The following is a 56024-nucleotide window of genomic DNA, read 5'->3' as shown; positions in this document are numbered from 1 at the left end:
CGGTGGGTGAGGTGCGCACCACAACCGCACCAAGCTTTCGGCGGCCTCCTCGTTGGGGTGCGCGGGGTCGTCCTTGTGGTGCTTCCCACGCTCGGCGCGGACCAGGTCGTCGAGGCCAGCGGCCGCCTCGCGCTGCCGCTCTTCGTCGGAGTGCTGATAGATCAGCGCGGCTTTCTCGGAGGACTGGCCGGCGCGGACCATCGTGTCCGTGAGGGTGGCGCCTGAGCGGGTCGAGAGGGTGTGTCCGGAGTGACGAAGGCCGTAGAAGCGGAAGCCGTCGCGGGAAGGCCGACGGTGGCTCGGGCACACCGCCACTTCCGGCCGAAGGGTGTGCGGCGGAAGGGAGCTCCCTTCTCCCTGACGAAGACCAGACCATCGGGCCCCTTCTCGGCGAACCAGGCGAGGTGTTGCTTCACCTCCTTGTAGGGGAAGGCCGGGAGGACGACGGCGCGGACACCCGCATCGGACTTGGTCTCGCCGGGAACACGCTGCCGTTGGTCCACTCAGGCTCGACAACGCGGACGCGGATCACGAGGCTGTCGAGGTCGATGCCTCGGCGACGGAGGCCGGCCAGCTCCTCGGCGCGCATCGGGCCGTACGCGCCCAGGTAGACCATGAGACGCCAGCGAATGCCGATCGCTTCTGCGAGAGCGTCGACCTGGGCAACGGTGGCGATACGACGTTCGGCAGCTGATTCATTGCCCGCGCCCTTGTCTGCCAGAACAGGCAGGGGTGAGCATCACGACGGCCAGGCATCGGCCATCACGAAAGACACGACCGTACCGCCGAAGGGGCTCGGGCCGGAGTGCCATGAGTCGGCGATGGAGTCGACCAGGAGGAGACCGCGCCCGTGCGCGTCGTTGGCGTCGGGCCGGCGCACGCGCACGTTCGCCGGGAATCCGGGGTTGTGCACCTCGACACGGAGCGAGTCCCCTTCGCGGAACCACTCCACCCGCACGACCCATGGATCATCCGACCGTCCGTAGACAATGGCGTTGGTGACCAACTCGGAGATCATCAGCGCGCAGTCGTCGACCGAGCAGACCGGGTTGTACGGGGCGATGAACTTCTGGAACCAGCGCCGGGCCCGGGGTACGGACTCCGGGATGGGATGCAAGACCATCGCTCCGAGTCGTGGTGCGTCCGGGCCCGGGTGCCGGTCGATTGTGTAGGCCATCCGTGCTCACTTCCTGCCGGTGCCGTCGCAGTCGAGGCACCGTCGCTTCGATGTGGCACGGGCACGGTCGTTGACGGTGGAGAGCGTCAGCGCCGTACGCGAGCTGACGCGTTTCCAACCGCGCCCCCGGCAACCCCGGCAAGCTAAGCGCGCGTCCTGTTCCGGCCGCTGACCCGTCACGCGTGCCCCCTTCCAGTAAGTGGCCTTAGCCACTTACTGGATAGTGGCATTAGCCACTCGCGGCGTGCAAGCGGTTCAACGGAACTCACGAACCGTCAGGAGAGCGGGTAGCCCTGCTCGAACGCCCAGCGATGGGGCGGATAGGTGGCTTCGGCGAACTCCAACGGCCTGTCCTGGAGGTCGAAGACGACGTGATGGACGATCAACACCGCTGATCCAGAAGCCAGTTTCAGGTCTGCCGCTTCCTCGTCCGTGGCAGCCCGAGCACACATGCGGTCTTCGGCGTAGCTGCCCTGGCGTCCAGTCATGTTCTCGACGTACATCAGGGTGCCTTCCTGGATCCGCTCGGGACCCAGGAGCTTGGGCGCCTTCTGGCCGACGTCCGGAGCGAACCATGACGTGGACAGCGTGATGGGCCCGTCCTGGTTGTTGGTGATGCGCCGGCGGTGCACGGCTCGCCGGTCCTTGACCAGGCTCAACGCCTCGACGACGTAGTCCGGCGCCTCCAGCCAGCCCGCAGACGTGATGACCGCGTACTCACCCGAGGTGTAGATCTTCCCCGTCTGCCGCGCGCGCCCGTACAACTCACGTGCGCGCCGGTTGACTTCGAGGCTCCGCACGTACGTGCCCGACCCCTGCCGCTTCTCGACCAGGCCCTGATGGCTCAGCGCCTCCAGCGAACGAGCCGCCGTCGGCCTCGACACCTTCCAGTCCGCAGCGAGTTGCCGTTCCGAGGGAACCTCGTCGCCCGGCCGCAGATCCCCCCGCAGGATCTGATCACGGATGAAGTGCGCGATCTGGAGATACTTCGGCTGAGTCTCCTCAATCTGAGGCATGCTCCCTCCCTGGTCCAAGTGGCTATGGCCTCTAGCCACTATAGGGTGAGTCGCAAATGTTCGACCCCGTACCCTGTCCGCATGACGCGGTTGATCGTCGCAGCAGGAGGAGGGGGCGACGCAGTCGCCGCCGCAATGCTTGACGCCACCCTGTACGGCGATGAGGACCAGGCGGTGATCCTCACCTACGCGTGGGATCGTCTCCTGATCGACCCGGTTCCGGGGCCCCGAGGAGCGCACGACTTCACCGGCCTCGAACAGATCACTCCGGCCGTCTGGGCAGTGCCGGCCGAAGCCCGCCCGATCGCTCCGGCTGGATCCACCCTCCCGCGACTCGCGGCAGAGCTCCCGCACACGTTCGCGCTGATCGACCCGCACTACGGAGCTGAGGGCATCACTCGCCAACTGGAAGAGCTGATCAGCCACTTGGAGCCGACATCGGTCGACCTCCTGGACGTCGGCGGCGACATCCTGGCCCGAGGCGATGAGCCGACGCTCAAGAGCCCGCTTGCCGACGCCCTCACACTGGCCGCGTGCTGCCAAGTGAACGCACGCATCCGCCTGTTGGTCGCAGGCCCCGGCCTGGACGGCGAACTACCACCCGATGACCTGCGCGGCATGCTCGGGCCTCTCGTCCACACCTTCACGGCGAAGGATTCAGAGCGGATCAGCTCGGTCCTGGAGTGGCACCCATCCGAGGCGACGGGGATGCTCGCGGCGACGGCACGAGGAGTGCGAGGTACCTGCGAAGTACGGGACGCAGGCCTCCCCGTGCCCCTCACGGACGAAGGTCCCACGGTCCACGAGGCCGACATGGACGAGGCGTTGAGCCGTAACCAGTTGGCCCGCGCGATCACGGTGACGGTCAACCTGGACGACGTGGAGGCGCACAGCCGTGAAATCTGCGGCTACTCGGAGATCGACTACGAGCGCAACAAGGCCGCATGGCTCAGCGAGCAGCGGCCTGTGAAGCTGGCCCCGGAGGCGGTCTTGGCCCAGCTGGATCAGTTCGAGGCCGAAGCCCAAAGCCGCGGAGTCACCCACACGACGTTCCGACACATCACCGAGGCCCTGAACCTCAACGGCGGCCAGCGCCACGACCTACGCGAGCTGCTGATCAACAGCCGCACGGAGCAGTACGACGCCCCTCTGTGGCGCATCACGACCTCACCTGAGTAACAACCTTCTTCACGGGTTCAAGTGCCCGCGCGAAGCGCGGGCTGGCCCCTTGGGGCGGCAGCGAACTACGGCCCATGAGTAGATCACCGCGTAGCGTGGCAACGCTCAAAGAGAGCCTCCGGCGGGGGCGCTCAGGCTCCGAGATGGACGGGGCGCCGTTCGCGAGTGCCGGCCGAGTAGTGGCGTGCGCGGGGAGCTCCCATCCCGTCTGCCATCGACCCAGGCGAAGCCGAGCAGACGCGGCCCATGGCGTCCAGGTCGTTCGTACAGTGGCGCGCTCCACCTGGACGCCATGAACCACGCCCGCTCCACGGTGTGTGGGTCGACGGCAGACGGGATGGGAGCTGGGGTGAGTGGTGGGTGTGCGTAGGTAGCTCAGGTGCAGCTATCTTGCCTGCCTGAGCTGGTCGACCAGACGAGTTAGCTCGTCCTCAGACAGCTGGAACCGCTCAGGATCCCAAGCGACCTTGTAGTGAGGTGAACCGCTCCGGGTCTGATGGAGGCTCGATTCCCTGAGAGGATCGAGTCATGGCACGTCCGTCCCCCTACCCGCCTGAGCTTCGTGAGCGCGCGGTGCGCATGGTCGCGGAGATCCGCCCCAACTACCCAACCGAGTGGGCCGCTATGAAGGCCGTCGCGGCCAAGCTGGGCATCGGGGCTGCGGAGACGGTGCGGACCTGGGTCCGCAAGGCCGAAGTCGATGACGGCCAGCGGCCCGGCGTCACGTCCGGGGAGGCCGCGGAGATCAAGCGGCTGCGGGCCGAGAACGCCGAGCTGCGGCGGGCCAACGAGATCCTGAAGGCGGCGTCGGCTTTCTTCGCGGCCGAGCTCGACCGGCCGTCGAAACGCTCGTAGCGTTCATCGACGCACACCGCCAGGTGTTCGGAGTCGAGCCGATCTGCCGGGTCCTGACCAGCCATGGCCTGAAGATCGCAACGAGCACCTACTACGCCGCCAAGAACCGGACCCCCAGCCCACGGTCGGTTCGCGATGCGGAGCTGAAGACGCAGATCAGCCGCGTTCACGCGGACAACTTCGGCGTCTACGGGGTGCGGAAGGTCTGGCGGCAGCTGCACCGCGAAGGCATACCGGCAGCCCGCTGCACGGTGGCCCGGCTGATGCGCGACCTTGGCCTCCAGGGCGCCCGACGTGGGAAGAAGATCCGCACCACCATCCGCGACGACGGCAACGAGCGGGCCTCTGACCTGCTCAGGCGCGACTTCACCGCGTCCCGTCCGAACCAGCGGTGGGTGGCCGACTTCACCTACGTGGCCACCTGGTCCGGGATCGTCTACGTCGCATTCGTCGTGGACGTGTTCTCCCGGGCAATCGTCGGCTGGTCCGCGGCCACCAGCAAACGGGCCAAGCTCGTACTCGATGCCCTGGATATGGCGTTGTGGCGTCGGGACCGTGCCGGAACTCCCGCTGGGCCAGGGCTGGTTCATCACTCGGATGCGGGCAGCCAGTACACGTCTTTCGCGTTCACCGCTCACCTTCTCGAGGCCGGCATCGATGCCTCGATCGGCACGGTCGGCGACGCCCTGGACAACGCCCTCATGGAGTCCCAGATCGGCCTCTATAAGACGGAGTTGATCAAGCCTCGCAAGCCCTGGCACGGCCTTGCCGATGTCGAACTCGTCACCGCGGAATGGGTCGACTGGTTCAACAACCAGCGTCTCCACACGGCGATCGGAGATATCCCGCCCCACGAGCACGAGACCAGCTACTACGCTCAACACCAGCCCCAACCGGCGGCTGGAGTCAACGCATAGAGCCTCCACCGATCCCGGAGCGGTTCAAGGTTCCAGCCCGGCGATCGCCTGACGCATCCCGTAGGTCGCCTCGAAGAACCGTTCCATACGTCGGGTCAGAAGCTGATCTATGAATTCCTGCGCATAAGTGCTGTCGCCGATCTGACTGCGAGCAACGTTCGTTGGGGCTGTGTAGGCGTACAAGACAGCCTTGACTGAAGCAATGGCTCGATCGAACGCTTGATGCCGTTCGTGTCGCCGATCGAACCGGGCCTTGGCCCAAGGCGCCAGCAAACCGCCGCTCATCCCGCCGATGAGAGCGGCCACCAACGTCGCAACCAGCTCGCCATCTCAACTCCACCGCTCGGTCCATCCAAGATTTCGGCGAGAGTATCGGGAGCCACTGACACTGTCGGCTGAGAGTGTGCCCCATCCGTGCCCGATCGAGCGGGGAACCGCGGGGACCAAGGGTCGCTCCCAGGCAGACATCAGAGTGACGACCCCTGACCGATTCACCAGGTCAGGGGCCATCCATCTGCGGTGGGTGTGGGATTTGAACCCACGGTGACATCGCTGCCACAACGGTTTTCAAGACCGGTCGGTTTTGAGAGGCGCCTCGCTGTCCGACCTGCTGTTCTGTTCCCAGCCAACAGCGTGAAGCCGCGACGCTGGCCGCAGGTTGGCCAAACGGCGAGCGCCCAGCCGTGCCGGTACCGCCCGGCGACGGGACCCAGGACGGAGCATCGGCCTGCGTGAAGCCGCTACGGGCGCGCGCAGGTATGTGCCCCGGTGGAGCATGGGATTGGCCAGATGAAGAACTACAAGCTCCTCCGCGACTGCCGACAGCGCGGCGACGGCCTCCACCAAGCCGCCCACATGCACAACCTCGCCCTCGCATCAAGATTGTGGAACCGGGAAACGCCGAGCATGGCCTGGTGAACACCATTACTCTTCTAGCCTGATGACGCGGATGGCTTGGCGGCGTTGCCGCATGCCTCATGAAGGGCTACTGCGGTGAAGCTATTTATGGACGAGTCGGGAAACGGAAACCCTTCCCAGCCATTGATCGTAGGTGCGGTTGAACTGGGTGAGGACGCAGAAGACATCGAGGAAAGAATTAAAGATCTACACAAACGCCTGGTCGCGAGGCGCAGCTTGACCGGATTTGGCAGCTTCGAAAATTTCCGCAAAGACGGTTTTCACAGCTCGAACGATCCGACAGAGATCTCCGTTCCATTTCGAGAGCTCATGCGGAACACCTTTTTCAGAGCGTATATGGTGGTCACCGATCGAACGAGTTTCCCCTCTAATACGGAATCCGAGCTAATCGAGTTCATGTACGTAAAGCTGTTGAGTGATTTGCTGATTCGACATCGCCATGAACCCAATTTTCTTTGCTACATAGAGCAGAGCGAAGAGATGACGTCGATCATTCGCCGACTCCCCGATGCCGTCGTTAGAGGGGCCCAGAAAAAGGCTGGCAGAGACACATCGTTGCCGCAGCCCGATATCTCAATGGTCACCAAGCGTGACTACATGTCTACGGCCATCATCGACTATGTCATGGCTGACGTAAGTAGATGGCTCCAGAAGGACCGCACAGATAACCCGAAAGACTATGCTTATAGAGCATTCCGCGAGGTTGAGCCGTCAATTTCCATGCTCTATTCGTTCGAGCTTGGTCGCATTTCTAGCCGAAAGGACCCTCTTCATTAATGTGTGATATACTCCAGCCGGAGGTAGGGTCGCGGTCAACGTTGTGCGCGATTTCGCGTGCGTTGCGTGATAGTCCTTGCACGGGAGTGTGGCCCTACCTCCTGACACGCCACCGCAGGGGGTACGGTGTCTTTCTCGGTTGATCAGCTAGCTGAGCAAGTTGGTACATCGGTTGAAAATCTAGAATTTCTATCCGAGCATCTCCCTGCCGGTGAAGGCCTTCTCTATGTTCAGCGCAGGCACCGCAAGAAACACGGCGGAATACGAGAAGTGTTCGAGCCCAAGCCGCCATTCAACGCCGTCAGTAAAAATCTGCATCGGAGCTTCACGAGCCAGTTCTCATATGAAGCTCCCGACCATGTTCACGGTTTTGTTCGCGGCCGCTCCACGATCAGCAATGCCAGTCAGCACCTCGCGAAGAAGTGCGTATTGCGCATGGATCTTGAGGATTTCTTTCCGTCCATCGGTGCCGCAACAATAAGGGCTTCATTGCGAGAGCAAGGCTTCGATGAGAAGGCTGCGGAACTCGCTGTCAGTCTCGTTACTATCGGCGGCAAGCTGCCAATCGGACTTAGCACGTCGCCCCTCTTGTCTAATTTGGCCTTTCTGGACACAGACCGCTCCCTTGCCGCGTACGCACGGTCGGAAGGTTTGTCGTTTACGCGCTATGTAGACGATCTCACATTCTCCGGCGACGTCACTGACCGCCACTCGACGGATATTGCTCGCATTCTTGACGACGCTGGCTGGTCGGTGAACACGCGCAAAACCGCTTTCATGCGCCGCGGTGGTCCGCAATACGTTACCGGTTTGTACGTCGGAGAATCGGACGGACCACATATCCCCCGTGCTCTGAAGCGTAAGATGCGATGGATCTTGCACGTGATATCGAAATTCGGCTATGAGGCCTATATGACCGATTTCGGTGGCGAGAATGAGGGGATGTATCGATGTCGGCTGCTGGGCTGGGCATGCTATATCGCCGCAGTCGAGCGAGACGTTGGCTTCTCACTGCTGCGAGAATTCGATCGACTAGTTCCGGAGGGGAGCGACGAGGAGCTACACGGGTATGACGAGGATCTATACGACCTGCTCTAGGGGTAGGCATGCTCGGCATTGCTCGGCTCCCCGGCTCTGCTGAGGTACACAAATCAGGCTGCAAATGACCCTGATTGAACAAGGGTTGGCCGAGCACGAGGAAACCGCCGAGTCCCCCAGGCCCTAATCGCGTGTATAGCAAAGGGCCCGCGTCTCTGTAGAAGAATCCGACACAAATCCGGGGCTGCGTCGGCTTGGGCGGCTGCCATCGGCGCAGCCGGCGCAGCCGACGCAATTCCGGATGGAACAACTGACGCAGTCGGCACTATGCTCGCTGGAAAACGTCAGGTCACAGACATGCCGCGCTGGCCAGGAAATAGGACTTGATCCCTCTACGTCTTCACAGCCAAGTACGAGGAGTTTCAGAACCGTAGGCAGGCGTCAGCAAACTGAGTCCTGACATCCACAGCTGACATCAACGACGCCGGACAGAGGCGTACGTCAGCGTCTCTGTCCGGCTGCCACGCCAGTCGACGGCAGCAGCCGGAGCAGACTCGGATCGAATTCCTAAAGCGGTGCTCATCCGGCAGTGGACTATTCGTGGACCCGCCCCGCCTGATCTGTCGCATGCAGTGACCGTGACCTGCTGCGTTACCGAGGTACCAAGGGGCCTCCGGAGTCCCTTGGTACCTGATCACTCCCTCGCGTACCGGCTCACACACTCTAGAAACGCCGTGACGCTCGCCTCATAGTCCTCAATGAGACTCGCCGTGGCGCGATCACCGGTCGCGATGGCGCTCTGGACGGCAAGTGCGCGTGCATGGACCTCTGCAACTGTTGGGTAAACCTCTCTGTGGTCGTGAAGACGCGAGTAGGCTGCCAGTCGGCCTAGTTCCCGCACTTGAGGGCTCGCTGTACCAGCTTCATCAGGGAACAGCCGGGTCAACTCCAGGGCCACAGCGAGAAATTCAGCGGGCCGATCACGTCGGACCTGTCGCTTTCGAGTGCCCTCTTCCCGCAGCCAATGGCGCCGTTGAGCCAGTGCTGTGAGGGCGCTGCCAGTCCACACGCCCGTCACCGTCGCACCGGCTGTAATCAGAACCGCCCATGTGTTGTCCGCCATCGTTGCATCATCTGACGCACCTACAGTTCGACGAAGAGGTCCGTGCCAAACCCGTGCCAGATCGTGCGGGGAACCACGGGGTACACCGGGGAACCAGTCAACCGCCCGCCAAACCCGGACACCCCTCCGCCGCAGGTCAGCCCCCGAGCAAGCCCTGGATGCCCTTAGCTTCCCAAGCTGAGGTTGCGAGTTCGGCTCTCCTCACCCACGCCAGGAAGGGGGCTTACGCCGGAGAAGCCGGCCCGAAGTGTGGGCGGTGTGCAAGCAGGGGGGATCCTCGCTTGACGGACTGATCGAGCCTCCCGCTATTCTGGTCGTCGGCCGTGCAGCGGCCGGTGGCTGAGCTGACAGATCCCGTGACCGTCGGCGATGAAGGCCCGAAGGTGCCCCGCATCCCTGTGACTGTCGCCGCCCTGTTGTAGGCGTGCCGAGTCACGGGACGCCACGTCGGATCAGGACAATCGTGGTCAGTGACCGCCGCCTCAAACTCGACGCCAAGCGACACCAAGCCACATTCGGCGGGAGTTACCAAGCTGCCGTAGAGGCTGTCAGGAGGACCCCCCGAAAGGGTACGCCCAAAGCCCGACCGGCTATGGCGCCTGTGTCTGACGGTTCCTCCCCAGACTTCCGGGACTGGCTGACCGCAGCCCGCAAGGCCGCACAGAGTGGCGACATCGCAAAGACCCAGTACATCGTCAATGCTCAGCTCGGTCTGAACTTCCGAGCGGGCCCGGACGTGGCAGGGACCCTCCTCTTGCACAGCGAGGAGTTCGACCGTACGAGCGACTCCCGGCTCCCCGGGCTGGTCCGGAGGCTGCTGCACTCGGAAACTGGATCAGATCGTCCGGTGTGGAAGCATCGTGTCCACGGTACGAGGGTCTTCCTATTCAGCGAGCTCTCCGACGAGGTGCTCGGCCTGGTCTCTACCTACGAGCCGGCCACAGAGCCCGAACCCGATGGGGTGCCGGAGGACCCCCGAGCGCGCCTTATTCTGAACAGACTCAACGCCATGGAACGTAGGACGCTCCTCGCCTGGCAGATGTCCGGGGTCCGGACTTGGCATGAGGCCGCTGCCGAGGCTGCCGGTGGTCCTCAAGATCCCCGCTTCGCTGAGCAGGTACGTCGCAAGGTGCGGCATCTGGCCAAGACGTGGAAGGCAGCAGCATGAGCCTCCTAGTCGACTCTCTGCCGGAGTTTCTCGGAGCGCTCGGCGCCACCGGAGTGGCTGGCGGTGTCGTCTGGTTCTTCCGGTGGCGTCGGAAGAACAGGGCCCGCTCATACACCGTGCTCAACACCGTGGGCACGAACGGGAACCCGGTACAGCATCTCACGACACGGCCTCCCGGCACGGTGATCACACTGGAGGTCAACGGTCGCCGCGAGCGGTTCGAGCTAACCGACGTACGCCTGCCCGACGGCACGTTCGCCGCAGAACCGGTCGACCGCTACGTGTAGACCATAGAGCTCCCGTTCCGGAGGCTCCGTCCGTCTCATTTCCCGTCTCATTCACCTCCGTTCAGGGCCGTTCAGCTAAGGACTCAAGCTGTCACCACTCAACGGCGAGTCCGCCCACGAACGCAGGTGAACGTCCCTGAACGGAGCCCACCACCCCACCACCACAGTTGGAAAGCGTGTTGGTCTTCACGGCAACGTCGGCCCACGACACCGCCAGTCGCGGCAGCTAGGTTGAGGTCGTGGACGAGGAAGCGATCACCATCAAGCTCACGCGCGATCAAGCATTCGTGCTGTCGGACTGGCTCTACCAAGTCATGTTCCAGTCCGACGACCTTGAAGGGATCGTGCACGACCGAGCCGTCTGGTCGCCGATTCACGCGATCTCCGGAACGCTGGACAAGACGCTGCGCGAGATCTTCATGCCCGACTACGGTCCACGCCTCGAAGCGGCCAAGGAGCGTCTCCGCGCCGATCTGTACGGCGGAGCCGACGAGTCGACCGCACCGGGCCAGGACACGACCGACGCACCACAAGCGCACCAGATAGAGCGGGGAACTGCGGGGAACGACGGTGAAATCGACCCAGGGCAATGAGGTCTGGTGTCAGGCAAACGACCAGCTCAGCGGCCCTGCCCACACCAAGTACCCGCAGCTTCCCAAGCTGAGAGCGCGAGTTCGATTCTCGTCACCCGCTCCGGAGAAGGGCTGAGCCCCCGAGTGTGCGCCAAGCCGAGGTCGGCTCGGCCCCTGGAGCGCTTCGGTGCCCAACCTGCAGGCGGGACGGTCAGTTCAGTACGTCCAGGGTGGCGAGGATGTCGTCCGGTTCGGCGCGGGTGGTGTAGTCGGTGTTGACGAAGGCCCAGCGGATCACGCCGTCGCGGTCGATGACGTAGGTGGCGGGTAGCGGGAGCGTGCGCGGGTGGCCGGCGTTGACGCGCTGGAGGTCGAAGCCGAGCTTGTCGTAGACGGCGGCGAGGTCGTCGGGGAGGTCGAAGGCGAGGCCGTACTGCTTGGCGGTGTCGGAGCCGATGTCACTGAGGACGTCGAAGGCCAGGTCGTGCTTCTCGGTCAGGGTGAGGGACTCGTCGGGGATCTGCGGGGAGACGGCGACCAGGCGGGCGCCGCGTGCGGTGATGGCGTCGTGGTGCTGTTGGAGGGAGCGCAGGGCGATGTTGCAGTACGGGCACCAGGCGCCGCGGTAGAAGGTCAGGACCACCGGGCCCTCGGCGAGCAGGGCGTCCAGGGACAGGGTCTGGCCGGTCGCGGAGGGGAGGCTGAAGTGCGGGGCCTTGTCGCCCACGGTCAGGGCGCGGTCGGCCTGGCCGGACTCGGCGAGTTCCTGGCCGGCGCGGCGCATGACCTCCCGGATCTCGGCGGGGATCTGCTGCTGACGTGCTTCGTAGAAGGTGCGAAGTTCGGTGGTGAGGGTGGTCATGGTGCTCGTTCCTCCTGGTTGGACGACTGGCGCGGGGGAACCGGCCGCGACGAAGCGTCCCAGCGGTGGCCGCGAGCAGATCTTGAAACAGGCGTTCCAAGATAAGGGCATGCGCGGTCCCGCGCCAGCCGTGCGGAGGTGTCGATGCGTCAGAGGCTGGTGAACGGGCGGTGGTCAGTCAGGGCGGGAGCCCCGATGAAGGCGCCGAGATGGACCACACGGCGGGCGACGAAGCGGCGGACGCGGGGGGCCGTACGCGGCCGCCCAGAGGGCTGGTATGCGATTCATGGGGCATGGTCGCGGCGCGCGGGCGCCCACCGGGCGGATCTTGGACGAAGCTGGACGCCTTCGCGCTGGTGGGCGACCTGTCCCGCTCTGTATCTGTCAGCACCTTTTGCGGCGTGCTGACGGGGGTATCTTGGAATCCCTATTTCAAGATGGCGGGGTGCAGCATGCCGGACATCAAGCACTTCGATCCGGATGCCACCTTGGAGACCGTGGTGCGACTGTTCTGGCGGCAGGGCGTGGCGTCGACCGGGATCCAGGACGTGGTGACCGCGACCGGGCTCAACCGTTCCAGCCTGTACGCCACGTTCGGCGGTAAGCAGGACCTCTACCTCGCCGCGCTGCGCCGTTACATGGAGCAGCGGTCCGAGCCGATGTTCCGGCGCCTGGCCGAGGACGAGCGGGGCCTGCCCGCGATCTCCGAGTTCTTCGGCGGCCTGATCGAGGCGCGTTGCTCGGGTGAGTACGCCCGCTGGGGCTGCATGGTCTCCAACGCGCACGCCGGCGCTGAGAACAGTGATCCTGCCGTACGCGCCGTCCTGGACCAGCACCACCGAGGGCTGCGCGAAGCGATGTACGCCGCCCTCGTCACCGCCGACCGCGAGGGTCAGCTCGCCCCCGGCGTCGATCCCGGAGCTTCCGCGGATCTGCTTGCGCTGCTCGCCTATGGCGTCAACCTGCGCTCCCGAGCCGGTGCGGATGCCGCGACGCTGGGCAGGACGGTGACCGCCGCCCTGGACTCGATCGGCGTCCGGGCGGCGGCATAGAGGTGCGCGGATCCGGCTCAACTGGGGTTGGTCGCGGGTGAAGTGCCGGGACGGAGCGTGGGGACCGCCTCACCGTTCGTGAGCGTGACGTCCTGCTGTGCTCGCCCGGGCGTACAGCAATGCCGAGATCGCCGCACGCCTCGGCATCGGCGACGAGACGGTCAAGACCCACGTCTCCCCCATCCTGACCAAACTCGACCTGCGCGACCGGGTGCACGCGGTTGCCTACGCCCACCTCCATGGCCTCGTCACATAGGTGTCAGCCGAGGCGCCACTGCTGGTTGCTGCCACCGTTGCAGTCCCACAATTCGACCAGTGCGCCGCTGGTGGTGGAGGCACCGGTCACGTCCAGGCACAGGCCCGACTGGACGCTGGTGATGGTGCCGTTGGAGTTGAGGTTCCATTGCTGGTTGGTGCCGCCGTTGCAGTCCCATGTCGCGACTTTGGCGCCGGCCGCGGTGCCGGTCGCGTCGAGGCACTTCGCGCCGCCGTAGACGGTGAGCTGCTTGGTCGACGTTGTCGTCCAGGTCTGGTTCGTCTGGCCGCGGGCGGTTTGCCTGCCGCTTCGGATGCGGGCACGGGGGCTCCCGGCAGGCCGGTGGGAGTGCCGGCAGGGCATGGCACACGGGCACCTCGCGGACGCCCGCGACGTGTCAGTTCTCTGTCAGTTCCCTGACTTTGTGGGTGCGGCCAGGCGCCTCGGATGGTGTTCTCGACCGAACGGCGCGAACTCACGCCACCGCGCCACCGCGCCGCCGCGCCGGCTCCCGGCGCGTGAAAGTGCACCCGCCACCCCGTTGATACGGATCGCGAATTTCGTCCGTGTCCTGGTCAGTCCTGGGAAGGACTTCCGGGCGCGCGCTCTGGGTGAGGGCCGTCGGCGGGTTCTGCTGCGGCGGGCTGGGCGGCCGCCAGGCTGGTGAGGAGCTTGAGGCGGTCTTCGGAGGGGGTGCCCGGTTCGGCGGTGTAGATGCTCAGGTCGTGTACCGCCCGGTCGGACAGGGGCAGCGGCAGGGAGTGGTAGACCAGTTCCAAGGGGCCGACCTCGGGGTGCCGCAACTTCTTGACGCCGTTGTGCTGGATACGGACGTCGTGGGCGGCCCACCGGGCGCGGAAGTCGGGACTGAGAGTCGACAGGTCGCCGATGAGGTCGCGCAGGGCCTTGTCGTGGGGCTCGCGTCCGGCTTCCGCTCGCAGTAGTGCGGTGGTGGTACCTGCGGCCCTGTCCCAGTCGACGAAGAAGTGCTGTGAGCCCGGGTCGAGGAAGATGTAGCGGGCGAAGTTGGGCCGGCCGCGCTTGTCGGTGGTGCCACTGTCGAACAGCGGCGCGAACAGGGCTCGGGCCAGCGGGTTGTTGGCTACGACGTCCTGACGGCCGTTCTGTACGGATGCCGAGGCCATCGTCATGGAGTCGAGCATCCACTGGATCCGGGGCGGGACCGGGACGTCCCTGCGGCGGGTGGGTGTGCGGTGCGCGGGTTTGGCGGCCCGGGCCAGGTCGAACAGGTAGGTGCGTTCGTCCTCGTCCAGCTGCAGGGCCTGGGCGACCGCTTCGACGACGTCTTCGGACACCCCGCTGATGTGGCCCTTCTCCAGGCGGGTGTACCACTCGGTGCTCACGCCCGCGAGGACGGCGACCTCTTCGCGCCGCAGCCCCGGGACGCGGCGCCGGCCACTGGTGGGCAGCCCGACCTCCTCCGGGGTGATCTTGGCGCGGCGGCTGGCGAGGAAGTCCCGGATCTCGGTGCGGTTGTCGGGTCGTGGGTCCATTTCGTCCACGGTAGCCATCGGCTGCCGTTTAGGGAGGTCGAGGTTGTACCCCCCATAAACGCGACCTTCCTCTGAACGCGACCTTCCTCGAACGCGGTGCGCCGGTTTCGTGGCTGATATGCGCATCGAAGAGCGCGAGCGACCGCCCGCCCTGAAGGTGTGTGCCGCCTGGGTCGGCCTGCTGATCATGCTTTTCGCGGTCGGGTTGATCGTTGGGCCTGACCCAGCGGACGCGGGGGTACGGCTCACTCCTCCGTCGGCTCAAGCCTGGTCGGCACGAGCGGCGGCTGCACCCCGGCCGACCGGGCCGGGTGAACCGGCGCGGTGGTCCCGTCGCAGGGCGAGGGCAAGGGTGGGGATCAGGGTCAGCGCGGCGATGGCGGTCCCGACCACGGCGGGGCCGATGGCTCCCAGGCCGGTGTCGAGGGTGCGGCCGGCGAGCCAGGAGCCGATCGCGGTGCCGAGGTTGAACGCCGAGACGGTCAGGGCCGAGGCCAGGGTGGGTGCTTGGCCGGCGTAGCGGACGGCGAGGGCCATCAGGACCGGGTTGGCGCCCAGGCCGAAGAAGCCCAACAGGGCGATCAGGACGATGGTCGCGGGGGCGGAGTCGGCCAACAGGACGACTGCCAGCAGGAGAAGGGTGGCGCCCGTGGCGGCGGTGAGGGTCACCATGTGCGGGCGGCGGTCACCCAGCCGGCCTCCCACGATCGAGCCGACAAGTGCGCCGAGTCCGAAGCCGACGAGGACCAGCGGCACCAGTCCGGCCGCGAGGCCCGCCCGGTCGGTCAGCAGGGGTGCGATGTAGGAGTACGCGGCCAGGACGCCGCCGGTCGTGGTCGCGCAGGCGGCCAGCACGAGCCACAGACGGCCGGAGCGCAGCGCGGTCAGTTCGGAGCGGATCGTTCCCGCCCGCTGGGTCGGACCGCCCTGCGGAACGGTGCGGGCGATCAGCGGGACGGCCGCCGCGGAGAGGGCCGCGAGGGCCCAGAACGGTCCGCGCCAGCCCATGAGCTGTCCGGCGAACGCGCCCAGCGGCACGCCGACGACGTTGGCCAGCATGGCACCGGCCCCTACGAGACCGAGGGCGCGGGCGCTCGCCGCCGGTCCCGCCGCGCGGGTGGCGGCCACGTTGGCGACGGCCCAGAACGCCCCGGTGGCGATGGCGGTCAGGAACCTGGCCGCGAGCAGCAGGACGAAGTTCGAGCCGACGGCGACGACCACGTGCCCGACGGCGAAGACGCCCAGGGCGAGCATCAGGGTGAGTCGTGTGGGCAGCCGTAGCGTGAGCATCGCCATGAGCGGCGCGCCGACGATCATCCCGATGGCGAAGACGGTGATCAGGAGTCCGGTCCGGGCGACGCCGACCTGCAGATCTCCTGCGATCTCGGGCAGCAGGCCGGCCACGACGAACTCGGTGGTGCCCATCAGGAACGTGCCCAACGCGAGCACGTACACGACGAGCGGAAGCCGGGCAGGAGCCGGCCACGACTGGTCGGCCTGAACGCCGTCGAGGGCGTGGAGGGTGCCTCCTCGCGTACTCAAGGTTCATCTCCGTGGGGTCGTGATCGGGTCACGTGTCCCAGGAGACCGGCATCCGCGCGGGCGGAGAAGGTCGCGTTTATAGGGGGTACAAGCTCAACCTCCCTCAGCGGCCGCCGCTGGCTACCGTGGAATGCATGGACGACCGAAGTGACCACAGAGCGGAGATCCGGGACTTTCTCGCCAGCCGCCGCGCCAAGATCACCCCGGAGCAGGCCGGGATGCCCACCAGCGGCCGGCGCCGGGTGCCCGGGCTGCGGCGCGAGGAGGTCGCCGTGCTGGCCGGGGTGAGCACCGAGTGGTACACCCGCCTGGAGAAAGGCCACATCAGCGGCGTCTCCGAGGACGTGCTCGCCGCGGTCGCCCAGGCCCTGCAGCTGGACGAGGACGAACGCACCTACCTGTTCGACCTGGCCCGGGCAGCCCGCCCCGCCGCACGCACGCCGTCCCGCCGCAGGGACGTCGCCATCCCGCCCCGCGTCCAGTGGCTGCTCGACTCCATGACGATGTCCTCCGCCTTCGTGCGCAACGGCCGACAGGACGTCGTCGCCAGCAACCCGCTGGCCCGGGCCCTGCACGCGCCGCTCTTCGAAAGCGAGACCACCGACCGGCGCGGCCGGCCCAACATCGCCCGCTACATCTTCCTCGATCCGGGCGCCCGGCGGTTCTTCGTCGACTGGGAGTCCGCCGCCGCCGTCACCGCCGCACTGCTGCGCGCGGAAGCCGGACGCGAGCCCCACGACCGGGCCCTGCGCGAACTCATCGGCGAACTGTCCACCCTCAGCCCCGACTTCCGCAGTCAATGGGCCGCGCACGACGTCCGCATCCGCCACGACGGCATCAAACGGCTGTGGCACCCCGAGGTCGGTGACCTGGAGCTGACCTACCAGTCCCTGGACCTGCCCTTGTCCCACCGGGCCATGCACGACCTGACCCTCTACACCGCCGAACCGGGCACCACCTCCGAAGACCGCCTCAAGCTCCTGGCCAGCCTTGCCGCACCCCAGCCCCAGGCAGCGCCCACTGACCAGCCGCACCAAGCCGCGCCGTCAACGCTCACCCCCCGCCCCGGCACCAGCGAGAACCGCCCACCCACGTCGTGAACCTCTTGTACAGAACAGGGACGGCCCGCGGTCGTCCGGAGAACTGCTTACGAGAGTCTGACGCGCCCCCCGTTCCCCACTCGCCTCACCGCCGCCACCGGCCACGCTTCTCCCGTCCACGACGACCACGTGGACACGAACGCCACGAGGACGAAGGAGCGGGACATGAGTATGTACGGCGATGGAAGTGAGCCCCGTCCGAGCCGCCGAGGAGCCGGAGGACGTCGCGGGCACCGGGCGAGGTCCAGGACGCGGCGGATCGTGATCGGCGGCAGTGCTCTCGCCACCGCCGCGGCGGCCACCGTGGCCGTGTCCCTGGCCTCGGCGAGCCAGTACGGGACGTCCGGAGCGGACACCGGTCGTGCCGTCTTCGTGCAGGGCAACGAGCTGAACGGGAACACCATCCGCGTCTTCGCCCGGGACGGCCAGGGCAGGCTGAGTCCCGCCGGCACCTATGCCACCGGCGGCCGGGGCGGCGACCAGGTCGACGCCCCCACGGACTCCCTCGCCTCCCAGGGCTCCCTCGTCCACGACGACGCCTCCGGGATGCTGCTGGCGGTCAACGCGGGCAGCGGCACGCTGACCTCCTTCCGCGTCGAGGGAACGAAACTGACGCAGCGGCGAGTCCTCGACACCGGCGGCGAGTTCCCCTCCAGCATCGCGGTGCGCGGCAAGGTGGCGTACGTCATGAACGCGGGCGGCGAGGGCAGCGTCCAGGGCTTCCGGATCACCAGGCAGGGGCTCGTGCCGATGCGGGGGTCCTTCCGCTCTCTCGGGCTGGACAACGAGGACGTACCACGGTTCGACACCTCGCCCGGCGAGGTCGAGATCACCCCGGACGGCCGTGCCCTGGTGGTCACCACCAAGGGGAACAACACCGTCGAGGTGTTCCCGTTGAAGAGGAACGGCCTGCCGGCCGTCGCCGAGCCGGTCGTCAACAAGTCCGCCGGCAACGTGCCGTTCGCGATCAGCTTCGACGGCTCCGGCAGCCGGATGCTGGTCGCCGAGGCCGAGAAGTCCACGGTGAGCGTCTACAAGGTCCGGCACGACGGCAGGCTGAAGGTCCTCCAGCAGCCGCTCGCCAGCGGCCAGGAGGTCCTGTGCTGGCTGGAGCGCGCGGGCGACTACTTCTACGGCGGCAACACCGGCAACTCCACCGTCACCGGCTACCGCATGGACAAGCACGGACGGCTGTCCCTGACGAACGAGGTCGGTCTCGCCACCCCGCCGTCCTCGAAGTCGCAGGGCGTGATCGACATCGCCGTGACCAAGGACGCGAAGTTCGTCTACGTCCAGAACGCCACCTCCGGAACGGTCGACGGCTTCCGTGTCGAGAAGAACGGATCCCTCACCAAGGTCACCACCGTCGAGGGCCTTCCCCCGTTCGACGAGTCGGGCATGGAGGGCATCGCCGCGACGTGACACGCCGGGCACGCGTCTCCGCTGCGGATGATCGCCCGGTTCAGTGCCACGCTTCCGACAGGCGCCGTGTGACGACCGAGCTGAAAATGCGCACGCCGCGCGTCGAGCCGGGGTCGACGCCGGTGAGCTCCCGCACCCGGCGGAGGCGATAGTCCAGGGTGCGGGGGTGGACGTTGAGGGCTGCCGCCGTGGTGCCGCGGTGCATGTCGTGGCGGTAGTACGCGTCCAGCGTGACAAGGAGGTCCGGACCGGGCCGCAGGCTCCGGCTCACGGCGTGGAGCCATTCGTCGACGAACGGCGCGTCCGCGACGGCGAGTTCGACGAACACGTCCGACACGGTGAGCGGCCGCAGCCCGGCGGACGCCCGCCGCAGCGGCGCCGCCCTGCTGATCCGCCGGGCCAGGTCGAGGGCGTCGGCAACCTCGGACAGCGGTGAGATGGCGGTGCCGACGGCGCAGGGGTGACCGAGAGCCTGGGCGAAGTCCCGTACGAGAGCGGATACGAGGTCGGGCAAGAGGTCGGGAGCAGGGTCGGGTACGGAGTGCGGCTGTGCGGGAATCAGGGCGATCAGCTCACCGCTCCTGCTTCCCCTGCCCGGGCACCACATGATCGGCGCTTGGTGGGTTTTCACCAGCGCCTCGATCTCGCTTTCCAGATCGTGCTCGCCGACGGGACGGTCCGGCACCCGGATCACCGTCACCGCGCAGTGCTCGGGAAGTTCCATTCCCAGTGCCGAGGCGAGTTCCGCCGATATGGGATCTCCGTTCAGCAACGACCTGGCCAGCAGGGCTGCCTGCTCGACGTACGGCAGCCGGTGTCGCAGCGCCGTCACGAATCCATGGCTGTAGGCACGGATACCGCGTTCTCCCTGCGGGGCGAACCAGCTCATCATCCGCATGAGTTCATCCACGCCACCGCGCTGGGCCTCGGTCGCTTCGTTGATCTCGCGCAGCATGAGTGAGGTGTGCAGTCGCAGGACCCGCTGCCGTGCGTCCAGCGACATCCCCGCTGCGGCCCGCGACTCGCCGATCGCGGCGATGTAGCCGAGGTCGTCGTCGCTCAGTTGGCTGTTGTCCGGGGACAGTTCGATCGTGCGGCGGCGCAACCACAAGGCGTACTCCAGCGTTTCGGCCCGCGCCCGGGAGTTCGTGCCGAGGAACCCGAACTCCGGAATCTCGCGCGCGTACGCCTCGACCTCCCGGCGCGCGTTGGCATACGCCTGCCGGGCCAATTCGGCGAAGAAGCTCCCCATGGGCGCGAGCATCCCATTCCGGCCGAAGAAGTCGGCAGGGTAAATCCGGACGGCATTCATCACTGTGCGCACATCGGAGACGACCGCGTCTGGGGCACTTTGTCACAGTGCGCAAAATCCCTGGATCGGGGCATTCCCATCGCCTGTTCCACTTGTGGAGACACTGTGAACTGGCCTTAATAGGAAACGCGTACCGGCCCGTGGGGGAACACCACGGCAATCATTCCGGCCACCGCTCCGGATCAGCGCGGGAATCGGTACGGGAATCTCTCATCTGCGCGCCTCAATGGCGCTTGTTCAAACGGGAGGGACACACCGATGAAAGCAGGAACAAGAAAGAGAGTCGCGGCGGCGGTCGCGGTCATGGCCACGTCGACAGCGCTCATGCTGAGCGCGCCGGGCAGTGGCTCGGCCGCTCCCGCCGCCGCTCCCGGCCTGCGCGCGTTCGGCATCACGGGTGACGGCACCCAGATGGCCACGTTCACCACCGACCGCCCGAACGTGCTCGACTGGGTCAGGGACGTCGTCGGGCTCAGTGGCGACACGGCTCTGATCGGCATCGACTTCCGGGTGCAGAACGGCCTGATGTACGGCGTCGGCAACCAGGGCGGCATCTACACGATCAAGACCCCGCCGGCCACCACGGACGTCGTGATCACCAAGGTGTCCCAGCTCCAGTACACGCTGCACGGCACGAACTTCGGCGTCGACTTCAACCCGGCCGCCGACCGGCTGCGTGTGATCAGCGACAACGGCCAGAATCTGCGGCACAACCTCAACGACCACACGACCATCCAGGACCTGAACCTCACCACCCCGCCGATCGAGGGCACGACCAAGGGCGTCTCCGCCGCCGCCTACACGAACAACGACCTCAACGGGGCCACCGGGACCACGCTGTTCGACATCAACACGACCGGCGATCAGGTCGTCATCCAGTCCCCGGCCAACAACGGCACGCTGGCGCCGACCGGCAGCCTCGGCTTCGACGCGCAGATCAACGCGGGCATGGACATCTTCAGCACCCTGTCGGGCGGCAAGACGGTCGGCAACGCGGCCTTCGCCGCTGTCACCGCCTCCGGCGCCAACAGGCCGTCCCTCTACAGCGTCAACCTCTTCACCGGCGAGGCCACGCTCGTGTCCGACGCCGTCACGTCCAAGTTCCCCCTGAACATCACGGACCTGGCCATCTCCCTCACCGGCAGCTGAGCCCTTCCCGCAGGTCACTGGCTCGCCGCGGCCCGGTTGCTCCCGAGCCGCGGCGAGCCTCGTGGTCCTTCGAGCACACCCTGTGGTGGTCGTTACGCCGGGTCGATGCGGGAGACGCTGCCACCCAGGTCGAGCACGTACAGCTCGCCCTTGCCGCCCTGCACGAACGAGACGACGCTGCCGCCGTCGACTCCGAGGTCGCTCACGCCGGTCACCTCGCCGTTCTCCATCCGCAGCGCACGGACGGTGCCGTCGCAGTAGTCGCTGAACACGTACTGACCCTTGAGGTCCGGGATCGCCTCGCCCCGGTAGACGTATCCGCCGGTCACCGAGCAGCCCGGCCCGCTGCGGTCGTACTCGTGGATCGGCGGTACGTGGTTCGCGGGCTCCGTGCCGCCCCGGAAGGGATGGTTGCCCTCCATCTGGTTCCAGCCGTAGTTCTCGCCGCCCTTGCTGGATGCCGGGGCCCAGTCGATCTCCTCCCAGGCGTTCTGGCCGACGTCCCCGATCAGCAGGTCGCCCGTGCCCGCGTCGAAGGAGAACCGCCAGGGGTTGCGCAACCCGTACGCCCAGATCTCGTCCCTCGCGTTCGGGTCGTCCACGAACGGGTTGTCCGGCGGGATCGCGTACGGCTTGGCGCCGCTCGGGTCGATCCTCAGCAGCTTGCCGAGCAGCGTGTCGAGGTTCTGCCCGTTGCCGTGCGGGTCACCGCCCGAGCCGCCGTCGCCGAACGCGATGTACAGGTAGCCGTCGGGGCCGAACGCGATGTCGCCGCCGTTGTGGTTCGCGTAGGGCTGTGTCTGGGTGAGGACGGTGCGCCGGGTGTCCGGCTGGATCCTGCCGTCCCGCATCGCGAACTCGTCCACGGTGCTGGTGCCTTGGAGGTTCGTGAACGAGATGTAGAAGTGCGCGAACTCCTTGTCGAACGCGATGCCCAGCAGGCCGCGTTCGCCGGTGTTGGTGGTCTCGCTGGATATGTCGAGGACGGGCTCGCCGAGCCCCTGATCGTCCAGGACCCGTACCTTGCCCGCGCGTTCGGCTATCCAGACCGTGCCACCGGGACCGGCGGCGCCGGCGGTTGGATTCTGGGCCGTGGCCATTTCCTTGAGCACGACCTTCGCTGCCTGACGTGGGGAGCTGAGCTCGTCGGCGGACGCCGTGGTCAAAGCGAGGGAAGCGACGAGGCAGAGGGTGCCGATGATCGCCGAGCTTCTGGTGCGAACTTTCACCGTGATCCTCCTAGAGGCGGCGAACGGGGGAGATCACCCGGCTGCCAGAGGCAGAGACAGAGACAGGCGGGTGACGTCCACACCGGAACGCAAGCCTGGGGGGTGGGGGGATGGTGGTGCGCTACTGGCCACTGGTGAGGCTACCGGGACAGGGGTTGTTGAAATAGACCACAACTCCGCCACCGCCGCCGCTCCTCCAAGACCCGCGACTCCGGCTCTCCGGCCGCCCTGACCCCTCCTCCCGCCTGAATCACCGCTGTCACACACCTTGTTGGGGTGGCTTCACGTCCCTAGCATTCTCCGGCAAAGGGAAGTTTGAATCGTTTCACCACACGGTGCTGTTGTCCAAAAGGTTCTGTTGTCCAAGACGACACGATGAGCGAGGAACGCGCATGGACCAGTTCTGGAACCGGAGACTTTTCGTCAACTACCCGGCGCTAAAGCGCCGGGCTTGCGCAACGGGCACCACTGGCGGTGATGCTGCGTTCGCGTCCAGCCCCGTCCCGCTGGCGCGGTGGTGGGGCAGGGGCCGTTGACGGGGCCCCGCGTCGCCACAACTCCCACGCACGGGCGCGGATGTTGCGGGAGCCATTCCGGTCTGCGTGATCAACGAATCCGCAGGACCGGCACGCGAACCAGGCCTGCGAGACCCGGTTCGCCCTGTCGATGTGCCCGCACTCGGCGCAAGTACGCGAGGTGTACGCCGGGTCGACGTACACCACCGGCACTCCCGCCCGGCGGGCCTTGTACGCGATGAACTGCCCCAGCTGGGCAAAGGACCAGCTGGAGTGGGTGGCCCGTTGGGGCTTGCGGAGCCGTACCCGTTCGCGGATGCCCGTCAACTCTTCCAGGGCGATCCCGCGACCGGTGCGTTCTGCCTCGGCCACCACGTGTTTCGCGATCTTGTGGTTGATGTCCTTCGCCCGTCGCGCCTCCTTGCGCCTGCGTTTCTTCAACCGGCGCCTGGCGGAGGGGGTGTTCATCTTCTGGAGTCTGGCGCGCAGGATCCGTTCCCGGGTGCGGGCGCGATTGATCTCGCGTCCGGCCATGATCTCGCCGTCGGAGGTGGTGGCGATGTTGACGATGCCCAGGTCGACGCCGAGGAAGTCGTGCGGATCGGTGTCCTGCTCGGGCTCGGGGACCTCGCAGGTCGCCAGGAGGAACCACTTGCCGCCCCGGTACACCAGATCGGACTCGCCCTTGCGGTACAGGGCCAGCGTGGCCAGCTGCTCCGCAGAGGCGGTGAAGGCCACGTCCTTGATGCGCCCGGCCACGGTCCAGACCGAGACCCGCCGCCCGGCGATCAGCCAGGACAGCATCCGGTCGTCATACGGCTGCGCCCCTTCCGACCGGAAGACGATCGGCTTCTCGGTGGCCTTCCGGTACCGCTTCGAGCCGGGCCTGCCCAGATTCCCCGCCGTCAGGTTCGCCTTCAGCGTTGCGTACGCGTCACACGTCTTCTTGATCACGTGTTGGGCGGCCTGCGCCCCCAGCCCCCACCTCGCCCTGACCTCGCCGTAGGTGTGCTCACGCAGTGCGAAGTGCCGCTTCACGTCCTTCTCGAACGCCACACCGCTGGCCCAGGTGGCTGCCTCGTTGCAGGCGCGCAGAGTCGCCTCAAGCGCCGCCGCCTGCTGGGGTGTCGGCAGCACTCTCACCTGCACGGTCAGCTTCACGATCACCCAACGTACACACACGTACGACCACCCACCGCACGTTCCCGCTTGATCACCCGACCGGGTGAACCCGTCCCCCCCGGCTCCGCGGAGACGACACCCGGCCGCCCTGCGGCCGAGTACGGGCAGCAATACCGCGGCGCCACGCGCCGCGAGCACGAGGATGCGATTCCTCCCAGGGCCAAAGCCCCGCAGTTCCTCGCAAGAACAGGCTGAAACGCACGACCGCGGGCGCGAGAGCCGGGTTCACCGCATTGTCCAGCAGCCCGGCGGAGGCCGCGGGCACGCCGGCGCGGGGCCCGCGGGACGACGCGTCGGAGCACTCCGCGTCGAGCGGACCGCTGTCGAGTACGTCGAGCAGGTCCTCGGCACCGACATCGAACGCCCCCGGCTCAGCTGGGAGTTGTCGGCTCCCGGGCATGGTGCCAGGCAGAGCGCCGATCAGGTCCAGGTGGCCCTCGCCTCCCTAGAAGGCCGGTCTAGGACTCGGGGAAGGTGGCATCCGACCGCAGTGTGAGCGTCCCCTACGAGGGGCCCGAGCTGCGTTCCCGTACTCGCTACCACCGGCGGGTCCGGGTCTGGGACGGCGCCGGTCGGGCGTCCCGCTGGGGCGAGGTCCGCTGGTGGGAGACAACGTTGTTGCAGGCCGGCTGGCGATGACGTACGCCTTCGGGGTACGCCGTTTCCTGTCCAAGTGGCTGGGCGATCTCGCCGACAGCCGGACGGGCGAGGACGCGCTCACCATCCCGTTGACCTACTTCGTCAACTACCTCGACAGGCGGCTGCGCGAAGGCCCGCGCCCCGGGATCCTGCCGGCTCCGGCCGAGCCCGACCTGCCCAAGACCCCGCTCCAGCCCGCCGGAACCGAACGAGGAGAAGGCCGACGCCCCCCTCACTCCCGCCGCCGTACAGGTTCGGCCTCAGCAAGAGCTACGGCGCCGTCCCCGTCCTGCACGACATCGACCTCGAAGTGCGGCGCGCCGAGACCCTCTGCCTGATCGGTCCCTCGGGCTCCGGCAAGTCCACCCTCCTGAAGTGCCTCAGTCTGCTGGAGACGCCCAACGCCGGTGAGATCTGGCTCGGCGAGACCTGCCTGACCGCGCCGCACGCCGACGTCGACGCCGCCCGCGCCCGTATCGTCATGGTCTTCCAGCGCTTCAACCTCTTCCCGCACATGAGCGTCGAGCGCAACGTCACCCTCGCTCTGACCTCCGTCAAGGGCATGGGCCGCGAACAGGCCCGCGGGCTCGCCCGACACCACCTCGACGAAATCGACCTCGCCGCCTTCCGGCCAGCGGCCCGGGCGGCTGTCCGGCGGGCAGCAGCAGCGCGTGGCCATCGCCCGCGCGCTCGCCATGGAGCCGGAGCTGACGCTGTTCGACGAGGCCACCTCCGCGCTCGACCCCGAACTGGTCAAGGACGTGCTCGCCGTGATGCGGGATCTCGCGTCGGGCGGCATGACCATGGCCGTCGTCACCCACGAAATGGGCTTCGCCCGGGAGACCGCCGCCTGCGTCGCCTTCATGTGCGACGGCCGCATCGCCGAGACCGACACCCCCGACCACCGCGGTGGGGGCGTCGTCCCCGGGGCCCGCGCCCCCACCACGTACTACTCGATGGTCCAGCCGACGCTGCCGACACCCGTGCTGAACCAGGCGCAGGTGGCGGAGGACTGGTCGTACTGGCCCGGCTTCAGGGTCACCCAGTTGCCGGAGACGTCGGGGGCCCGGCCGCAGACGACCTCGGCGCGGAAACGGATGGTGCGGTCGCTGTTGTTCGTGCAGCTGGCGATGCCCCGGTCCGTGTCGACGCCGTGGACCGCGCCACGACAGTCGACCGAGCCCGCGGCCGACGCCGGGGCGGCCATGGCGCCGACGGACAGGGCCACCGCCGAGACGGTGGTGGCCAGACCTGCGGCGAACATCTTCTTACTGCGGTTCATTCGCGTGCCCCCGAGAGGTTGCGGTTTGCGTGTGCCGACCTCAGTGAAGGGCACGAGGGCGGCCCCGGGTACCTGACGTCTGTCAGGGTGCACAGGCCCTGGCCGGCCTAGCGGCCACGCCGTACGACGGCCTCGGTCTTCTCGACCCAGTCGAGGTACCAGTCGGCGAAGCCGACCTGCCCGAGGGGACCGATCCGTCCGTCCCCCGCACGCTCGTCGACCCACACCTGCCCGCGCTGTGGGCCGGACACGACCAGCCAGTCGAAGTAGCCGCACCCTTCGTGGCTGAGGCACACAGCGCCGGACAAGAGCCAGTCGGACAGCTTCTCGTCCTCCTCCAGCCAGGCGCGGTAGGCCGCGTCGAAGGCTGCCTCGCCCTCGAAGTCGGACGCGACGGGCTCTCTGCGCTCGTGCTCGGCCTGAGCACGCATGCTGTCTTCCACATCCGGGCAAGGGAAGCGCAGTCGCTCGTGGCGGGTGCCGCCGCCGGGGTCGCTCCACAGCCACCCGGCATCTGTGCGAGACAGGGTCGTGAGTCCATAGAAGGGTCCAGCACCGCCGGCGCCGACTTCGAGAAGGAAGGCCCTGTAGTCCGCAGGCAGCGAGACACCCCACTGAGCCTCTGCCTCGGCGACCTCCGCCTCTGACAGCGGATCGGCGAGCCGGAAGTGGTGTCCCGTACCCCCGTACATGTCCCACGCCCCGAAGACCTTCCGCGCCTTGTCGGCACGGGCCAGGGCCTCCACCCGCTCTCGGACACCGTTCCAGATCATCGCCCCCATGAACCGAAGCGTAGGCCAACGGATCAATGCCGGGCGCGCACAGCCAATCCGTGACGGGCGGTCTCCGGCATCAGGAGGCCCGGCGGGCCTGACCTGTCGCTTCGCCCGCGGCGCGCGTCCGTGGTGCGATGGAACCGGGGGCGGAAAGGAGAGCGATCATGCCCGCAGCGAAGCACACCAGTGTCGCCGCCCCCGTGTCGGTCCGCCCGCTGGTCGAGTCGGACCTGGACCGGGCCGACGAGATCTTCAGGGTCGCCTTCGGGACCTTCCTCGGGATCCCCGAGCCCAAGACGTTCTTCGGGACCGCCGACTACATCCGCACCCGCTGGGCGGCGGATCCGCACGCGGCCTTCGCGGCGACCGTCGAGGGCGAGGTCGTCGGATCGAACTTCGCCGCCGACTGGGGCAGCGTCGGGTACTTCGGCCCGCTGACCGTACGACCGGACCTGTGGGACCAGGGCATCGGCAGGCGCCTCATGGAACCGGTCATGACCTGCTTCGACACCTGGGAGAACCGCCACCTCGGCCTGTTCACCTTCTCGCACAGTCCCAAGCACCTCGAGCTCTACCGCCGGTACGGTTTCTGGCCCCGGTTCCTCACGGCCATCATGAAGAAGCAGGTCACCGTCAGCGCCGCGGTCCCCGGCCGGGTGCTGTACGGCGAGCTGACCGCCGCCGAGCGGCCCGACGCCCTGAGCCTCGGTCGCGCACTGACGGGGGCCGTGTACGAGGGCCTGAGCCTGGAGCGCGAGATCGTGGCCGCACAGGCGCAGGGCCTCGGTGACACCGTCCTCCTCCAGGGCCCCGGCTCCGACCTCGACGGCCTGGCCGTCTGCCACTGCGGAGCGGGGTCGGAGGCCGGTGAGGACGTGTGCTTCGTCAAGTTCGGCGCCGTACGCCCTGGCCCGGGCGCCGCGGCGCGGTTCGAACGACTGCTGAGCGCGTGCGAGCAGCTGGCCACCGAGAAGGGGCTGGGGCAGCTGGACGCCGGAATGAACCTGGCCCGCCAGGACGCCTACCGGCGCATGGTCGACCGCGGTTTCCGTACCTGGCTGCAGGGCGTGACCATGCACAAACCCAACGAACCCGGCTACAGCCACCCGGACGCCTACGTGATCGACGACTGGCGCTGAGTCCCCGTTCGAGGGTGGCGTGCCCCGACGGGCGGCACGCCACCGGGTTGGTTCGAAGCGTCCTGTTCAGACCCGTCGCGTCCGCAGCAGCCGTTCCATCCTGGCGTCCAGCTCAGCGCGCTCGTCGGCCGTGCGTTCCGCCTGGGCGACCCGGTACCGGTGTTCCAGGGCCTGCATGCGGTCACCGGTGTCCAGCTCGACGTGGTGGCGCTGCACCCCCTGCTCCATCCGCGCGCACTCGTGCCGTACCTGGAGTTCCTCGGCGTGCAGCCGGCGGCTGGCCTCGAAGCGGGCGCCGAGGAGGGTGTCGTACATGGTGCTGCCGCTCATGAACTTGGCGAGGACGGGCAGGGCGTCGAAGCCCAGGAGCAGCAGGTGCAGGACGACCGTCAGGAACAGTGCGAAGCCGTCCGATCCGGCGACCTCCTTCAGGCCGTGGGCCCGGGTGAGGATGCCGTCGGTGTCCAGGTCGGCCGCACGTTCGCGCGTCTTGGTGTCGATGGTCCGCTGGAGCAGCGGCTGGTAGGTGTCGGCGGCGCGGTTCTTCTTCTCCGCCAGGGTCTGCCCCTCGGCCCGCAGCACCGCCAGCTGCTTCTCGTACGTGTCGATCTTGCTGGTCTCGCGGTAGGACGAGGAGTCCTCGCGGGCCCGTTCGCAGGTGATGGTGACGTCCCTGACCCCACCCCGCCAGATCCAGTTGTCCCGGCCGCACAGCCGCTGCTCGGTGGCCATCTTGTCCTTGAGCGTGCCGTTGAGCGACGCGACCTGCGCCTCCAGCTCCTTCGTACGGGAGGCGTTGCTCGCGGTCTGCTCGGACAGCTCCGCCGGGGAGCCGGGGATCTTGAGCTGTTGACTTGCTCTCCGGGCTGAAGCCCGGAGATTCTGGCCTTCTCGATCAGTTGCTGTGCCGCTACGCGGCACGGGGTTCGCTCGGGAGTCCGTGGCTTCCTGTTTCTTCGCGCTGTGCCGGGATTGCTCCTGGTCTTACCGGCGCTCCGCAGGCCGATACCGCCAGTCCGGCGGCCGTCTTCACGTTGATCGCGGCGTTGGTGTCCCGGTCGTGGACGGTACCGCAGGCGGTGCAGGTCCATTCCCTGACGCTGAGGGGTTTGGGTCCGTCCTTGACACCGCAGGTGGAACAGGTCTGGGAGGTTGGCTCGTACCGGCCGATCCTGACCAGGGTGCGGCCGTACCGCTGGGCTTTGTACTCCAGCATGCTGAGGAACGAGGCCCATCCGGCGTCGTGCACGGACTTGGCCAGCTTCGTGCGCGCGAGTCCTTTCACCGCCAGGTCCTCCACGGCGATCCCTTGGTTCTCGGAGATCAGCTTCGTGGAGAGCTGATGGTGGAACTCGCGACGTGCGTCGGTGACCTTGGCATGGGAACGGGCCACCTTCACCCGGGCCTTGGCACGGTTCCTGGACCCCTTCTGCTTGCGGGCCAGCTCCCGCTGGGCCTTCTTGAGCTTCTTCTCCGCACGCCGCAGGAAACGCGGAGAGTCGATCTTCGTGCCGTCAGAGAGCACCGCGATGGGGGTACCCCCTCTGGGGGAGAGTGAGGCCGAGATCGATGCCGATGGTGCGGTCGGTCTCGGGCATCCGTGTCGCGTCAGCGGCGGGGTCGGTGTCGATGGCGAACGAGGCGAAGAACCTTCCGGCCGCGTCCTTGATGACGGTGACCGAGGAGGGCGCGGCGGGCAGGATACGGGACCATTTCACCTTCACCGCGCCAATCTTCGGCAGGTTCAGCTTCCCGCAGGCGGTGAGCGACCAGCGGGCATTGGCGGTGAAGCGGATCGACTGCCGTGTGTCCTTGCGGGACTTCATGCGCGGCTCACCCACCCGCGCCCCCGTGCGCTCACCCTTGAGGGAGGCGAAGAAGTTGGCGTAGGCGCGCTCGCAATCGCGCAGCGCCTGCTGCAACACGACCGCGGAGACTTCGCCCAGCCAGGCCCGCTCAGGCCGCCGCTTCGCCTCGGTGATCAGCAGGCGGGACAGCAGACCGAGCTTCGGATACGGAAGATCCTGGGCGTGGGCCTCACGGCGGGCGCGGACGGCGTCGTTGTAGACGACACGGGCACAGCCGAACGCCCGCCCCAGTGCGGCCTGTTGACCACTGGTGGGGTAGAGACGGAAGGCGTACCTGAGCTGCACGACAAGGACGCTACACGCGTGGACCAGGAGTCTTCAGCGCAAAGATCCATATTGATCGATATCAGGTCTTCGTCGCACATGTTCGCAATATTCGCGACCATGTTCTGGGAGGGAGTGCTCGCCGGTCCGTTCCCCCATCCCTCCGCGATGAAGCCTGAGTAGTCGCACCCCGGACGACAGGTTCCCTTCACCTCCGGCGTGAACACAGGTGCGCTGCGATTGAATCCCGGTAGCCGCGGAAGTCCAGCCGGCGGCGGTTGGCCCAGCGCAGCCGGTCGGCGATGATCCTGGTCAGCGCCACCGACACCTCGGGCCGCCGCATCAGCAGCTCGTGCAGTGCGCCGGACTGCACGACCCGGGTCGTCATCGGACCGCAGGCCGTCACGGTCGCCGAGCGCGGGGCCGAGCCGTCCACGGCCGCCATCTCGCCGACGGTGTCACCGCCGACGCGGACGGCGAGCAGCGAGGTCTCGCCGTTCTCCACGCGCGCCGTCACCTTGGCGAAGCCGGAGAGCAGCAACAGCACATGCCGGTCGGTCGCCCCCTCGCTCAGCAGCACGTCCCCGGCTTCGAACCGTTTCTGCACGCCCAGTTCGAGCACTTCCTGCCGCGCCTGCGGCGCCAGCACCCCCAGCAGACTGCGCGCGGGCCATTCCACGGAGCTGTACGGCATGAGCGGTCCCCCTGACGGTTCACCGAACTTGCGAAATCCTGCCCGCTCCCACTCCTCCCCGCGACCGATCCACGCAATGTGGCCGTTGGTCCTAGTGCTTTCTTCCGAGGCGCGCTGCGCCAGGAGACCGATTCGCGGGCGGACCGGCGTCCATAGTGTGAGGCGCATGAGCGATGCAGCGCGCCCGACCTCCCGTGACCGGGCACTGAACGTCGTCCGGGGCTATGTGGACCGGGACGGCATCGCGGTCCGGGACGCGATGGACGGTCTGGAGGCGGGCGGCTCGATCGAGGTGTACGCGATCCTGAACGGTCTGCTGCGCTCCACGATCAGCATCATGGAGCTGACGGGCAGGCCGTGGACGCTGGACGAACTGGTGGGCCGGGCCGACGAGCTCGCCGCCTCGGCCCCGCCGCACTACGAGTTCGCCGTGGGTGAGGCGACGCGGGCCTGGGCCAGTGGTGACCAGTCGGCGATGCGGGCGGTGTCGTGCCAGGACATCGCGGGGGCCGTGCACATCACGGCGGTGGGGGTCGCCGTTCTGGGGCTGGCCCTGTGGGGCGAGGCCGGATTCCTCGCCGTTCTCAAGGAGTTCCACGAAGCCGCCACCGCGCTCGTCGACGATCCGTCCACCGGAGTCTGACCACTGCGACCGCCGCGTGCGGACGCGCTGATCACCGGCGTTCAGCGTGCGTCGGCTCCGGTGACCCGTCGTACCAGGTCCGTCCAGGTGCGCCGCAGGCGCTCGGTGCCGGCCTGACGCTCGCCTCGCAGGTAGTCCATGGTCTCCAGGTCCGTGAAGGCGAGCAGGGCGTGGGCGAGCAGGTCGTGGTCGCCCTCGACGCCCGCCTCCGCCAGGAGGGAGGAGACGTGGTGGTGGAAGGCCCGGCCGTAGTGCGAGGCCTGGCGGCGTTCCACGGGGATCTGGCGTCCCAGTGCCGGGCCCAGGTCGGTGGGGTCGGCGATGCGCTCGATCAGGGCGCGACCGAACGCCGTCAGCCGGTCCGTCGCCGGTGCTCCCGGTCCCAGCGGAGGGGGACCGAAGGTGTACGCCTCGTGGAACTCCCCCTCGACGTCGTCCAGCAGGGCCAGCAGCAGGCCGTCGCGGTCGCCGAACCGGCGGAAGAGCGTGCCCTTGCCCACGCCGGCCACCTGCGCGACCTCGTGCATCGTCACGTGCTCGGCACCCCGCTCGGCCACCAGCCAGGCCGCCGCCTCCAACAGCCGGGCCCGGTTGCGGGCGGCGTCGGCGCGCTCCTCGGCGGGATCGTCCGGCGTCACCGATCGCTCCGCGGGCGGGTGCAGCCGCTGCCGGGCATCGGTCGCTCCCCTCGGGGCGTCACGCGCGTGATCGTTGCTGATCGCCAACGCTAGCGACGCGTTCCGGGTCAGGGACCCGACCGCAGCCCGAACCGCACTCGGCTGATGGACCTAAGCCGCGGCAAGGACGGGTCAGTCACCCGTCTCGGGCAGCGAGGTGCCGCCGGGGGCGAGTTGGCAGGTGCCGGATCTCGATGTCCCGTCCTGTCCCCGCAGTTCCACGACGATCTGGCCGTCGGCGTCCTGACTGTAGGCGATCGTGCAGGTCAGCTGGCGTAGTGCGGTGTCGTCCAGGGGCTTCAGGGCGATCGGCAGGTGGGTCGTGACCCGGCCGTTCGCCGCGGGTTCGACCTTGACGGTGTCGCCGCGGCCGAGGGTCGGCAGAGCTGTGGTCAGGCCGGCGGCCCGGTCTTCCTCCCGGGGGCCGGCGAGCAACGCCGAGACGACCTTCTCCGTCGGCACCGGGCCGGCAGTGTCGGCGGAGGGCGACCCCGTCGTCCGGATCACGGTGCTCAGTCCTCCGTCGGGGGAACGGAAGAAGAGCAGCATGTCGTAGTCGCGGTCGAGGAAGGCCTGGAAGCTGGCGGGGCCGCCCGCCTCGATGACGTCGGTCTCCTGGATCCCGCAGCCGCCGAGCAGCGCCACGGCCGCCGGTACGGCGACGAAGGCCGCGGCTCCGCGGCGCCCGCGCGCACGCCTCATCCCCCGGCCTCCTCCGCGTGCAGCGGGATCTCGACGGTGAAGACGGCTCCGGACCCCGGCAGGTTCCCGGCGCGGATCGTTCCGCCGTGCAGTTTCACGTTCTCCAGGGTGATCGCCAGGCCCAGTCCGCTGCCCGCCGAGCGGGTGCGGGCCGCGTCGGCCTTGTAGAAGCGGTCGAAGATGTGCGGGAGGGCCTCGGGGCGGATGCCGGGGCCGCTGTCCGTGACCTCGGTGACCAGCACCGCCCTGCCCTCGGAACTCGCCTCGGTGCGCAGGCGTACGGTGACGGGCGCGCCGCCGTGCCGCAGGGCGTTGCCGACGAGGTTGGCGATCACGAGGTCGAAGCGGCGCGGGTCGAGACGGGCGCGGATGCCGTCGGGGAGTTCGGTGCGGATCCGGGTGTCGGTCCAATGGCGGTTGTCGAGAGTCTTGCGGATGGTCTCGGCGACGTCGACCTCGTCGGCGTTCAACTCGGCCGCGCGGGCGTCGAAGCGGGAGATCTCCATCAGGTCCTCGACGAGCACGGCGAGCTTTCCGGTCTCCGCGCTGACCAGCCGGACCGCGCGGGCGGTGTCGGCGTCCAGGTGGTCGGCGTCCTCGTCGAGGACCTCGGTGACGGCGAGCATCCCGGCGAGCGGGGTGCGCAGTTCGTGGGAGACGTCGGAGGCGAAACGGCGGGCGCGGGCCTCGGCGTCGCGCAGTTCCCGTACGGAGTGGTCGAGTTGGGCGGCGGATTCGTTGAAGGTGTGGGCCAGGTCGGCCAGTTCGTCGCTGCCGCGCACCGGGATCCGGGTGTCGAGCCGGCCGCTGCCCATGCTGCGGGCGGCCTCGCGCAGTTCGCGCACGGGGCGCAGCACGCTGCGCGCGGCGATCAGGCCCGGTATCAGGGCGACGGCGAGGCCGGGCAGGGCACCGTCGCGGGCGGCCATCAGGAGGGCGTCGACGTTGACCTGTTCGTCGGTCATCCGCATGACGGCGTACAGGACGAGTCCGCTGGGCACCAGGCTGTACGGGCCGGTCTTGAAGACCATGGGCATGGCGATGGTCAGATAGGGCACGCCGTCCTTGACGACCCGCTCGAAGCTGCCGTGCGGGTCGGCCCGCGCGGCGCGGCGCAGTTCGGGTGTGATGACGGTGGACTCGGCGTTCTCGCCCGAGGAGGCGCGGACCGAGCCGTACTCGGCGAACACCACCCAGGGATGCGGCTTTCCCCTGCGGGCGATGTCCCGCAGGAGCGCGTCCAGGTCGTCCCCGCCCTGCACGGGCAGCGCGAAGGCCGTCTGCTGGACCTGGTCGCGGAACGACGTGACCGCCGTGTCCTGGGCCGTCTGGAGCACGGCGTTGCGGGCCTCGCGGTAGGTCAGCGCGGCCGTCGTGCCCGCGCTGACGGCGGCGACCAGCAGGAACGCGAGCAGCAGACGGGTGCGCAGCCCGAACGCCCTGGCCCGCCGCGACCGCCGGGCGCCGGTGCCGCCGGTACTGCCGCCGGTGCCGGTGCTCACAGCGGACCGAAGCGGTAGCCGAAGCCCCGCAGCGTCTGGACGTAGCGCGGGCTGCCGACCTGGTCCTCGATCTTGCCGCGCAGCCGGGCGACACAGGCGTCCACCAGCCGGGCGTCGCCGTGGTAGCTGTGGTCCCAGACGTGCTCCAGCAGCTGCTGTCTGCTGAACACCTGCTCGGGGGCGGCGGACAGGTGCAGCAGGAGCTTGAGCTCCGAGGGCGCGAGCGCCAGCGGCCGGCCGGCCTTGGCGACGGTCAGTCCGACGCGGTCGATGGTGAGTTCGCCGTGCACCTCGATGTCCGGCCGGCCCGCGCCGCCGTCGTCCAGGCGGCGCAGTACGGCGCGGATGCGGGCCTCGATCACCTCGGTGCGGGCGGGCTTGACGATGTAGTCGTCGGCGCCGGCCTCCAGGCCGATGACCACGTCGAAGTCGTCGCCGCGCGCAGTGAGCATGATGATCGGCAGCTGGCTGCGCTCGCGGACCCGCCGGCAGACCTGGACGCCGTTCATGCCGGGCAGCATCAGGTCCAGCAGGAGCAGGTCGGGGCGGAACTCGGCCATCGCGGCGAGGCCGGCCTCGCCGGTCGCGGCCGCCCGTACCTCGTGGCCGCGGCGGCGCAGACCGAGTTCGACCCCCTCGCGTACGGAAGGGTCGTCCTCGATGAGGAGCACGCGGGACATCGGCGGTTCTCCCTCGGTGGTGGTCAGGGGCGGGTGCGGGTGCGGGTCGCTCCGCGGCGTACGCCGTCGAGCAGCGCGAGCAGTTCGGTCAGGCGCAGCGGTCGGGCGAGCAGGGCGAAGGTGAGGACGACGGCGGTCGCGCCGGCAACCGTGGAGACCATCGCTCCGGCCGGTGCGGTTCCCAGGACCGCGAAGTGGCCGAGCACGGTGGCGGGGACGGCGGCCAGCAGCAGCCGTACGTGGGCGCCGGCGGCGGACGAGCGCAGGGGGCGGTCGACGCCGAGGCGACGGGCCAGCACCCGGCCGGTCAGCGCCCAGCCCGCGCACAGCGCCAGGGAGTACCCCGCCGCCATGCCGGTCACGGCCCAGCGGGCCGGCAGCAGTTGGGCGGCGGTCAGGGACAGTCCCGCGTTGAGGGTGACGATGACGAGGTTGAGCAGGAACGGCGTACGGGTGTCGGAGAGCGCGTAGAAGGCGCGGGAGAGGACGTACTGGCCGGACAGGGCGATCAGTCCCGGCGCGAAGGCCATCAGGATCCCGGCCATGGCGGCGGTGTCGGCGGCGCTGGTCCTGCCGTGGCCGAAGACGAGGGCCATCACCGGCCCGGCGAGGGCGAACATCGCGCAGGCGGCCGGGACGACGGCGGCGGCGCAGACGCGCAGCGCGTGGGAGACGTCGCGGCGTACGGCGGCGGTGTCCCCGTCGGCGGCCGCCGCGCTCATCCGGGGCATCAGCGCGGTGACCACGGAGACGGTGATGATGCCGTGCGGTACGACCCACAGGGCGTAGGCGTTGTTGTAGGCGCCGTATCCGGGGCCGCCGTCGAGGCCCGCGGTGGTGGCGAGGCGGGTGGTGACCCAGTAGGCGGCCTGGTTGGCCAGGACCAGCAGCACCAGCCAGCCGGCCGCGCGCAGCGGGCGGGTCAGTCCGCTGCCGCGCCAGTCGAAGCGCGGGCGCCAGCGGAAGCGGGCGGCGCGCAGGGCGGGGACGAGGGCGAGGGCCTGGGCGGCGATGCCGGCGGTCGTGCCCCAGCCGAGGACGGCGGTCTCGGTCGCGGTGAGGGTGTCACCGCCGCCCAGGGACAGCGCCAGGTACAGGCCGAACACGACCATGACGACGAGGTTGTTGAGGACCGGCGCCCACATCATCGCGCCGAACCGGCCGCGTGCGTTGAGCACCTGCCCGAGCAGCGTGAAGAGCCCGAGGAAGAAGATCTGCGGCAGGCAGTAGCGGGCGAACGCGGTGGTCATGGCCGCCTGTTCACCGGTGTAGTCGGTGTAGACACCGATGATCGCGGGCGCGGCCCAGACCGCGGCGGCGGTGATCGCGAGCAGGGCGGTGACGCAGACGGTGACCAGCCGGTCGGTGTACGCGGCGCCCCCGTCGTCGTGTTCCTTGGCGGCCTTGACCAGCTCCGGCACGAAGACGGCGTTCAGCGCGCCGCCGAGGAGCAGCATGTAGACGATGGTGGGCAGGGCGTTGCCGACCGCGTAGCCGTCGGGGACCGGCCCGATGGTGCCGATCGCCGCCGCGACCACGGCCGAGCGGGCGAACCCGGTGGCCCTGCCGACGACGGACCCGGCGGCCATGACGGCACTGCCGCGCGCAGCGGAGGAGTTCGGAGCAGCGGGAGAGGCCGGAGAGTCCGCGGAGGCCGTCTTCGTGGTCTGCCTCATCGGCGGTTCAGATACGCCTGGAAGGCGCGGTAGAGCGTGTGGTTGGCGCTGCCGGCCAAAGGCCTCTCCCATTCCCCCAACGTCTCGACGACGTGTCCCCCGGTGCCGAGCTTCCACCGCAGCAGTCCGTACGCACGTTCGTCCGGATCGAGTGTGGAGGGTACCCCGCGCATGTCGTAGACGTCGGCGCCGAGGGCGTGGGCGTCCTGGAGCATCCGCCACTGAAGGGCGTTGGAGGGGCGGACCTCGCGGCGGTGGTCGGCGGAGGCGCCGGTCTGGTACCAGGCGCGCCGGCCCACCGTGATCAGCGTGTGGGCGGCCAGGATCTCCCCTCGGTGCCGGGCCAGGTACAGCTTCATCCGGCCCGGTTCCTCGGCGTTGAGGGCCGCGTACTGACGCTCGTAGTAGGCGAGCGAACGGCCGAGCCGGAAGCCGTCGCGCCGCTCGGTGATGCCCAGCAGCCGGTAGAACTCCGGGAGTTCGGCCGCGCTGCCGACCACGACCTCCACGCCCTCCTTCTGGGCCCGGCGGACGTTGCGCCGCCACTCCTGGTTGAGCCCGCTCCACAGGTCCTGTGTGCCGCGTCCGGCGAGCGGTACGTGGAAGACGTGCCGGGGCTGGGCGTCCCCGTCCGCCCCGGTGCCGTCGTCGCCGCAGCGCCGCCAGCCGCGGGCCCGCAGCCGCTCGGCGACGGCGGTGCCGAGCGGGTCGACCTCACTGGCCAGGACGTCGCCGAGGCGTCGGCCCGGGCCGGTGAGCGGCTTGAGCAGGGCGGCGTCCCAGCGCCGGTAGGCCGGCGAAGGGCCGATGCGTACGGCGAAGGCGCCGGTCCGGCGCAGATGGTCCAGCAGCGGGTCGAGCCAGCCGTCGATGTCGGGGTCGGTCCAGTCGGCGACGGGTCCTTCGGGGAGGTAGGCGAAGTACTTGCGGGTGCCGGGGAACTGCCGTAGCAGCACCAGGGCCACGCCCGTCAGCGCGCCGGCCTCCGGATCCGGTCCCCAGCCGAGCAGTTGGGCGCGCCAGCCCTCCTTGACGTCGGCCCAGGAGGGGCATTGCAGGAATCCGGCGCCGAGTGCGGCACCTTCGGGGGACGCGAGGAAGGCGCGGTAGGTCTCCGCGGTGACGGGGCGCAGGGCGAAGCCCCGGTTGCGTGCCTGGCACACGCGGCTGGGCGGCACGAGCAGAGCTGACACGGTCTGAGCCTCTCCTTCTCCCCGGGCCGGTCGCGGGGACACACAGGAGGCTCACAGCGGTCCATGACCGCTCCGTCCGGCGAATGTGACCGGACCATGACGGTTGCGCACCAGCCGCCGTCATGTTGCTCCACAGCCGCTGACCTCGGGTTTCACGGCTCTACAGTCACGACATCCACCACCTTGCCGCCCCTTTCCGGAGGCTCCGTTGTCGCGCATACGTGTACTCGCCCACGCCCGGGCCGCTGTCGTGGCCGCCCTGCTGGCGCCGCTCGCCGCCTGCTCGTCGAGCGGCTCCCCCGGCGCCCCGGACGACACGAAGGGGAAGCCGAGCGCCGAAGACCGCCCGGTCACGGTGACCGTCACGCCCGCCGGAGAACGGGTCCCGGCCGGCGAGCCCGTGAAGGTCACCGCCTCGGGCGGCCGACTCACCTCGGTGACCGTCACCGACGCCGACGGCCGCAGGCTCACCGGCAAGGTCGCCGCCGACGGCCGCTCCTGGGTCTCCGACCGCAAGTCCGTGCCCGGCGCGGCGTACGCGGTGACGGCGGCGACCCGCTCCGAGGGCGGCACCGCCAAGAGCACGAAGGCCTCCTTCACCACGGCCCCCGCCGGCAAGGTCAACAAGGTCGACTGGCGGCCGGGCACCGGCTCCACCGTCGGTGTCGCCCAGCCGATCTCCCTGGTCTTCGACAACCCGGTCAGGAACCGGGCCGAGGTCGAGGAGCAGCTGAAGATCACCACCTCGAACGACACCGAGGGCTCCTGGGGCTGGATCCGCGACTACTCCGGCCGGGACCGGGTGGACTGGCGGCCCAGGGAGTACTGGAAGCCCGGCACCAAGGTCACCCTGGACGCCGAGCTGAACGGCACCGACTCGGGCGCCGACGGCGGCTGGTTCGTACGCGACTACGCGACGACCTTCACCATCGGCGCCCGGCAGATCGTCGAGGTCGACCTCGACCGCCACCGGCTCACCCTCGAACGCGACGGCAAGACCGTGCGGCGGATACCCGTCTCGGGCGGCACCCCGGGCGGCGACAAGCGCTCCTGGCGCGGGACCGCCGTGCTCATGGCCAAGGAGGGCACGATCAACATGAACTCCGAGACGGTGGGCCTGGGCGACGCCTACGACAAGATGGTCGACTACTCGATGCGGCTGACCTGGTCGGGCATGTACGCCCACGCCGCCCCCTGGAACGCCCGCTGGTTCGGCAACTCCAACCAGAGCTCCGGGTGCATAGGCATGAGCGACGCCGACGCCGCCTGGTTCTACGGGCAGGTGCGGCCGGGCGACCCGTTCGAGATCACCGGCAAGGACACCAAGGGCGTGGTCGACCCCGGCAACGGCTTCGGCGCGTGGAACCTGTCCTGGAGCCAGTGGCAGCGCAAGAGCGCGCTGCGCTGATCACCAGCTGGTGGCGTCGTCCATCGACTGCTGCCAGTACGTGACCTTGAGGGAGTCGTCGATGTGGACGCCGTTCGCGGGCAGCGACGGGTGGGCGGCCGCGCCGACGCTCCGGCTCATGGAGCGGCCGAAGAAGGAGACGGCCAGGGACTTCTCGGTCCGGCCGCCCGAGGCGCTGCCGTCGGTGGCGGACAGGCTCACGGAGGCGTAGCCGGACTGGCCCGGCTCCAGCGTGACGACCGCCTGGGGCTGCGACTCCTCGATGACCGGCGGCACCGACTGGGCCTCACCGAAGCGGACGGCGGGGTAGCCGTAGAGGAAGCAGGTCCTGCTGCCGGTGTTGGTCACGGTGAGCAGCATGTGGTTCACGGGGCGGTTCAACGGGGCCGCGACCGTCTTGGTGTTGGACCCCTCGCAGGTGACCGGCTTGCCGGAGGAGGCGGGCGCCTTGGTCGCCGGGGCCTGGTCGGTGGAACCCGAATCGGTGCCGCCCGCCCCGCCGCCGGAGGAACCCGAACCGTTCGAGCCGCTCGTCGACGAGCCGGAGGAACCCGAGGTGCCCGAGGCGGAGTTGCCGCCGGAGCCCTCGGAAGGGGTGGCGGTGGCGGAACCCGTGGAGGTGGTGGTCGCCGCGGCGCCCTCGTCCTTGGTGCCGGTTCCGTCGTTGCACGCGGACAGGCAGAGCGTGGCGAGTACGGCGGTCGCGGCGGCGACGAGACGGGTGCGGGAAGTACGGGAGGTACGGAAGTCGGACATGTTGCTGCGCCCCTTCGGTGTTCGGGTTGCGGTGGTGATTGGATGGCCGAAGCTTGTGAGGCGATCTGTCCCAACCGCCACCTGCGGCGGGGAGTTAGGGACGCTGGAACACCGAAACGCGCTCTGACCAGGAAGAATCCCGGGGGCCTGGAACGCGCGGCTGGAATACGGGGAATGAGGGGAACGGGTGTCGGGCGAGGCGGAGGCGGGGGCGACGGCGGAGTTCGCACGGCTGCTGCGGGAACTCAAGGACCGCTCGGGACTCAGCTACGGGGCGCTTGCCAAGCGTCTGCACATGAGTACGTCGACGCTGCACCGCTACTGCAACGGCACCGCCGTGCCGGTCGAGTACGCACCGGTGGAACGCCTCGCGAGGGTCTGCCGGGCGACACCGCAGGAACTCGTGGAACTGCACCGGCGCTGGATCCTGGCGGACGCGGCACGCGGGCGCGGCACGGATCAGGCCACGGCGAGGGGCTCGACGCAAGGAGCCGGTTCGGCCCGGGAGACAGTCCAGGATCAAGAGACAGGCCCGGGTCGAGAAACAGGATCGGATCGAGACACAGGACCGGGCCAAGAGACAGCCCCGGGTCAAGAGACAGCCCCGGGTCAAGGAACCAGCCCCGTCGACTCGACCGTGGTCGTCGGCGTGCCGGGCGCGCTCACGCGGCCGCGTCGTCCGGGTGGTCGCCTGCGCAGCCGTACGGCGCTGATCGCCTCCGTCGCGTCGGCCGCCGTACTGGGGGCCGTGGTGCTGGCCGTGGGTGTGCCCTTCGACGAGGGCGGGAACGGCGACCGGCCGACGGGACGGGCGGACGGCGCTACGGAGGCGACGACCGCGGCGTCCGGCACCGGCACGCCCTCCGCCGCTCCGTCCGCGAGCGGGAAGGGGAAGAAGCCGTCGTCATCGCCCTCCCCCTCCGGGTCCGCGAGCGCCGGGTCCGGCACCTCGGCGGGCGGCGGCGCACAGGCCACGGACGGGTCGGCCGAGGACGGCGCCACCGACGCCGTCCCGCTCACGGTCGACGTCCGCCCCTATGTCTACGACAGCCCGTGCAGCCAGCACTTCCTCGTCGACAGCGAACCCGAGCAGGTCGGTCCGCCCGCGGGCGAGCAGGACGCACAGCGCTGGTCCACCGCGTACGGTGCGATCTCCTCGAACGAACAGCGGATCGCCCTCACCGTGCAGGGCACCGGCAAGGAGACCGTCGTCCTGAAGGATCTGCACCTGCGCGTCCTGTCGAAGGGCGCGCCGCCCGGCTGGAACGAGTACGCGATGGGCTCCGGCTGCGGCGGCGGCGTCGAGAGCAGGTCGTTCGACGCCGACCTGGACAGCGGCAGCCCCACGCTCACCGTCAAGAACGGCCAACGCGACTTCCCGTACAAGGTCAGTGAGTCCGACCCGGAGGTCTACTACGTCACCGTCCACACCAAGGCGCACGACGTCCGCTGGGACCTCACCCTGGACTGGTCCAGCGGCAGCCGCCGCGGCACCGTCCACATCGACAACTCCGGCACCCCGTTCCGCACCAGCGCCAAGGTGGGCGGCGACTCCTACGACTACCCGCTGGGCGGCAGCGAATGGATCCCGGTGACACCGGGCCAGTGAGCGGCGCGGGGCCGGGACCGGCGCGGCTCACCGATGGTGGGGCGAGGTCAGGTAGTGCTGCCGCAGGAGCTCCTTTCCGTAGTCGTTGCCGTTGGGGGTGCGGATGACGGAGTGGACGTGCTTCTGGGTGGGGCCGTCGCCCTGGGTGGCGCCGTACGCGCCGGCCAGCGGGCCGGGACCCTGGCAGTCGACCTCGACCCACACCACGGGGCTGTGGATCCGGACGTAGAAGGCCGAGTCGTCCTCGATGCCGCCGGCCCAGGTGACGTAGGTGTCGGCGAGGTGTTTGCGGACCTCGGCCATCGTCACCCGCGCGGCGTCGGCCTTCGCCCGGCCCACGAAGGCCTCGACGATGCCGAGGAGCTTCTTGCGCTGGGCGGCGTTCAGGGCGTCGCCGCGCAGGCCCTCGTACGCCTGGACCGTGTTGTCGGCGAACGCGCCCGCCTTCATGGACTCGTTGGACTTGGTGGCGGAGGCGATGGCGATCTTCTGCTGGGCCGCTGTGAGGGAGTTGACGAAGGCCAGGCTCGCGGCGACCTCCTCGTGGCAGACCGTGACCGTCTCGCCGTCGATCTCCATCGACGTGGGCTCCGAACCCCAGAAGCAGGGGCTCATGACCACCTGGTCGCCGAGCACGAAGTAGTTGACGACCAGGTGGTGGCCGTCGAACTGGAAGCCCCAGGGCTCGGTCGCGGACGGGGTACCCATGACGGTCCAGTAGTAGGCGTCCTCGTTGAAGGCGTCGGTGTTGCCGATGGCCTCGCCGGCCGCCTGGTTGATCCTGCGGATCTTCTCCGTCGTCTCCAGACCGTCGGCGCTCAGCGCCGCCTTCAGCAGGGCCGTTCCGAGCGCCTTCTGGTCGTCGCTCAGGTCGGCCAGGGAGACGCCCTGACGGTCGTAGGAGTCGATGTTGCTCCACAGGCGCCACTCGGTGGAGTGGACGGTGAACTGGGTCGAGCTCTTCTGGTCGTCGGTGAGGCCGGCCAGGAAGGCGTTCGCCGCGGCGATGACGGGGGCGGTGGCGACCTTGGTGGAGTGGATCGTGAACAGGTCGTCGATGCGGTTGCCGTCGGTGGTCAGGCCGAAGAAGTCCTCGGTGATCGACTGGTTGCCGGGTCCGCCCGCACCGCCGCCGGGCGCTCCGCTCGGGGCGCCGCTCGGAGCGGCCGAGGCCTCCGCCGTACCGGTGGTGTCGTCGGCCATCGCGGCCCAGGCACCGGCGCCGCCCATCGTGGCGACGGCGGTGGCGCCGGAGGCGAAGAAGACCTTGCGCATGAAGTTGCGGCGGCTCGCGTGGGCGCGACGGCCGTTCCCCTGCTCGGACTCGGACATCGTTCGCTCGCTCCCTTTCGTCAGGCCCACCACCCGCGGTCGGCCACCTGCCGGCAACCCTGGGGGACGTAACTGAGGCCCAGCTGAACCCACTTCCGCACACCGCCCGCAGCCGGTCCGGACCACGACCTGGACGGCATGGCTGACCTGCGGGTCTTTGAATGTGCTGAGGATTCGGGCCACGGGGTGCGGGCGACGTGCGCGACGCGGGCTCAGGCCGGCGAAGCCGCCCCGTGCGCGGCAGGCGCCGGGTCCGCTCCGGCCGCGTACGGCAGCGTGACCGTGAACTCCGTGTGGCCGGGGCGGCTTCGGGCGTCGATGTGGCCGGCGTGGGCCTGGGTGATGGCCGCGGCGATGGCCAGGCCGAGGCCCGCGCCGCCGCCCTTGCCGGGGGCGCGGGTGCGGGAGGTGTCGGCACGGGTGAAGCGTTCGAAGACGCTCGGGAGGAGGTCGGGCGGGATGCCGGGGCCGTCGTCCTGGACTCGGATGGTGCAGCGGGTGCGGGTGGCCTCGACGGACACGGTGATCCGCGTACCGGGTGGCGTGTGTGCGCGGGCGTTGGCCAGGAGGTTGGTCAGGACCTGGGTCAGGCGGGCCGGGTCGCCGGTCACCGTGGCCGGTTCGTCGAGCCGCAGGGCGAGCCGCCAGTCGTGGCCGGCGCCGGCCGCCCGCGCGTCCCACACCGCCTCCGCCACCAGGGTCGCGAGGTTGACCTCCACCCTCTCCAGCGGCCGTCCCTCGTCGAGCCGGGCGAGCAGCAGGAGGTCCTCCACGAGCCCGGTCATCCGGGCCGACTGCGCGGAGACACGGCGCCACGCCAGCCGCGGCTCGACCTTGGGCGCGCCGGTGTCCATCAGTTCGGCGTATCCGGCGATGGAGGCGAGCGGGGTGCGCAGTTCGTGGCTGGCGTCGGCGAGGAAGCGGCGCATGCGGTCCTCGCTGCGCTGGCGCCCGGCCAGGGCGGACTCCATGCGGTCGATGAGGTGGTTCAGCGCGGCGCCGACCTGGCCGGCCTCGGTGGCGGGGTCGGTGTCCGCTGCGGGGACCCGGGTGAGGCCGGTGACCTCGCCGCGTTCCAGCGGCGCGCGGGCGACCTCGACGGCGGTGGCGGCCACCCGGCCGAGCGGGCGCAGCTGGCGGCGTACGACCACCGCGCAGACGCAGCCCGCGACGGCGAGGCCGACTCCGGCGATCACCGCCTCGGTCACCACCAGACCGTGGATCGTGGCCTCCACGTCGTCCATGGGGAGCCCGGCCAGTACGGCGGGTCCGGCGCCCTCGGCGGCGGTGATCCGGTAGGTGCCGAGGCCGGGAATGGTGCGGGTGTGCAGCGTGCCGTCGGCGGTGATCCCGGCCAGGGCGGCACGTTGGGCGGCGGTGAGGACCTGCTGCCGGCCGTCCGCGGTCACCGTCTCGGCCGCCACGACCTCGCCGTCGGTCAGGCGCGCGGCGACGGTTCCGGTGGGCTGGCCGCGCTCGTTGAGGAACCCGAGGTCCGTCGCGCTCCCCGTACGCCGCTCCAGGCCGCCCTGGCTCCGCGCGGCGGCGTCCCGGACCCGTTGGTCCAACTCGTCCAGCAGCCGGGCCCGTTGGACGAGCACCGTGGTGACGGCCATCGCCGCGCACACGACGACCAGGGCCACGGTGATGAACGCGACCAGACGCGCACGCAGCGACCGCCCTCCCGTCCGGCGCCGCACCGTCATCTCCCGTCGTCCGCGGCCCGAATGACGTACCCGGCTCCCCGCACCGTGTGGATCATCGGCGCCCGCCCTTTGTCGATCTTCGCGCGCAGGCCGTAGATGTAGACCTCGACCAGGTTTCCCTCGCTGTCGAAGGAGCTGTTCCAGACCTCGCCGAGGATCTGCGCCTTGCTGAGCACCTGGCGGGGATGCCGGATCAGGAAGTTCAGCAGGTCGAACTCCTTGGCGGTCAGGGCGATCGGTGTCCCGGCGCGCTGCACCTGCCGGGTCCTCTCGGCCAGTACGAGGTCGCCGAGCACCCGTACGGGCTCGTCCGCCGCCTCCGGCTCGGCTCCTGCCCGGCGCAGCAGGCCGCGCAGCCGCAGCATGACCTCCTCCAGCGAGAAGGGCTTGGTGACGTAGTCGTCGGCACCGGCCGACAGGCCGTCGAGGCGGTGCTCCAGGGCGTCGCGTGCGGTCAGCATGAGCACGGGCAACCGCGCGTTCTCGTACCGCAGCCGCCGCAGGACGTGCACCCCGTCCAGGTCCGGCAGCATCCCGTCGAGCACGACGGCATGCGGGGCACAGCCACGCGCCATCGTCAGCGCCTCGCGCCCGTCAGCCGCCGAGAACGCCTGCCATCCCGCGTCGGCGACGGCCCACGCGAGCAGTTCGGTGAGCTCGGGCTCGTCATCGACGATCAGCACACGCACGGCGCCCTGACGGACTCCCGGGGTTCCACATGCGGCAGGCATGCACCGGAGCCTGGCCCGCCTCCCTGAGAACCGCCTGTGTGCCGCCTGTCGCCCGGCCAGGGATCCGGTCGTCACGCCCGACCCGGTCGAATTGTGCGTGATCGGTAACAGACGGATCCCTCGGCCGTTCTCCCCCCTCTTGCCGGATGCACGGGCCACAGCGACGGCGAGGGACAGGGAACATGGTGCGAAGCGGCGGACGGGGATGGTACGGCAAGGTGCTGGCGGCGGCGCTCGGCGTGACCGCGGTGGCCGCGCTGACCTCGTTCTGGAACGCGCAGGTCGGTTCCCCCGAGGAACGGCCCGCCCAGGCCGGCGTCTCGGCGCCGCCCGCCGCGTCGCCCGCCCAGCCGCAGGGCCGCAAGTCGACGCCGGTGTCGGCGGAGATCGCGCATGCCTCGGACGGCGGCGCCCACAGCGTCAACATCACCATCGACGACGGGCCGGACCCCGTCTGGACACCCCAGGTGCTTCAGGTGCTGCGGGAGAACGGGGTGAAGGCCACGTTCTGCATGGTGGGCACCCAGGCCCAGGCCCACCCCGACCTGGTCAGGACGGTGGTCGCGGCCGGACACCGGCTCTGCGACCACACGGTCTCGCACGACGTCACCATGGACCGCAAGTCCGAGGCCTACCAGTCCCAGCAGATCCTGGACGCCGAGCGCATGATCACCAAGGCCTCCGGTGGCGTCCGCCCGCTGTACTACCGGGCCCCGGGAGGCGCCTTCACCCCGTACAGCCGTCACCTCGCCGCGTCCCGCGGAATGCGCCCGCTCGGCTGGAACATCGACTCCAAGGACTTCGAACTCCCCGGCACCGCCACCATGGTCGCCACCGTCAAGAACGAGATCTCCAACGGCCCGACCCTGCTCTTCCACGACGCGGGCGGCGACCGCTCCCAGACGGTGGCCGCGCTGCGCGAGGTCCTGCCGTGGCTGAAGGACCAGGGCTACGGCTTCGGCTTCCCCGTGCGCTGACACCGGTCGGCCTATCCTGGCACTGAGTGGCCGGCGTGGCCGGTCAGGGGGTTTCACGGACGTTCCCGGACGAGCCAGGGAGGCCCCCGTGAGTGCGTATCGGGGTCGTACGGCCCTACGGCGTGCCGCGTCGCCGCTGACCCTGGCCGTGGCCATGGCCACGGCGCTGGCCGGCTGCGGCTCGGGCGGGAGCGCCTCCGACGAGGACGGGTTCAAGGTCGGGCTGCTGCTCAGCCAAAACGTGCAGACCCGCTGGGAGAAGTTCGACAAGCCGCTGATCGAGAAGAAGGTCACGGAGCTGTGCGCGGACTGCACGGTGGAGTACGCCAACGCCGAGGGTGACGTCGCCACCCAGCAGCAACAGGTGGAGACCCTGATCAACAAGGACGTCAAGGTCCTGCTGCTCAGCGCCGTGAACTTCCGGTCGCTGCGCTTCTCCGTCGAGCGGGCCCACGACGCGGGCGTCCCCGTGATCGCCTACGACGGTCTCGTCGAGGGCCCGATCTCGGCCCACGTCTCCTTCGACAACGAACGGGTGGGCCGGCTTCAGGGCGAGGCGCTCCTGCGGGCCCTGGGGGACCGGGCGGCCGACGGCCAGATCGTCATGATGAACGGCCCCCAGACCTCCCCGACCAACGTGGCGTTCAAGAAGGGCGCGCTCTCCGCGTTGCAGGGCAAGGTCAGGATCGGCAAGTCGTACGACACCCCGGGCTGGAGCCAGGAGACCGCCCACACCAACATGGACAGCGCCCTCGCCGCCCTGGGCGCCGACAGCGTCGACGGGGTCTACGCCGCCAACGACGGGCTGGCCGCCGGTGTGATCTCCGCCCTCAAGAGCGCCGGCATCGACCCGCTGCCGCCGGTCACCGGCCAGGACGCCGACCTCGCCGCCGTCCGGCGCATCGTCCTGGGCGAGCAGTACATGAGCGTCTACAAGCCCTTCAAGGCCGAGGCCGACGCGGCCGCGAGGATCGCCGTCGCCCTGGGCCGCGGCGAGGACATCGACGACCTCACCGACACCACGGTCGACACGGCCACCACCAAGGACATCCCGGCCGTCCGGCTCGACCCCGTCCCCGTGACCGTCGACGACATCAGGTCCACCGTGGTCAAGGACGGCGTGTACACCATCGACCAGATCTGCACGCCGGAACTCGCGGCCGCCTGCCGCCGGGCCGGACTCACTGGCTGAGAGAGTCTGTCCTCGCGGAGCCACATCTGCGGCCCCCGCGGCGTTAGGGTTGTCCAAGTCCCCGAAACGAAGGTGCCATGCCCGCTGAGAACGTCCCCGTCACCGGGAATCTGGACGACGACGACTATCCCGCGTACACCATGGGACGAGCCGCCGACGTTCTCGGCATCACCCCCGCCTTCCTCCGCGCCGTCGGCGGCACCGGGCTGATCACCCCGCTGCGTTCGGAGGGCGGCCACCGCCGCTACTCCCGCCGTCAGTTGCGTATCGCCGCCCGCGCCCGTGAGCTCGTCGACCAGGGCACCCCCATCGAGGCCGCCTGCCGCATCATCTCCCTGGAGGACCAGCTGGAGGACGCGCTGCGGCTGAACCGGGACATGCGCCGGAGGCTGGACGAGCGGGACGCGGACCGTTAGATACCTGGTCCGGCCGGTACAGAATTACGGTCCACGGCGGGACGAGAATTCCCGGACGGTGCCGAAAACTGCCGGGGGCGTCCGGCCCGACTGTGTTAGCGTGATAGCAGTTGCAGTTTTGGTTGCCAGAGACTTGTTTCTTTGCAGAGCTTTCCGGATCTTTCCGGAGGGGTGATCATCGCGGCGACTCGGATCCGTAAAGTGCGGATTCCGGCACTGCCCCCCAAGGGAGATTCAATATGGCATCTGGCACCGTGAAGTGGTTCAACGCGGAAAAGGGCTTCGGCTTCATCGAGCAGGACGGCGGCGGCGCTGACGTGTTCGCCCACTACTCGAACATCGCCACCAGCGGCTTCCGCGAGCTTCAGGAAGGCCAGAAGGTTACCTTCGACGTCACGCAGGGCCAGAAGGGCCCGCAGGCCGAGAACATCGTTCCCGCCTGACGCTGACAGTCGCGAACACGTGGCTGGGGCCCGCACTCTTGGGGTGCGGGCCCCAGCTCATTGTTTTCTTCGATTTCAAACAACGGCATTTCGTATTTCACTCGGCTCATTCTTGTGAATCCGCGTGCGGTTCCCCACCGCTGGGCAGAATTCCTCGATACGCCGGATCGAGGAAGGTTCCCCATGAACCGCACCCGCCGTACCGGCGGCAGCTCAGGACGTGTCCGTGCCCACAAGACCGGCCGGCAGAGCCCCCGAGCACGCACCACGACCACCCGTCCGCAGGAATTCACCCTGCCGGTCACCCTCACCGAACCGCTGCCCGCGGTCGCGACCTTCGCCGAGCTCGACCTTCCGGCCCGGCTGCTGACCGCGCTCGCCGCCGAAGGCGTGAGCGTGCCCTTCCCCATCCAGGCGGCGACGCTGCCGAACGCGCTGGCCGGACGGGACGTACTGGGCCGGGGCCGCACCGGCTCGGGCAAGACGCTCGCCTTCGGCCTGCCCGTGCTGGCCCGGCTGAACGGCCGGCGCGCCGAGCCCCGGCAGCCCCTCGCGCTCGTCCTCGTCCCCACCCGGGAACTGGCCCAGCAGGTCACCGACGCGCTCACCCCCTACGCCCGCGCCCTGCGGCTGCGGCTCGCCACCGTCGTGGGCGGCATGGCGATCGGCCGGCAGGCGACCGCGCTGCGCGGCGGCGCCGAGGTCGTCGTGGCGACCCCCGGCCGGCTCAAGGACCTCATCGAACGGGGCGACTGCCGACTGGACCAGGTCGGCGTCACCGTCCTGGACGAGGCCGACCAGATGGCCGACATGGGCTTCATGCCCCAGGTGACGGCCCTGCTCGACCAGGTCGCCCCCGGCGGTCAGCGGCTGCTGTTCTCGGCCACCCTGGACCGCAACATCGACCTCCTGGTACGCCGCTACCTCCACGACCCCGTGGTGCACTCGGTCGACCCGTCCGCGGGCGCCGTCAGCACCATGGAGCACCATCTGCTGCACGTTCAGGACACCGACAAGCACGCCACCGCGACCGAGATCGCCGCCCGCGACGGCCGGGTGATCATGTTCCTGGACACCAAGCACGCCGCGGACCGGCTGGCCAAGCATCTGCTGTCCGTCGGGGTGCGGGCCTCGGCCCTGCACGGCGGCAAGTCCCAGCCGCAGCGCAACAAGACGCTCGCCCGGTTCAAGGACGGCGAGGTCACGGTCCTGGTGGCCACGAATGTCGCCGCCCGCGGGATCCACGTCGACGACCTCGACCTCGTCGTCAACGTCGACCCGCCCGGCGACCACAAGGACTATCTGCACCGCGGCGGCCGTACCGCACGCGCCGGCGAGTCCGGCACCGTCGTCACCCTCGTGCTGCCGCACCAGCGGCGCGCGATGGACCGTCTGATGGCCGACGCCGGCATCACCCCCAGCACCGCCCGGGTCCGCCCCGGCGAGGCCGAACTGCACCGCATCACCGGCGCCCGCACCCCCTCGGGCGTCCCCGTCGTCCTCACCCCGCCGCCCGCCGAGCAGAGCCAACGAACGGGATCCGGATCCCCAGCCCGCGGCCGCGGCCGACGCCGCTCCACCACCCGGAACCGACGCTCCACCCCGAGGAACACTCCGAGGAACACCCCGTAGCCCAGGCAACCCCGTGGAGGCACCCATGCGTTGTGTCATCGCCCGTTTCCCCTTCGACCTGATCAAGAGCGAGGTCGAACAGTCGATGAGCGGCGTCACGCCCGAGCCCCTCGCGGGCGTGGCCGTCACCATCGGCCGCAGCGTCTACCCCGTGATGCAGGTCGGGGAAGTGATCACCCGCCAGAACCGCCGCGACTTCACCGCCGGTGAGATGCGCCGGGCCCTGACCCGGCTCGGCTTCACCTGCCACGACACCCCTCCGGTCGCACCGGCCGGCGACACCCGGGCCGACGAGGGTGCGCTGGGCTGGTGACGTCAGCGTCGCCGCCCGCACCGTGACGGCCCCGGTCGGGCTAGGCTCCTGAGACATGACGCACCCTGACGACCTGCTCGTCGCGATTGCCGCGATGGTGGAGTCGCGGCACAGCAGCCAGATGTCCCTGACCGTGGTGATCCCGGGAGCCGTCATCACGGGACGGCTGGCCCCGGAAGCCCTGTGGAAGGAACGCGTGGCCGAGGTCCTGCGGGACTCCGAGCACCTGCGGCCGTTCGCCGCCGCGTTCACCGCGCCGCAGGACGCCGGCGGCCACGGGCCGGAGCACGGGGCCGGCCCCACCCACCTCCACTTCCACGTCGCCCGGATCCTCCAGGGCAGCTTCGGCATCCCCGACACGGGCGGCATGTACCGCGTCGCGCTGCGGGACGTGAGCGCCTGGACCATCGGGGACATCGGCTACTCGGACCAGTGAAAGCCCTCGGCTCCTCCCACCGCGTGGAGGGAGGAGCCGAGGGCTGACGTGCTGCTCGGTGTACCAGGACTACTCGGTGGACTGGGACTACTCGGTCCTCGGTCTACTAGGCGTCGTCACCCGTCACGTCGGTCACCGTCCAGCGCTGGTTGGCGCCGGAGTTCGGCTGCCACACGCCGACCGCGGCGCCCTCGTTGGTGGACTGCCCGCCGACGTCCGGGAGCTGTCCGGTGGCGGCGTTGACGAGGGTCCAGGTGCCGTCGCCGGTCGTCGACATGATCCACTGCGCGGCGCGGTCGCGGCGGCCCTCGTCGGGCTCGGCCACCAGGGCACCGTCACGTACGGCCAGGCGCTTGTCCTCGGTCGCCTCGGTGAAGACGTACCGCTTGCGGTTGTCGCTGCCGTTGCCGCTGATCTGCTCCAGGCGCCACTGCTGACCGCTCGGGTCGGCGGCGTCGGCGCTCCTGATGACGAGGCCGGTGCCGTTGTCGGCGATGGTGAGGTCCTTGCCGCTCTGGACGCCGGTCAGCCGGTAGGTGTGGCCCTTTTGCAGCTCGGCCGCGTCCTTCGCGACGCCGGAGACGCCCTTGACCAGGAACGACGTCACCGACTGGCCGGGCACGGAGATGGTGGCCTGCTTGCCGGTGACCCGGACGGGCTTCTGCTTCTCCAGCTTGCCGTCGGCGCTGGTGACCACCGGGGTGACGGTGGCGTGGGAGGAGACGCGGCCGAACTTCGACAGGTCGAGCGTGACGTCGCGGGCCTCGGTGGTGCTGTTGACGTGGACGACGGTCGCCGCGTCGCCCTTGCGGGAGACGGCCGCGGTGCTTGAGGTGTCGTTCGTCTTGATCAGCCGGTCGCCGGGCTTGATGAAGTGCGTGAAGTTACGGGCGGTGTCGAACTTGGTGTTGGTGTAGATCGGGCAGGACTCCAGGGTGTCCTTCGAGGTGCAGCTGAAGGACAGCTGGATCTCGCCCCAGTTGCCGCCCTTCGCGGACTCGCCGCCCGGCTTCATGTTGTCGTAGTCCTCGACGGGCTGCCAGAACACCCAGGCGCGGGGCTCCAGTTCACGCAGGTCGTCGACGATGCGCTGGGCGAGGCCGAGGCCGGGCCGCATGTCCGTGAAGCTCTGCCCGTCGCCCCAGTCGCCCTCGACCTCGCTCATCCACAGCGGCTTGTCCGCGGCCTTGGCCAGGTCGCGCACGGTGGTGCGCTGGCTGGTGCCGTAGGTGTGGACGTTCATCTGGCCGACCAGGTCGCGGACCTCCTGGGGGTAGGAGTTCCAGTTGGTGGCGAAGGTGCCGGGGTTGGTCTCGTCCATCGCGGAGATCTCCGCGCCGGTCCTCGACTTCTCCAGCGTCGGACCCAGCGCGCGGAGCACCTTCTGCTGAAGCTCGGGACCGATGTGGGCGCCTTCCTGGCGGCCGCCGACGGGCTCGCCGTCCGGGCCGAGCTTGGTGCCCCAGTAGTTGGTGTTCGGCTCGTTGAACGGGTCGAGGGTGTCGACCTCGATGCCGTGTGCCTTCTCCAGGCGCTCGGTGGCGCCCACCAGGTACTTGGCGAAGTCGTCGACGGACTCGGCCTTGAGCTGGTCCTTGCCGGCGTCGAAGTTGCCGGAGACGTAGCCGCTCTCGGTCATGAACCACGGCGGGGAGTTGCTGAAGGTCTCCCAGTGGGTGATGTCCTTCTTGATCCGGTCGACCCACCAGCGCTGCGTCTTGTCAGCCTTGTTGTTCCAGTCGGCGGGATCGTCGGCGTCCCACCAGTCGACGTCCTCGCGGGTGGTGCCCGCCGGAGCCTTCCACCAGCCCTCGACCGCGCCGCCGGCCCGCAGGTAGTCCTTGACGTCCGGGGCGTTGCCGCCGCCGATGTTGTAGCGGGCGATGTTCAGGGCGAGCCCGTCGTCCCCGAAGAGCAGCTTCGCCAGCTTCTCCCGTATCGCGGGCGGGTAGTCACCGGTGGCGTTGGCGAACCAGACCAGGCTGGTGCCCCAGCCCTCGAACTTCTCCTGCTTGTACGACGGGTCGGGGCGGACGGTGACCGAGGCGGCGGCGGTCGTGTCCGCGGGCGCGGCCGGCAGTGCGGTGGCGGCCAGCACGGTGCCGGTCGCGAGGGCGGTGACGCCGATGCCCAGGAGTCTTCTCTTGCGGGTGCGGTGTGCCATCTCGAGTACTCCAGCTCTTCCGTGCGCCGCGCGTCCCGGTGCGGGCTCGGTGCGGTTCGTTTCGATGCGGTTCAGTGCGCTCTAGCCCGTTTTGATCTCATAATGTTTACGTAAACATCCGCTGGCGGGATGTCTACACTGTGCGAATCTCGGCGGTCAAGGAGTTGGCCGGAACCGAAAGTTGCGCACCCAGGGGGCAGCGTGGGGACGACGGACAGGGAGGGCGCGCCGATGGACACGCGCCCCGCGGGAGGCCGTACGCGCGGGCGTGCCGCGCGCCCACGCCAGGGCGCCTCCATGGCCGACGTCGCCCAGCTGGCCGGGGTCTCCTCGCAGACGGTCTCCCGCGTCTCGAACGGCTTCCCGGGAGTGACCGAGGAGACCCGGCAGCAGGTCATGGCCGCGATGCGGGAGCTGGGCTACCGGCCCAACAGCGCCGCTCGGGCCCTCAAACGGGGCGAGTTCCGCACCCTCGGCGTGATCACCTTCTCCCTGTCCACCCACGGGAACATCCGCACCCTGGAGGCCATCGCGACCTCCGCCGCCCGGCACGGCTACGCCGTCACGCTGCTGCCGGTCGCCGTCCCCACCCAGGACGAGGTGAACGGCGCCTTCTCCCGCCTCGGCGAACTCGCCGTGGACGCGGTCATCGTCATCATGGAGATCCACCTCCTCGACGCCGCGACGGTCTCACTGCCGCCCGGCGTCCAGGTCGTGGTGGCCGACTCCGACGCCGGCGACCGCTACACCGTCGTCGACACCGACCAGGCGGGCGGCGCCCGCGACGCCGTACGGCATCTGCTGGACCTCGGCCATCACACGGTGTGGCACCTGGCCGGCCCCGAGGACTCCTTCGCCGCCCAGCGCCGCGCCAACGCCTGGCACGCCGCCCTCACGGAGGCCGGCGCGACCCCGCCGCCCCTGGTGCGCGGCGACTGGTCGGCGGAGTCGGGCTACCGCGCGGGCCTCCACCTCGCCGACCACCCCGACTGCACGGCGGTGTTCGCCGCCAACGACCAGATGGCCCTGGGCCTGCTCCGCGCCCTGCACGAACGCGGCCGCCGAGTCCCCGACGACGTCAGCGTCATCGGCTTCGACGACCTCCCCGAGTCCGCCTCCTTCCTCCCCCCGCTCACCACCATCCACCAGGACTTCGCCGAGGTCGGCCGCCTCTGCGTCGAGGGCGTCATCACCAAGATCCGCCACGGCGACACCACCCACGGCACGACGCTGGTGCCCACGCGGCTGGTCCTACGGGAGAGCACGGGGGCGGGGCCGGCCGGTCCGCGGCCCTGAGCCGGCATCGCGACGGGACACGGCCTCGGCCACCTCGCCGAGGGCGGTACGGATGAGGGTTCCGTACGCGTCCTGGGGAAGGTTCGGGGCCTGCTCCTCGGCCGCCGTGATGTGCTCGGCGGCCGCGGCGAAGGCGCCGAGGCGGCGGTAGTCGTCGGCGAGGTTGAGATGCAGGGACGGATAGAAGCCGGCGATGCGCAGGCCGGCGTGGTGCTGCTGAACGCGCCGCTCGGTCATGGCGTCGGCCGCGTCCAGGGCGCGGATGTCCCAGGCCAGGGCCTGGGCAGGGTCTTCGTAGAGGTCTGCCAGGTGGTGCGCGAGCGTGCAGCGGTGCAGCGGGTCGCCGGTGACGCCGATCGTGGACCACAGGGTCAGGAGCTTTTGGCGGGCGGAGGCGATGGCTCCGGCTTGTCCGTCGAGGACGGCCCGGCCGATGGCTTCCATGGTCGGGTCGGGGCTGGGAGTGGAGGTGGGGGTGGCGGTCATGGTTGGTTCTTGTCCTCGTCGTTCCTGCTCAGGCTGAGTGGTCGGGCTTGACGGGCATGGCCAGGGTGGTGAGATCGCCGCGGTCGGCGGAGCGGATCGTGACGGGCTGGTCCGGTCCTCGCAGGTCGAGCATCACGTCGGGGCCGATGGCGGTGCTGACGGCCGGATAGAGCGTGGTCAGCTCGAAGCAGATACGAAGGTCCTGCCCCGTGATGGGGGTCGTGAGCGGGACGCGAAGGGACTCTCCCTCAGTGGCCAGGGCTTCCAGGCCGTCCCTGGTCACCCGCAGTGTGATCCGTTCTCCGGGGTGTCCTTCCAGGGCTCGCAGAAGGAGATCCTTCGAGACCGTCACCCGGGTCGTGGCCTCGGGAAGCGACGCGAGCATCAGCCGGTAGTCCGGGAACTCCTCCGGCAGCAGCCGGCAGTGCAGGTCGTCCCGGTCCGCCATGCGCAGCCACAGTCCGTGCGGCGTCGCCTCGATCCGCACCAGTGCGCTGCGGCGGATCTCGGCGACCGCGGCCCGCAGCTCGTCACCGTCGAGCGTGGCAGCCCAGGTCGCCGCCGTTGCTTCGACCGGAACCAGGGTCCGGTTCGCGAGGCGGTAACGGTCCGTCGCGGTCAGCGTGACCGCTTCCCGCGTCGCCTCGACGCGCAGGGCGCCGAGCACCGGCATCCCCGGTTCACGCGCGGTCGCGGTCAGGACCTGCTCGATCGCGTCGGCCAGCACCGGCCCCTTCAGCGCGGCGACCGGCAGACCCGGCACATCCGTGAGCGACGCCTTGATCGAAGCGGCCTTGTGCCGCACCGCTGCCGCGTCCCCGAGAACCTTCGCGACGTGCTCGTCGATCAGCCGGGCCGCGTCACCGGGCTCGGCGTCGAGGACCGCCTCGACAGCGGTGAGGGGCATGTCGATCTCCCGGAGCCGACGCAGCGCGACAGCCCGTTCCACCTGGTCAGCACCGTAGTAGCGGTAGCCGGAGTCCGGGTCGACCTGCACCGGGGAAAGCAGCCCCGAGTCGGCGTAGAAGCGCAAGGCGCTCGTGGTCAGGCCGGTTCGGTGGGCGAAGACGCCGATCGGCATCAGCTCAGAGTTCGACACCGCGCCATCGTCGGGCTTCGACCGACTTGAAGGTCAACTCGGACGCACCGCGCCTCACCCGTGACGCGGCGGTGCCGGCGGCAGCGTCCTGAGGTCCGGGGCGGGTTCCGGCCAGACCAGGAGGACGGGGC

At 69.2% G+C, this 56024-nt stretch carries 53 protein-coding genes and 4 pseudogenes; 28 read left to right on the top strand and 29 right to left on the bottom strand.

Translation table 11 applies throughout. The features are described 5' to 3' along the window. Positions 1-72: 72 nt before the first annotated feature. The 3 genes and pseudogenes from L0P92_RS07285 to L0P92_RS07275 form a co-directional block, all read right to left on the bottom strand. A pseudogene (locus L0P92_RS07285) lies at positions 73-712 on the bottom strand (tyrosine-type recombinase/integrase); the annotation flags it as partial. Between the two features lie 27 nt (positions 713-739). Next, positions 740-1177, bottom strand: a complete 438-nt coding sequence (locus L0P92_RS07280; protein ID WP_234761691.1) for an ATP-binding protein — start codon at positions 1175-1177, stop codon at positions 740-742. Between the two features lie 275 nt (positions 1178-1452). After that, complete coding sequence (locus tag L0P92_RS07275; RefSeq protein WP_234761690.1) at positions 1453-2193, bottom strand: GntR family transcriptional regulator; 741 nt, start codon at positions 2191-2193, stop codon at positions 1453-1455. 81 nt (positions 2194-2274) lie between these two features. Between L0P92_RS07275 and L0P92_RS07270 the strand changes: the two genes are divergently transcribed. Both L0P92_RS07270 and L0P92_RS07265 read left to right on the top strand, forming a co-directional pair. Further along, entirely contained in the window at positions 2275-3372 is a 1098-nt protein-coding gene (locus L0P92_RS07270; RefSeq protein WP_273634005.1) for a DUF1152 domain-containing protein, read from the top strand. 528 nt (positions 3373-3900) lie between these two features. Then, a protein-coding gene (locus tag L0P92_RS07265) for an IS3 family transposase (RefSeq protein ID WP_234761689.1) occupies positions 3901-5144 on the top strand; the annotation gives its coding sequence in 2 pieces (ribosomal slippage) (positions 3901-4183 and positions 4183-5144; 1245 coding nt in all). A 24-nt stretch (positions 5145-5168) separates the two neighbouring features. On the opposite strand, the gene L0P92_RS07260 is transcribed toward L0P92_RS07265, so the two are convergent. Continuing rightward, positions 5169-5450 carry a hypothetical protein gene (locus L0P92_RS07260; protein WP_234761688.1) on the bottom strand — a complete coding sequence of 94 codons (282 nt, stop codon included), beginning with the start codon at positions 5448-5450 and terminating at the stop codon, positions 5169-5171. 447 nt (positions 5451-5897) lie between these two features. Here L0P92_RS07260 and L0P92_RS07255 point away from each other — a divergent pair. The 5 genes and pseudogenes from L0P92_RS07255 to L0P92_RS07235 all read left to right on the top strand — a co-directional run. After that, positions 5898-6062, top strand: a pseudogene (locus L0P92_RS07255) (IS5/IS1182 family transposase); the annotation flags it as partial. 87 nt (positions 6063-6149) lie between these two features. Further along, positions 6150-6839: a hypothetical protein gene (locus L0P92_RS07250; RefSeq protein WP_234761687.1), complete on the top strand. Its 690-nt coding sequence runs from the start codon at positions 6150-6152 to the stop codon at positions 6837-6839. 126 nt (positions 6840-6965) lie between these two features. Then, a complete protein-coding gene (locus L0P92_RS07245; protein WP_234761686.1) occupies positions 6966-7937 on the top strand; it encodes a reverse transcriptase family protein in 972 nt (323 codons plus the stop codon). A 2227-nt stretch (positions 7938-10164) separates the two neighbouring features. Next, positions 10165-10455, top strand: coding sequence for a hypothetical protein (locus tag L0P92_RS07240; RefSeq protein WP_234761685.1), 291 nt, complete (start codon positions 10165-10167; stop codon positions 10453-10455). A 239-nt stretch (positions 10456-10694) separates the two neighbouring features. Then, a complete protein-coding gene (locus L0P92_RS07235) occupies positions 10695-11048 on the top strand; it encodes a hypothetical protein (protein WP_234761684.1) in 354 nt (117 codons plus the stop codon). A gap of 190 nt (positions 11049-11238) precedes the next feature. Here the strand turns inward: L0P92_RS07235 and L0P92_RS07230 are convergent, their stop codons facing one another. After that, positions 11239-11889, bottom strand: a complete 651-nt coding sequence (locus tag L0P92_RS07230) for a peroxiredoxin-like family protein (protein ID WP_234761683.1) — start codon at positions 11887-11889, stop codon at positions 11239-11241. Positions 11890-12341: 452 nt separating this feature from the next. Here L0P92_RS07230 and L0P92_RS07225 point away from each other — a divergent pair, with 452 nt between their 5' ends. Next, positions 12342-12941 (top strand): TetR/AcrR family transcriptional regulator, encoded by a 600-nt coding sequence (locus L0P92_RS07225; protein WP_234761682.1) that lies wholly within the window; start codon positions 12342-12344, stop codon positions 12939-12941. A gap of 97 nt (positions 12942-13038) precedes the next feature. Beyond that, entirely contained in the window at positions 13039-13197 is a 159-nt protein-coding gene (locus tag L0P92_RS07220) for a response regulator transcription factor (RefSeq protein ID WP_372497210.1), read from the top strand. Between the two features lie 3 nt (positions 13198-13200). On the opposite strand, the pseudogene L0P92_RS07215 reads toward L0P92_RS07220, so the two are convergent. The 3 genes and pseudogenes from L0P92_RS07215 to L0P92_RS07205 form a co-directional block, all read right to left on the bottom strand. Continuing rightward, positions 13201-13524 (bottom strand): annotated as a pseudogene (locus tag L0P92_RS07215) (ricin-type beta-trefoil lectin domain protein); the annotation flags it as partial. A gap of 248 nt (positions 13525-13772) precedes the next feature. Continuing rightward, positions 13773-14711: a helix-turn-helix transcriptional regulator gene (locus L0P92_RS07210; protein WP_234761681.1), complete on the bottom strand. Its 939-nt coding sequence runs from the start codon at positions 14709-14711 to the stop codon at positions 13773-13775. A 261-nt stretch (positions 14712-14972) separates the two neighbouring features. Next, a complete protein-coding gene (locus L0P92_RS07205; RefSeq protein ID WP_234761680.1) occupies positions 14973-16253 on the bottom strand; it encodes an MFS transporter in 1281 nt (426 codons plus the stop codon). A 134-nt stretch (positions 16254-16387) separates the two neighbouring features. On the opposite strand from L0P92_RS07205, the gene L0P92_RS07200 reads away from it, so the two are divergent. Further along, a complete protein-coding gene (locus L0P92_RS07200) occupies positions 16388-17353 on the top strand; it encodes a helix-turn-helix transcriptional regulator (RefSeq protein WP_234761679.1) in 966 nt (321 codons plus the stop codon). Between the two features lie 261 nt (positions 17354-17614). Beyond that, on the top strand, positions 17615-18775 hold the full coding sequence (locus L0P92_RS07195) for a lactonase family protein (RefSeq protein WP_234761678.1): 1161 nt from the start codon (positions 17615-17617) through the stop codon (positions 18773-18775). A gap of 40 nt (positions 18776-18815) precedes the next feature. On the opposite strand, the gene L0P92_RS07190 is transcribed toward L0P92_RS07195, so the two are convergent. Further along, positions 18816-20027, bottom strand: coding sequence for a PucR family transcriptional regulator (locus L0P92_RS07190; protein ID WP_234761677.1), 1212 nt, complete (start codon positions 20025-20027; stop codon positions 18816-18818). Positions 20028-20390: 363 nt separating this feature from the next. Here L0P92_RS07190 and L0P92_RS07185 point away from each other — a divergent pair, with 363 nt between their 5' ends. Then, on the top strand, positions 20391-21236 hold the full coding sequence (locus L0P92_RS07185; protein ID WP_234761676.1) for a DUF4394 domain-containing protein: 846 nt from the start codon (positions 20391-20393) through the stop codon (positions 21234-21236). Positions 21237-21328: 92 nt separating this feature from the next. Here the strand turns inward: L0P92_RS07185 and L0P92_RS07180 are convergent, their stop codons facing one another. Together L0P92_RS07180 and L0P92_RS07175 are read right to left on the bottom strand one after the other, a co-directional pair. Further along, the gene (locus L0P92_RS07180; RefSeq protein ID WP_234761675.1) at positions 21329-22465 is read right to left on the bottom strand and encodes a PQQ-dependent sugar dehydrogenase; all 1137 of its coding nucleotides are present in this window, start codon (positions 22463-22465) and stop codon (positions 21329-21331) included. A gap of 437 nt (positions 22466-22902) precedes the next feature. After that, positions 22903-24141 carry an RNA-guided endonuclease InsQ/TnpB family protein gene (locus L0P92_RS07175; RefSeq protein ID WP_234761674.1) on the bottom strand — a complete coding sequence of 413 codons (1239 nt, stop codon included), beginning with the start codon at positions 24139-24141 and terminating at the stop codon, positions 22903-22905. Between the two features lie 163 nt (positions 24142-24304). Between L0P92_RS07175 and L0P92_RS45865 the strand changes: the two genes are divergently transcribed. From L0P92_RS45865 to L0P92_RS45940, 4 genes and pseudogenes are all read left to right on the top strand, one after another. Then, a complete protein-coding gene (locus tag L0P92_RS45865; RefSeq protein ID WP_443732573.1) occupies positions 24305-24658 on the top strand; it encodes a glycoside hydrolase family 78 protein in 354 nt (117 codons plus the stop codon). Then, positions 24637-24801: a glycoside hydrolase family 78 protein gene (locus L0P92_RS45860; RefSeq protein ID WP_443732572.1), complete on the top strand. Its 165-nt coding sequence runs from the start codon at positions 24637-24639 to the stop codon at positions 24799-24801. The genes L0P92_RS45865 and L0P92_RS45860 overlap by 22 nt, the downstream gene beginning before the upstream one ends. A gap of 34 nt (positions 24802-24835) precedes the next feature. Next, a pseudogene (locus L0P92_RS45945) lies at positions 24836-25318 on the top strand (ATP-binding cassette domain-containing protein); the annotation flags it as partial. A gap of 154 nt (positions 25319-25472) precedes the next feature. Continuing rightward, complete coding sequence (locus L0P92_RS45940) at positions 25473-26159, top strand: hypothetical protein (RefSeq protein WP_308289646.1); 687 nt, start codon at positions 25473-25475, stop codon at positions 26157-26159. 31 nt (positions 26160-26190) lie between these two features. On the opposite strand, the gene L0P92_RS07165 is transcribed toward L0P92_RS45940, so the two are convergent. Continuing rightward, positions 26191-26865 (bottom strand): SMI1/KNR4 family protein, encoded by a 675-nt coding sequence (locus L0P92_RS07165; RefSeq protein ID WP_234761673.1) that lies wholly within the window; start codon positions 26863-26865, stop codon positions 26191-26193. Between the two features lie 158 nt (positions 26866-27023). Between L0P92_RS07165 and L0P92_RS07160 the strand changes: the two genes are divergently transcribed. Then, positions 27024-27998 carry a GNAT family N-acetyltransferase gene (locus L0P92_RS07160; protein ID WP_234761672.1) on the top strand — a complete coding sequence of 325 codons (975 nt, stop codon included), beginning with the start codon at positions 27024-27026 and terminating at the stop codon, positions 27996-27998. Positions 27999-28064: 66 nt separating this feature from the next. On the opposite strand, the gene L0P92_RS07155 is transcribed toward L0P92_RS07160, so the two are convergent. The 4 genes from L0P92_RS07155 to L0P92_RS07145 form a co-directional block, all read right to left on the bottom strand. Continuing rightward, positions 28065-28919, bottom strand: coding sequence for a DUF4407 domain-containing protein (locus L0P92_RS07155; RefSeq protein WP_234761671.1), 855 nt, complete (start codon positions 28917-28919; stop codon positions 28065-28067). After that, a complete protein-coding gene (locus tag L0P92_RS45935) occupies positions 28909-29523 on the bottom strand; it encodes an RNA-guided endonuclease TnpB family protein (protein ID WP_308289645.1) in 615 nt (204 codons plus the stop codon). Before L0P92_RS45935 ends, L0P92_RS07155 begins: the two co-directional genes overlap by 11 nt. Then, positions 29513-30151, bottom strand: coding sequence for an RNA-guided endonuclease TnpB family protein (locus tag L0P92_RS45930; RefSeq protein WP_308289643.1), 639 nt, complete (start codon positions 30149-30151; stop codon positions 29513-29515). The genes L0P92_RS45935 and L0P92_RS45930 overlap by 11 nt, the downstream gene beginning before the upstream one ends. A 187-nt stretch (positions 30152-30338) precedes the next feature. Continuing rightward, the gene (locus tag L0P92_RS07145) at positions 30339-30824 is read right to left on the bottom strand and encodes a Crp/Fnr family transcriptional regulator (protein ID WP_234761670.1); all 486 of its coding nucleotides are present in this window, start codon (positions 30822-30824) and stop codon (positions 30339-30341) included. Positions 30825-30990: 166 nt separating this feature from the next. Here L0P92_RS07145 and L0P92_RS07140 point away from each other — a divergent pair, with 166 nt between their 5' ends. Then, positions 30991-31467: a hypothetical protein gene (locus L0P92_RS07140; protein WP_234761669.1), complete on the top strand. Its 477-nt coding sequence runs from the start codon at positions 30991-30993 to the stop codon at positions 31465-31467. Positions 31468-31508: 41 nt separating this feature from the next. On the opposite strand, the gene L0P92_RS07135 is transcribed toward L0P92_RS07140, so the two are convergent. The 6 genes from L0P92_RS07135 to L0P92_RS07110 all read right to left on the bottom strand — a co-directional run bounded on the left by L0P92_RS07135 (position 31509) and on the right by L0P92_RS07110 (position 37897). Continuing rightward, positions 31509-32105 carry a TetR/AcrR family transcriptional regulator gene (locus L0P92_RS07135; protein ID WP_234761668.1) on the bottom strand — a complete coding sequence of 199 codons (597 nt, stop codon included), beginning with the start codon at positions 32103-32105 and terminating at the stop codon, positions 31509-31511. Positions 32106-32276: 171 nt separating this feature from the next. Continuing rightward, positions 32277-32846 carry a hypothetical protein gene (locus L0P92_RS07130; RefSeq protein WP_234761667.1) on the bottom strand — a complete coding sequence of 190 codons (570 nt, stop codon included), beginning with the start codon at positions 32844-32846 and terminating at the stop codon, positions 32277-32279. Next, positions 32843-34348: an ATP-binding protein gene (locus L0P92_RS07125; protein ID WP_234761666.1), complete on the bottom strand. Its 1506-nt coding sequence runs from the start codon at positions 34346-34348 to the stop codon at positions 32843-32845. The genes L0P92_RS07130 and L0P92_RS07125 overlap by 4 nt, the downstream gene beginning before the upstream one ends. Continuing rightward, a complete protein-coding gene (locus tag L0P92_RS07120; protein ID WP_234761665.1) occupies positions 34345-35028 on the bottom strand; it encodes a response regulator in 684 nt (227 codons plus the stop codon). Before L0P92_RS07120 ends, L0P92_RS07125 begins: the two co-directional genes overlap by 4 nt. A gap of 23 nt (positions 35029-35051) precedes the next feature. Continuing rightward, complete coding sequence (murJ, locus tag L0P92_RS07115) at positions 35052-36704, bottom strand: murein biosynthesis integral membrane protein MurJ (RefSeq protein ID WP_234761664.1); 1653 nt, start codon at positions 36702-36704, stop codon at positions 35052-35054. Beyond that, positions 36701-37897 carry a lipid II:glycine glycyltransferase FemX gene (locus L0P92_RS07110; protein ID WP_234761663.1) on the bottom strand — a complete coding sequence of 399 codons (1197 nt, stop codon included), beginning with the start codon at positions 37895-37897 and terminating at the stop codon, positions 36701-36703. The genes murJ and L0P92_RS07110 overlap by 4 nt, the downstream gene beginning before the upstream one ends. Positions 37898-38105: 208 nt before the next feature. On the opposite strand from L0P92_RS07110, the gene L0P92_RS07105 reads away from it, so the two are divergent. Continuing rightward, the gene (locus L0P92_RS07105) at positions 38106-39305 is read left to right on the top strand and encodes a L,D-transpeptidase (protein ID WP_234761662.1); all 1200 of its coding nucleotides are present in this window, start codon (positions 38106-38108) and stop codon (positions 39303-39305) included. Here the strand turns inward: L0P92_RS07105 and L0P92_RS07100 are convergent, their stop codons facing one another. Continuing rightward, positions 39306-40061 carry a DUF4232 domain-containing protein gene (locus tag L0P92_RS07100; RefSeq protein ID WP_234761661.1) on the bottom strand — a complete coding sequence of 252 codons (756 nt, stop codon included), beginning with the start codon at positions 40059-40061 and terminating at the stop codon, positions 39306-39308. Between the two features lie 187 nt (positions 40062-40248). Here L0P92_RS07100 and L0P92_RS07095 point away from each other — a divergent pair, with 187 nt between their 5' ends. Continuing rightward, positions 40249-41670 (top strand): helix-turn-helix domain-containing protein, encoded by a 1422-nt coding sequence (locus tag L0P92_RS07095; protein ID WP_234761660.1) that lies wholly within the window; start codon positions 40249-40251, stop codon positions 41668-41670. Positions 41671-41697: 27 nt separating this feature from the next. On the opposite strand, the gene L0P92_RS07090 is transcribed toward L0P92_RS07095, so the two are convergent. The 3 genes from L0P92_RS07090 to L0P92_RS07080 all read right to left on the bottom strand — a co-directional run bounded on the left by L0P92_RS07090 (position 41698) and on the right by L0P92_RS07080 (position 45439). Further along, a complete protein-coding gene (locus L0P92_RS07090) occupies positions 41698-43002 on the bottom strand; it encodes a DUF3500 domain-containing protein (protein ID WP_234761659.1) in 1305 nt (434 codons plus the stop codon). Positions 43003-43214: 212 nt separating this feature from the next. Further along, on the bottom strand, positions 43215-44708 hold the full coding sequence (locus tag L0P92_RS07085) for a sensor histidine kinase (protein ID WP_234761658.1): 1494 nt from the start codon (positions 44706-44708) through the stop codon (positions 43215-43217). Continuing rightward, positions 44705-45439, bottom strand: a complete 735-nt coding sequence (locus tag L0P92_RS07080) for a response regulator transcription factor (protein WP_234761657.1) — start codon at positions 45437-45439, stop codon at positions 44705-44707. Before L0P92_RS07080 ends, L0P92_RS07085 begins: the two co-directional genes overlap by 4 nt. Positions 45440-45621: 182 nt before the next feature. On the opposite strand from L0P92_RS07080, the gene L0P92_RS07075 reads away from it, so the two are divergent. The 7 genes from L0P92_RS07075 to L0P92_RS07045 all read left to right on the top strand — a co-directional run bounded on the left by L0P92_RS07075 (position 45622) and on the right by L0P92_RS07045 (position 50848). Then, positions 45622-46416 carry a polysaccharide deacetylase family protein gene (locus L0P92_RS07075; protein WP_234761656.1) on the top strand — a complete coding sequence of 265 codons (795 nt, stop codon included), beginning with the start codon at positions 45622-45624 and terminating at the stop codon, positions 46414-46416. 154 nt (positions 46417-46570) lie between these two features. Continuing rightward, positions 46571-47608, top strand: a complete 1038-nt coding sequence (locus tag L0P92_RS07070) for a sugar ABC transporter substrate-binding protein (RefSeq protein WP_234761715.1) — start codon at positions 46571-46573, stop codon at positions 47606-47608. Between the two features lie 77 nt (positions 47609-47685). Continuing rightward, the gene (locus L0P92_RS07065; protein ID WP_234761655.1) at positions 47686-48024 is read left to right on the top strand and encodes a MerR family transcriptional regulator; all 339 of its coding nucleotides are present in this window, start codon (positions 47686-47688) and stop codon (positions 48022-48024) included. A gap of 239 nt (positions 48025-48263) precedes the next feature. After that, complete coding sequence (locus L0P92_RS07060) at positions 48264-48467, top strand: cold-shock protein (RefSeq protein WP_007383480.1); 204 nt, start codon at positions 48264-48266, stop codon at positions 48465-48467. Between the two features lie 183 nt (positions 48468-48650). Then, positions 48651-50099 (top strand): DEAD/DEAH box helicase, encoded by a 1449-nt coding sequence (locus L0P92_RS07055; RefSeq protein WP_234761654.1) that lies wholly within the window; start codon positions 48651-48653, stop codon positions 50097-50099. A 25-nt stretch (positions 50100-50124) separates the two neighbouring features. Next, on the top strand, positions 50125-50412 hold the full coding sequence (locus L0P92_RS07050) for an SCO5918 family protein (protein WP_234761653.1): 288 nt from the start codon (positions 50125-50127) through the stop codon (positions 50410-50412). Between the two features lie 55 nt (positions 50413-50467). Next, on the top strand, positions 50468-50848 hold the full coding sequence (locus L0P92_RS07045; RefSeq protein WP_234761652.1) for a GvpU-like protein: 381 nt from the start codon (positions 50468-50470) through the stop codon (positions 50846-50848). Positions 50849-50954: 106 nt separating this feature from the next. Here L0P92_RS07045 and L0P92_RS07040 read toward each other — a convergent pair whose 3' ends face one another. After that, the gene (locus L0P92_RS07040) at positions 50955-53012 is read right to left on the bottom strand and encodes a glycoside hydrolase (RefSeq protein ID WP_234761651.1); all 2058 of its coding nucleotides are present in this window, start codon (positions 53010-53012) and stop codon (positions 50955-50957) included. 297 nt (positions 53013-53309) lie between these two features. Between L0P92_RS07040 and L0P92_RS07035 the strand changes: the two genes are divergently transcribed. Then, positions 53310-54308, top strand: coding sequence for a LacI family DNA-binding transcriptional regulator (locus tag L0P92_RS07035; RefSeq protein ID WP_372497212.1), 999 nt, complete (start codon positions 53310-53312; stop codon positions 54306-54308). On the opposite strand, the gene L0P92_RS07030 is transcribed toward L0P92_RS07035, so the two are convergent. Both L0P92_RS07030 and L0P92_RS07025 read right to left on the bottom strand, forming a co-directional pair. Then, positions 54264-54794: a hypothetical protein gene (locus L0P92_RS07030; protein ID WP_234761649.1), complete on the bottom strand. Its 531-nt coding sequence runs from the start codon at positions 54792-54794 to the stop codon at positions 54264-54266. The genes L0P92_RS07035 and L0P92_RS07030 overlap by 45 nt on opposite strands. A gap of 28 nt (positions 54795-54822) precedes the next feature. Continuing rightward, positions 54823-55893 carry a DNA polymerase III subunit beta family protein gene (locus L0P92_RS07025; RefSeq protein ID WP_234761648.1) on the bottom strand — a complete coding sequence of 357 codons (1071 nt, stop codon included), beginning with the start codon at positions 55891-55893 and terminating at the stop codon, positions 54823-54825. Positions 55894-56024: the final 131 nt, after the last annotated feature.

This window comes from Streptomyces muensis, assembly GCF_021474425.1.
GTDB classification, from domain to species: domain Bacteria; phylum Actinomycetota; class Actinomycetes; order Streptomycetales; family Streptomycetaceae; genus Streptomyces; species Streptomyces muensis.
This window is presented reverse-complemented; position numbering and strand designations above follow the sequence as displayed.

Coding starts and splice junctions, on each gene's coding strand:
- L0P92_RS07270 (WP_273634005.1), top strand. CDS start 2,275: ATGACGCGGTTGATCGTCGCAGCAGGAGGAGGGGGCGACGCAGTCGCC.
- L0P92_RS07100 (WP_234761661.1), bottom strand. CDS start 40,061: ATGTCCGACTTCCGTACCTCCCGTACTTCCCGCACCCGTCTCGTCGCC.
- L0P92_RS07050 (WP_234761653.1), top strand. CDS start 50,125: ATGCGTTGTGTCATCGCCCGTTTCCCCTTCGACCTGATCAAGAGCGAG.
- L0P92_RS07240 (WP_234761685.1), top strand. CDS start 10,165: ATGAGCCTCCTAGTCGACTCTCTGCCGGAGTTTCTCGGAGCGCTCGGC.
- L0P92_RS07165 (WP_234761673.1), bottom strand. CDS start 26,865: ATGGGGGCGATGATCTGGAACGGTGTCCGAGAGCGGGTGGAGGCCCTG.
- L0P92_RS07120 (WP_234761665.1), bottom strand. CDS start 35,028: ATGTCCCGCGTGCTCCTCATCGAGGACGACCCTTCCGTACGCGAGGGG.
- L0P92_RS07200 (WP_234761679.1), top strand. CDS start 16,388: ATGGACGACCGAAGTGACCACAGAGCGGAGATCCGGGACTTTCTCGCC.
- L0P92_RS07140 (WP_234761669.1), top strand. CDS start 30,991: ATGAGCGATGCAGCGCGCCCGACCTCCCGTGACCGGGCACTGAACGTC.
- L0P92_RS07230 (WP_234761683.1), bottom strand. CDS start 11,889: ATGACCACCCTCACCACCGAACTTCGCACCTTCTACGAAGCACGTCAG.
- L0P92_RS45865 (WP_443732573.1), top strand. CDS start 24,305: ATGCGATTCCTCCCAGGGCCAAAGCCCCGCAGTTCCTCGCAAGAACAG.
- L0P92_RS07075 (WP_234761656.1), top strand. CDS start 45,622: ATGGTGCGAAGCGGCGGACGGGGATGGTACGGCAAGGTGCTGGCGGCG.
- L0P92_RS07065 (WP_234761655.1), top strand. CDS start 47,686: ATGCCCGCTGAGAACGTCCCCGTCACCGGGAATCTGGACGACGACGAC.
- L0P92_RS07210 (WP_234761681.1), bottom strand. CDS start 14,711: ATGGACCCACGACCCGACAACCGCACCGAGATCCGGGACTTCCTCGCC.
- L0P92_RS07055 (WP_234761654.1), top strand. CDS start 48,651: ATGAACCGCACCCGCCGTACCGGCGGCAGCTCAGGACGTGTCCGTGCC.
- L0P92_RS07190 (WP_234761677.1), bottom strand. CDS start 20,027: ATGGGGAGCTTCTTCGCCGAATTGGCCCGGCAGGCGTATGCCAACGCG.
- L0P92_RS07030 (WP_234761649.1), bottom strand. CDS start 54,794: ATGACCGCCACCCCCACCTCCACTCCCAGCCCCGACCCGACCATGGAA.
- L0P92_RS07275 (WP_234761690.1), bottom strand. CDS start 2,193: ATGCCTCAGATTGAGGAGACTCAGCCGAAGTATCTCCAGATCGCGCAC.
- L0P92_RS07035 (WP_372497212.1), top strand. CDS start 53,310: ATGGCCGACGTCGCCCAGCTGGCCGGGGTCTCCTCGCAGACGGTCTCC.
- L0P92_RS07070 (WP_234761715.1), top strand. CDS start 46,571: ATGGCCACGGCGCTGGCCGGCTGCGGCTCGGGCGGGAGCGCCTCCGAC.
- L0P92_RS07060 (WP_007383480.1), top strand. CDS start 48,264: ATGGCATCTGGCACCGTGAAGTGGTTCAACGCGGAAAAGGGCTTCGGC.
- L0P92_RS07250 (WP_234761687.1), top strand. CDS start 6,150: ATGGACGAGTCGGGAAACGGAAACCCTTCCCAGCCATTGATCGTAGGT.
- L0P92_RS07160 (WP_234761672.1), top strand. CDS start 27,024: ATGCCCGCAGCGAAGCACACCAGTGTCGCCGCCCCCGTGTCGGTCCGC.
- L0P92_RS07130 (WP_234761667.1), bottom strand. CDS start 32,846: ATGAGGCGTGCGCGCGGGCGCCGCGGAGCCGCGGCCTTCGTCGCCGTA.
- L0P92_RS07040 (WP_234761651.1), bottom strand. CDS start 53,012: ATGGCACACCGCACCCGCAAGAGAAGACTCCTGGGCATCGGCGTCACC.
- L0P92_RS07185 (WP_234761676.1), top strand. CDS start 20,391: ATGGCCACGTCGACAGCGCTCATGCTGAGCGCGCCGGGCAGTGGCTCG.
- L0P92_RS07045 (WP_234761652.1), top strand. CDS start 50,468: ATGACGCACCCTGACGACCTGCTCGTCGCGATTGCCGCGATGGTGGAG.
- L0P92_RS07145 (WP_234761670.1), bottom strand. CDS start 30,824: ATGCCGTACAGCTCCGTGGAATGGCCCGCGCGCAGTCTGCTGGGGGTG.
- L0P92_RS07085 (WP_234761658.1), bottom strand. CDS start 44,708: ATGACGGTGCGGCGCCGGACGGGAGGGCGGTCGCTGCGTGCGCGTCTG.
- L0P92_RS07090 (WP_234761659.1), bottom strand. CDS start 43,002: ATGTCCGAGTCCGAGCAGGGGAACGGCCGTCGCGCCCACGCGAGCCGC.
- L0P92_RS07280 (WP_234761691.1), bottom strand. CDS start 1,177: ATGGCCTACACAATCGACCGGCACCCGGGCCCGGACGCACCACGACTC.
- L0P92_RS07225 (WP_234761682.1), top strand. CDS start 12,342: ATGCCGGACATCAAGCACTTCGATCCGGATGCCACCTTGGAGACCGTG.
- murJ (WP_234761664.1), bottom strand. CDS start 36,704: ATGAGGCAGACCACGAAGACGGCCTCCGCGGACTCTCCGGCCTCTCCC.
- L0P92_RS07080 (WP_234761657.1), bottom strand. CDS start 45,439: ATGCCTGCCGCATGTGGAACCCCGGGAGTCCGTCAGGGCGCCGTGCGT.